Source organism: Sulfidibacter corallicola (assembly GCF_017498545.1).
In the GTDB taxonomy this organism is placed as follows: domain Bacteria; phylum Acidobacteriota; class Holophagae; order Acanthopleuribacterales; family Acanthopleuribacteraceae; genus Sulfidibacter; species Sulfidibacter corallicola.
The window spans coordinates 1,384,115-1,441,785 of record NZ_CP071793.1; the positions used below are offsets into that span (position 1 = coordinate 1,384,115).

Annotated in this window: 26 protein-coding genes (1 of these 26 cut by a window edge); 11 read left to right on the forward strand and 15 right to left on the reverse strand. The window is 61.8% G+C overall.

The features are described from left to right. The 9 genes from efp to J3U87_RS04135 form a co-directional block, all read left to right on the forward strand. Positions 1 to 346: the 3' portion of an elongation factor P gene (gene efp, locus J3U87_RS04095; RefSeq protein WP_237381759.1), read on the forward strand. It extends 224 nt beyond the left edge of the window; the window shows 346 of its 570 coding nt (coding positions 225–570); its start codon lies off the left edge, out of view; its stop codon occupies positions 344 to 346. A 911-nt stretch (positions 347 to 1,257) separates the two neighbouring features. Beyond that, positions 1,258 to 1,926 (forward strand): RNA polymerase sigma factor, encoded by a 669-nt coding sequence (locus J3U87_RS04100; protein WP_237381760.1) that lies wholly within the window; start codon positions 1,258 to 1,260, stop codon positions 1,924 to 1,926. 146 nt (positions 1,927 to 2,072) lie between these two features. Continuing rightward, the gene (locus J3U87_RS04105) at positions 2,073 to 2,978 is read left to right on the forward strand and encodes a hypothetical protein (RefSeq protein WP_237381761.1); all 906 of its coding nucleotides are present in this window, start codon (positions 2,073 to 2,075) and stop codon (positions 2,976 to 2,978) included. Continuing rightward, positions 2,975 to 6,223: a CHAT domain-containing protein gene (locus J3U87_RS04110; protein WP_237381762.1), complete on the forward strand. Its 3,249-nt coding sequence runs from the start codon at positions 2,975 to 2,977 to the stop codon at positions 6,221 to 6,223. The genes J3U87_RS04105 and J3U87_RS04110 overlap by 4 nt, the downstream gene beginning before the upstream one ends. Positions 6,224 to 6,238: 15 nt before the next feature. Beyond that, the gene (locus J3U87_RS04115) at positions 6,239 to 6,460 is read left to right on the forward strand and encodes a hypothetical protein (protein WP_237381763.1); all 222 of its coding nucleotides are present in this window, start codon (positions 6,239 to 6,241) and stop codon (positions 6,458 to 6,460) included. Positions 6,461 to 6,923: 463 nt separating this feature from the next. Continuing rightward, the gene (locus tag J3U87_RS04120) at positions 6,924 to 7,385 is read left to right on the forward strand and encodes a hypothetical protein (protein ID WP_237381764.1); all 462 of its coding nucleotides are present in this window, start codon (positions 6,924 to 6,926) and stop codon (positions 7,383 to 7,385) included. Positions 7,386 to 7,950: 565 nt separating this feature from the next. Continuing rightward, positions 7,951 to 9,753 carry a DNA topoisomerase IV subunit B gene (locus J3U87_RS04125; RefSeq protein ID WP_237381765.1) on the forward strand — a complete coding sequence of 601 codons (1,803 nt, stop codon included), beginning with the start codon at positions 7,951 to 7,953 and terminating at the stop codon, positions 9,751 to 9,753. A gap of 107 nt (positions 9,754 to 9,860) precedes the next feature. Further along, a complete protein-coding gene (locus J3U87_RS04130) occupies positions 9,861 to 11,813 on the forward strand; it encodes a DNA topoisomerase IV subunit A (protein WP_237381766.1) in 1,953 nt (650 codons plus the stop codon). A gap of 353 nt (positions 11,814 to 12,166) precedes the next feature. After that, entirely contained in the window at positions 12,167 to 14,614 is a 2,448-nt protein-coding gene (locus J3U87_RS04135; RefSeq protein ID WP_237381767.1) for a bifunctional serine/threonine-protein kinase/formylglycine-generating enzyme family protein, read from the forward strand. A gap of 356 nt (positions 14,615 to 14,970) precedes the next feature. Here J3U87_RS04135 and J3U87_RS04140 read toward each other — a convergent pair whose 3' ends face one another. The 3 genes from J3U87_RS04140 to J3U87_RS04150 all read right to left on the reverse strand — a co-directional run bounded on the left by J3U87_RS04140 (position 14,971) and on the right by J3U87_RS04150 (position 31,040). After that, the gene (locus tag J3U87_RS04140; RefSeq protein ID WP_237381768.1) at positions 14,971 to 19,623 is read right to left on the reverse strand and encodes a non-ribosomal peptide synthetase; all 4,653 of its coding nucleotides are present in this window, start codon (positions 19,621 to 19,623) and stop codon (positions 14,971 to 14,973) included. 55 nt (positions 19,624 to 19,678) lie between these two features. Then, positions 19,679 to 24,307 (reverse strand): type I polyketide synthase, encoded by a 4,629-nt coding sequence (locus tag J3U87_RS04145; RefSeq protein ID WP_237381769.1) that lies wholly within the window; start codon positions 24,305 to 24,307, stop codon positions 19,679 to 19,681. An 82-nt stretch (positions 24,308 to 24,389) separates the two neighbouring features. After that, the gene (locus J3U87_RS04150) at positions 24,390 to 31,040 is read right to left on the reverse strand and encodes a non-ribosomal peptide synthetase (RefSeq protein WP_237381770.1); all 6,651 of its coding nucleotides are present in this window, start codon (positions 31,038 to 31,040) and stop codon (positions 24,390 to 24,392) included. 798 nt (positions 31,041 to 31,838) lie between these two features. On the opposite strand from J3U87_RS04150, the gene J3U87_RS04155 reads away from it, so the two are divergent. Continuing rightward, a protein-coding gene (locus tag J3U87_RS04155; protein ID WP_420038213.1) for an IS3 family transposase occupies positions 31,839 to 32,958 on the forward strand; the annotation gives its coding sequence in 2 pieces (ribosomal slippage) (positions 31,839 to 32,128 and positions 32,127 to 32,958; 1,122 coding nt in all). 696 nt (positions 32,959 to 33,654) lie between these two features. Here J3U87_RS04155 and J3U87_RS04160 read toward each other — a convergent pair. From J3U87_RS04160 to J3U87_RS04190, 7 genes are all read right to left on the reverse strand, one after another. Then, entirely contained in the window at positions 33,655 to 42,447 is an 8,793-nt protein-coding gene (locus tag J3U87_RS04160; RefSeq protein ID WP_237381771.1) for a beta strand repeat-containing protein, read from the reverse strand. Positions 42,448 to 43,103: 656 nt separating this feature from the next. Continuing rightward, a complete protein-coding gene (locus tag J3U87_RS04165; protein ID WP_237381772.1) occupies positions 43,104 to 44,384 on the reverse strand; it encodes a thioredoxin family protein in 1,281 nt (426 codons plus the stop codon). A gap of 872 nt (positions 44,385 to 45,256) precedes the next feature. Beyond that, positions 45,257 to 45,754 (reverse strand): hypothetical protein, encoded by a 498-nt coding sequence (locus tag J3U87_RS04170; RefSeq protein WP_237381773.1) that lies wholly within the window; start codon positions 45,752 to 45,754, stop codon positions 45,257 to 45,259. Between the two features lie 449 nt (positions 45,755 to 46,203). Further along, positions 46,204 to 47,403 carry a MupA/Atu3671 family FMN-dependent luciferase-like monooxygenase gene (locus J3U87_RS04175; protein ID WP_237381774.1) on the reverse strand — a complete coding sequence of 400 codons (1,200 nt, stop codon included), beginning with the start codon at positions 47,401 to 47,403 and terminating at the stop codon, positions 46,204 to 46,206. An 85-nt stretch (positions 47,404 to 47,488) separates the two neighbouring features. Continuing rightward, positions 47,489 to 47,911 carry an MAPEG family protein gene (locus J3U87_RS04180; protein WP_237381775.1) on the reverse strand — a complete coding sequence of 141 codons (423 nt, stop codon included), beginning with the start codon at positions 47,909 to 47,911 and terminating at the stop codon, positions 47,489 to 47,491. Positions 47,912 to 48,049: 138 nt separating this feature from the next. After that, entirely contained in the window at positions 48,050 to 49,444 is a 1,395-nt protein-coding gene (locus tag J3U87_RS04185) for a WS/DGAT/MGAT family O-acyltransferase (protein WP_237381776.1), read from the reverse strand. Between the two features lie 182 nt (positions 49,445 to 49,626). Further along, the gene (locus J3U87_RS04190) at positions 49,627 to 50,067 is read right to left on the reverse strand and encodes a VOC family protein (RefSeq protein ID WP_237381777.1); all 441 of its coding nucleotides are present in this window, start codon (positions 50,065 to 50,067) and stop codon (positions 49,627 to 49,629) included. A gap of 156 nt (positions 50,068 to 50,223) precedes the next feature. Between J3U87_RS04190 and J3U87_RS04195 the strand changes: the two genes are divergently transcribed. Further along, positions 50,224 to 51,672, forward strand: a complete 1,449-nt coding sequence (locus J3U87_RS04195) for a sodium-dependent transporter (RefSeq protein ID WP_237381778.1) — start codon at positions 50,224 to 50,226, stop codon at positions 51,670 to 51,672. A 662-nt stretch (positions 51,673 to 52,334) separates the two neighbouring features. On the opposite strand, the gene J3U87_RS04200 is transcribed toward J3U87_RS04195, so the two are convergent. From J3U87_RS04200 to J3U87_RS04220, 5 genes are all read right to left on the reverse strand, one after another. Further along, positions 52,335 to 52,934, reverse strand: a complete 600-nt coding sequence (locus J3U87_RS04200) for a cupin domain-containing protein (protein ID WP_237381779.1) — start codon at positions 52,932 to 52,934, stop codon at positions 52,335 to 52,337. Between the two features lie 8 nt (positions 52,935 to 52,942). After that, entirely contained in the window at positions 52,943 to 53,635 is a 693-nt protein-coding gene (locus J3U87_RS04205) for an RNA polymerase sigma factor (protein WP_237381780.1), read from the reverse strand. A gap of 59 nt (positions 53,636 to 53,694) precedes the next feature. Further along, positions 53,695 to 54,576, reverse strand: coding sequence for a DUF4198 domain-containing protein (locus tag J3U87_RS04210; RefSeq protein ID WP_237381781.1), 882 nt, complete (start codon positions 54,574 to 54,576; stop codon positions 53,695 to 53,697). Between the two features lie 272 nt (positions 54,577 to 54,848). Next, positions 54,849 to 55,619 (reverse strand): hypothetical protein, encoded by a 771-nt coding sequence (locus J3U87_RS04215; RefSeq protein WP_237381782.1) that lies wholly within the window; start codon positions 55,617 to 55,619, stop codon positions 54,849 to 54,851. Between the two features lie 13 nt (positions 55,620 to 55,632). After that, on the reverse strand, positions 55,633 to 57,138 hold the full coding sequence (locus J3U87_RS04220; protein ID WP_237381783.1) for a DUF4331 domain-containing protein: 1,506 nt from the start codon (positions 57,136 to 57,138) through the stop codon (positions 55,633 to 55,635). Positions 57,139 to 57,671: the final 533 nt, after the last annotated feature.

Genomic DNA, 57,671 nt, shown 5'->3' on the forward strand with positions numbered 1-57,671 from the left:
CTACGAGGAGGGCACCGATCTGGTGTTCATGGACCAGGAGACCTACGAGCAGTACGACGTGCCCAAGGAAAAGCTCGGTAACTCCGTGGATTGGATGACCGACGGGTTCGAACTGGACCTGTTGCAATACAACGGCGAGATCATCAACATCGAGCTGCCCAGCTCGGTGATTGGCGTCATTTCCAGTGTGGAGCCCGGCGCCAAGGGCGATACGGCCTCGGGCAAGGTGTTTTCGAAGGCTCTGCTGGAAAACGGCATTCAGGTCATGGTGCCGACCTTCATCAAGGAAGGGAACAAGGTCAAGATCGATCCCAGCACCAACGAGTACCTGGGCCGCGAGAACTGAGATTCCGGCGAGGGACGCCGTGGTTTCCCGCCAGGCGTCCCCAACGGCCACCCGCGTATTTTTCTGACGACGCCTCATCGACGCGACAAAAAGGTGGCCGGATTGAATTACGAAATTGCCCAAAAAACGAATTCGGGGAAAAATCCAAAGCGACCCTCAGATCGCCTGAAAACTGCGCCGCCACTCACAAAATGAGTTGGGATTCGCGTCGCTCCCACTTTGAATCCGTTCGTAAATGGGCTAAGATGGAACCGTATCGTCCCTGTCCCAAGAACCGGTTTTCACTGAGGACGGTCCAAGCGACGGGAATCGTGGTAACGGCATCATGGGATGGACAATGGAAAGACACGGGGCATCGATCGGTCGCACCAGGCGGCTGACCATGAACGGACCTCCGAAGTATCGCGCGCCGGCCAGCGGGCCGTTGCGGGGTGCAGGGGATTCACGGGTGGTCGGGCGATTGGCGCGCGCGGCAAACATTGCGTTTGCCGGGTCTCACGATCGAGGCTGGTGTTTTTCGACCGCGTCGACCGCCATCGGATTCCAACCGGCAACATGGATCATCTTGGTTGGGCTCGCCCGTATGCGCATTTTCCGGGTTTTGACGCAGGCGATCGAGGCGACGGGCTCGCCAACCCGCAACGCCTCCGGACGGTACGGCGAAATGCGTTCGGGACATTGGATCCGACGTTTCGTAAAGGTAACGAGAACCTCGTACTCATGGCCCTACCACCTTGAACTCTGTGCCCGACTCCCTCGCGTTCTACGCCTCATTGGGTGAATCTACCGTGGTTTTTAAATCGGCACCTCAAGCATCGGGAAAGTGATCGTCGCGTTCGGCCGTGAACGCGCTCCCGCCGATCTCGTCGCTTGTGACCGCCGTGCAACCTTGTAGCCAAAGGAAATAGCAGGTGTCGGAACTCAAGTTATCTACTCTTCCGTCTTCCAAAGGCCTCCCACCACTGAAGGACATGCCCCGCGTCAACCCTCCATGCGAGCCCCAACATTTCGCGCAACTGTACCGAATTTACTATCCCACGGTTCTGGGTTACTTCCGCCACGTGGGCATGAGCAAAGAAAAGTGCGAAGATCTCACCCAAAAAGTGTTCCTTCGTGTCTACGAAATCAGGAACGGTTCTTCCGCCCAATTCCGAGGTGACTCTTCGATCAAGACGTGGCTGATCAGCATCGCACGGAACGTGAAAGCCAACGATTTGCGCGACAGTCACGCCGAGAAGCGCGGTGGGGGACGGCTGACGTTTTCCATCGAGGATCACCAGGTGGAAACGGGAGAGGCCAACTCGCTCGAAGCCGAGATGGCGTCCCAGGCGCGACCCGAGAGAGCCGGACCGGAACAGGAATCGATCCTCCTTGAAAAAGAATGTTTGGCTCGGTTGCAGTCGGCACTGGAAACCTTGCCGCCAACCATGAAAAGGTGCTTTCTGTTGCGCGTGAAACAAGACTTGAAGTACAGGGAAATCGCGGTCCTGATGGGCGTTTCCATCGACACCGTGAAAAGCCACATTTTCCAGGCGAGAAGAGCGCTCAAAGAGCGAATGGAGGGCTATTTCCATGCCTGACCTCGCCCCTCGGGCGGTGGCCTTCCCACCCGCCTTTTTCAAGCCGGACCGCCAAGCCGTCCTCTGTCGTTGCCGGTCGTCGTACGACCCGTGCAGCGATGGCTTCGCCGTCCGCGGATGCCGGTTCCCATTTTTGGAGGCATACTTTGGCTAACCCCAAACCCCAATTGGAGGACGCGATCCAGGCGCTGCAGACCTCGGATCCGGACGCGCATCCGAGTCCGGACCTGTTGGCGGCCTATCATGCGCGCCTGCTGGCGCCGGAACCCACCGAGCACATCCAGGAACATCTCGTCGCGTGCACGGCCTGCGTGGCCAACCTTTTGGAAATGGCCGAGCTCGAATCGCAACAGGGCTCGGCGGATGGCGACGAGACCGCGGACATCGAAGCCGCCTGGCAGCAATTCGAGACGCGCTATCTCGGTGAGGCCGAGACGCGCCCGACGGAACCGGATCCATCCGAGCTGGACCAGGCCGAGGGGGCCGAACCCGAAACCCTCCCCGATGTCGGCCCCGAGAAGACTTCGGATGAACGGTCCGAGGCCGCTCCGGTCGTCGCGTTTCGATCGCGGGCCGAGGTTCGGGTGGGCGCCCAGCCGGTGCGGCGTTCATGGGCACCGATCCTGTTGGGTGCCGCGGCGGTCATCTCGCTGGGGTTCAACGTGTTGTTGTTGCGCCAGCCGGCGCCAATCGTCAGCCCGCAGCCGATCACGGGCATTCGTTCCTTCCACAACCTGGCTCAGGCCGATACGCGCGGCGACGACCCCCTCGAAGTGGTCTGGAACGCGAGCGGCGCCACGGTGGTCAACATCGCGCCCGAGGCCGAGGTGGACCCGGCGGCCCGTTACCGCCTGGTGTTGACCGATCCGGCCGCACGGCGGCCCGACACGATTTGCGAGACCGAATTCAACACCACGACCCAAAGTTTCATCGTGGTCTTCCAAGCGGGGTACCCGCCTCCTGGCTCATGGCGGTTGACCTTGGAAAGACTCGAAGAACCAACCTGGGAGGCCGTCACCCGATGGACGTTGGAGGTACCCGAACGAGAATGATGCAGTCGCCCGATCCGACGCCGCAATCCATCTCCCGATTCGCGGGCCTGACCGACCTTCGCCGGCCTGACACCGCAGGAACCCGCCACCGTGCCGCCGTGCCCAAATGGCTCGTCGGATGTCTTTGTTGGTGGCTGTGCACGGCTTGGATCTTTGCCCAGAAGCCGGCCGACGTCGAGGCCAGGCGACTCGAAGCGGTGACGGGCGAAGTGATCGAAATCCAATCGGGCAAGACACATGCGATCCCGATCGACCTGAAGGCCGGCACCTTTCTGGACGTGAACCTGACGGAGATGGGCATCGACATCGCATTGGAGCTGCGCGATCCGAGCGGTGCACGGGTCGCCCATGCCGACCGCGTCAACGACCACACCGACCATCCCGAGCGCCTGTGGTACCGGGTGGCGACAGCGGGGCCCCACGCCCTGCGGATCCAGGCCTCTTCTGAAGGCGAGCATGCCGGCGGCGCCTACTGGCTCCACGTCGCGCCCAACGGCGAGCTGACCGAAGAAACGGAGGTCAAGGCCCACGCCGGCGCCGAGATGTTCCGATTGCGGCGGTTGACCGAAACGATCGGCAAACACTCGCCGGAGGCCTGCATCGACGGCGCCGCCGAGGACCTGGAGCGCCTGGGCCTGTTTCGAGACGCCGCCCTACTCCGCTGGCAGGCAGGCCTGTACGAGCGCAGGGTTTATCACGATAGGTTGGCGTTGAGCTTGTTCCTTCGAGCCCAAGAGTTCTTTCAGGATGTGGGAGATCTTTTTGCCTATGTGGATCTCGAGCGCCGCGTCGCTGAGCAGCTAAAACGACTGGGAGATTTCAGCGCGGAAGACATATATAAGAACGCTCTCTCAGTTGCAAAAAAAAATGGTGATCCCAGGATCGTATCGAATATCCACCGTGAGTTTGGTAAATATTATTGGTTTCGTGATCGATATTTGGATGCGTTGTTTCAAGCAAATGAAGCCCTTCAAATCGCTTTGAAAACAGGTCGAAAAATAGATGTTTTACAAGGATATTATCAGAGGGGCCTGTGCTATAGCGTTTCTGGACTCGAAGAAGAATCGCTCTTGGATTTTGAGAAAGTATACAATATCGCCATGGAAACCAATGATACTTATAATCAAGTTTCGGCACTTGTACAAATAGGCTGGGTGCATTACCAGCACGAAAGATATCACGATGCAATGATATATTATGATAAGGGTATGAATGTTTGCGAACAAGTAGGCGAATACTTGACGGGGACCAAAATATGGTTGATGGGACGACGTAATTCAACCTTGAGGGAGTTAGGGCGATTCGATGAAGCTCTAAAAAGTTATGATGAAATTTTGAGACTAAGAGAGAATCGCTCTGTTAGCCCGCACAATAAACAAATTACCTATGCAAATATCGCTGAGATTTACCTTGCCAAAATGGAAGAAACGGGTCAAGACCTTTTGGAGGAGTACTGGCGCTATGTAAAGCTAGCGGAGGCGTCTGGAGTTCTTGCTGGGTCGCCGAAATCAGATCTGCATGATTTTTTCAATCAATCCAGAGCTTTTTTGCTTGCGCGAGATTTAGAAAATGCGTTGCTGAAAATAGATGCAGCTCATGAAATAATGAACGAATTTTTCTCTAAAGCCAGGGGGAGAAGCTTAGGGGCCGCATATAATTATATGAGAACCAGTTACTACGAAAAGAAAATGGAAATCCTTTTTGAGCTGGTCCAGCAAGAAGGGGAACTGTCGACTGAATATGAAAAGCAGTTCTTTCAGACGTTTGAGGATTATAGAGCGCTAAATCTTCATACATTGCTACAGAGCAAGTTCTTGCCTGACGACCTGCCCGAAGGCGCTGTATATCTTTACGAGAAGTGGGAGGGTTTGCGGAGTCGTCTTCACCAGGCGGGTGATTTACTTGATGACATCAACACAAAAGATGTGAAACAGCGTGCTCGTATTGAGCTAGAAGTCAGCTTACTCGAAGATGAATTGTACCGAACTGAAGATTTATTGCGTGAAAAGGCTGGGATTATCGACGCTGGTAAAGACATTGAAGTAGACCTCGATAATGTTCAGAACGAGATTCTGGGTGAAGACACTGGCTTGGTCGCGTTCCATCTTGGCAAATCGATTAGCTTTGTTATGGGAATTACGAAATCTGGCATCACCATCGAGCAACTACCAGAGAAAGAAAAAATTGAAGAGCTGGTAGTAAATATCAATAATTCATACAATCAAAGGCCTAGCGCATTTACCAACCGAAAAAATGTGTACCAAATGAGCGCGAAACTTGTTGAAATGTGTTTGGGGCCAGTAAAAAACCAAATTAATGGCAAAAAAAATCTATTGATCATTGCCGATGGCCCAATGCTGGTAGTGCCTTGGAGTGCGCTTTCTGCGAAAGGGGTTTTCGCTGAACCTTCTGACGATAATATCTTCCTAGTCGATTTATTCAATCTCACCTTGATACCTTCCGCACGAGTATTAAATCATCTTCGCTTGGCCTCTGACAGTTCAAAGGTGCCATATGCGATGTTGTTTGGTGATCCAGTTTTTTCGAGCGAAGATAAGCGGCTGTTAGGCGCTATTAAGCCTGTTGATGTCAGCCTTGAAAACGAGAAACGAAATCAGTCGCGTGATTTGGTTCTGCCAATCGATGATCGAAACGGCTCCAGTACGAGGTTTAATAAAAATAGATTGGTTGCGTCTAGAGATGAAGTTAAATTGATTGCAGACTTGCTACCCTTCAAGCATAAACTGTATTTGGATTTTGAGGCGAATCGAGCGAATTTTCTCAGCGAGGCGGAACGGGCGACCGTGGTTCACTTTGCGACTCATGGCAGTATTTCGAATAGGCAAGTGTTGTCGAGTGTGGTTTTGTCAACGGTTTCGGAGAAGGGAGAGTCCATTTCCGGTACCATTCGGCCTACTGACATTTATACTCAAAACCTGAATTGCGACCTGATTGTTCTGAGCGCCTGTGAATTGGCTAAAGGAACCTATGTTCGGGGCGAAGGTTTATTGGGCCTTCCCCAACATTTTCTCGAAGCTGGTGGGAGATCTGTTGTAGTGCCCCTGTTCAAGGTAGATGACGTAGCTTCTTCAAACCTCATGGTTCTCTTTTATGAGAATTGGATAAAGCGAAACAAGTCGAAATCCGCGGCCTTGGCGATGGCCCAGAAGCAATTAAAATCAACTACCAAATACCGAGACCCTTATTACTGGGCCGGATTTGTGCTTTGGGGAGCACCAAACTAAAAAAAGGAGCTTGAGATGACTTCAAATAAAGACTCGAAAGAGACGCAAGGAAAAATGGAGAATGTAGATCAAATGAAAAAAGAGAGGCTCTTTGTCTCTTTCTCTTCCGAGGAAGGGGGAGACAATTCGGTAAGGAAAAAGGCCCGAGGGGGTGGTTCGCCCAACAACGCTGGCTCTCCTGATCCTCGGGAAGATAAAACTGGAGCTCTTGGCATCCCTGATTCGGATGAAGGCTGAGCTGAGCAAATACGTGTTTTAATCCGGATACTATTACGCATTGAATGGCCTGGCTCATCCAATCGATCCTCTGTATTGCCAGGCCGCTTATGTTGCTTTTTAATGTATCCCGTCCTATGTAAAGCTGGATGAGAAGTAATTTCAAAGATAGTTTTTTAGAGTTCTGACGCAATCAATTTTCCGCTTCACTGTGTTGGATGAATTTCAAGTACCGGCCCAGCGCCTACCGCGACGACCTCCTTCCTCCGCATGCGGGAACGCTTTGTCGGGACACCGCCGGTTCGCTCTCCGTGAACTCCGCGACCTCCGTGGTGAAAAAAATCCACGGCCCCAAAAGCCCAAGAACCATTCGGTGACAGGCCTTCACCCACCCTCATTTCGGCTTCACAAATGGCGTGGCTCATGCTTTAGTGGCCCCAAGACGCCGAACGCCATTATCGATCCTCATCCAAAAGGTGAAATTATGAAACGTCTCGCACAACATATCTCTGTATTTCTGCTGCTCCTGGTCGGCTGCGCCTTCGTGCTCGCCGACAACCCGCCCAAACGCGTGGACCTGGCCTCCGTGGAAGCCATGGACCTCGAACGCAATCGCAGTGTGGTCATCAGCGCCTACATCCTCAATACCGGCTGGAAAAACGGCCAGAACTCGCCCGTCATCAAGATTTCCGAACGCCTCGGCAAGCGACTCAGCCCCATCGGCAGCCTCTTCAAGATCGATGCGCAACAAGCGTTCTACAAAGCCAACAAAGCGGGCAAAAAAGAATACGTCATTTGGGAAAAAGAGAAAAAAGCGGAAGGCTATCACGCCAAGGCCTCCGTGATTCTCAAGGATGGCACCCCCACGGAAATCAAGCTCTTCCTGCTGGCGCCCGGCCAGAAGGAAGCGAAAACCAAAACCTGTCCCTACCCCTGGAAACACTGAAGACCGGTTCCGCCTCGGCGAAACGCCGACCTCGGGACCCAGGTGCCTCGACGCATCTCGACCCGAGATAGGGAACCGAAATCGGAAACGAAACATGCACCGGCGTCTTTTTTCCGCATTTCCGGGTCAGCGATCCATCCAAAAGGTGAACCCAACGACGGGTTCGCCTTTTTTTGTGGGCGCCCGGCGATACCGAGCCAAGACGTGCCGGTGGCCTCGATCCTTGGCAGTCAAGCGCTTCGCCGCTGCGCCTTGACCACCGCCAAACAGTTGAGCTATGGTTGACGGGTTTTTGCGTGATGATCTCGGCCCGCATGTTCCGCGAAGTTCCTGCTGTCAGGACGCAAATCGGTGATCTGCCGCGTTTGCCCGAAAGAAAAAGCCCGTCCCGTACGTTTCCGTTTTTTCTCGCTCGCAAGCCTTGGTTGAACACCTGGTTACGTTGGATCGCAGGAGCCGTGCGCGGGAGCGACGGACGGATTGCCGACGGCGTCACGGGTCCATCGACCCGTCCCGCGCGGGACCCGTGGGCGCCAAAAACGATTAGCAGGGTTAAGGAAGCAGGATGACCTCGTCCAAACCGGTTTACGATGAAAGCAAGATCAAGAGTCTCAGCTCGCTGGAGCACATTCGCCTCCGGCCCGGCATGTACATCGGCCGCCTGGGTGACGGCAGTCACGCCGAAGACGGCATTTACATCCTTATTAAAGAAGTCGTCGATAACGCAATTGACGAATTCATCATGGGCCATGGCCAGCGCATCGAAATCGATACGGATGCCGAGGGTCGCGTGTCCATCCGCGACTACGGCCGCGGCATCCCGCTGGGCAAGGTCGTCGAATGCGTCTCGCGCATCAACACCGGCGCCAAGTACAACGACGACGTCTTCCAGTTCAGCGTGGGCCTCAACGGGGTCGGTACCAAGGCCGTGAACGCCCTTTCCGACAATTTCACCGTGCGTTCGGTACGCGAGGGCAAGTTCAAGGAAGCCTTTTTCGAACACGGCGTGCTGAAGCGCGAACGAGACGGCGCCAGCGACGAGGAGAACGGAACCTTCGTCTCGTTCGAGGTCGACCGCGAGGTGTTCCCCAACGGCGTGCGCATCAAGGAAGAGTTCCTGCGCAAACGGATTCAGTACTACAGCTACCTGAACAAGGGACTGACGCTCAAGCTCAACGGCGAAACCTTCTATTCCCGTCGCGGCCTCAAGGACCTGTTGGTCGCCGAAGTGGGCGACGAGGTGCTGTACGAACCCATCTACTACCGCGACAAATCCATCGAATTCGCCTTTTCCCACACCACCAGTTACGGCGAGAACTTTTTCAGCTTCGTCAATGGCCAGTACACCAACGACGGCGGCACCCACCTCTCGGCGTTCCGCGAAGCGATCCTCAAGGCCATCAACGTCTACTCCAAAAAGAGTTTCCAGGGGCAGGACGTGCGCGACGGCATCGCCGGCTGTATCGCGGTCAAGGTCAAGGACCCCGTGTTCGAATCACAGACCAAGAACAAGCTCAGCAATACCGATATCCGCCAGGGCATCATCAACACCGTCAAGACGGTCATCGTCGATTTCCTTCACAAGAACGAGGAACTGGCCAAGAAGATTCTCGACAAGGTGACCTTCAACGAGAAGATCCGCAAGGAACTGCAGGCGGTCAAGAAGGAAGCGCGCGAGAAGGCGCGCAAGGTGGCCATCAAGATTCCCGGCCTGCGCGATTGCAAGTACCACTTCGGCGATCGCTCCAAGCACGGCGACAAGAGCCAGATCTTCCTGACCGAGGGACAGTCGGCCCTGGGCAGCATGGTCAGTTGCCGCAGTGCCGAGACCCAGGCGCTGTTCGCCCTGCGCGGCAAGCCGCTCAACGTCTTCGGGCTCAAGAAGGACGCGCTCTACAAGAACGCCGAGCTCTACAACATCATGAAGGCCTTGGACATCGAGGACACCCTCGAGAACCTGCGCTACAACCAGGTCATCCTGGCGACCGACGCCGACGTCGACGGTCTGCACATCCGCAACCTGTTGATCACCTTCTTCCTGCACTATTTCGAGGAATTGGTCACCCACGGGCACCTCTACATCCTGGAGACGCCGCTCTACCGGGTGCGGAACAAGAAGGAAACCCATTATTGCTACACCGATGGCGAGCGCGACAAGGCCCTCGCCAAGCTCAAGGACCCCGAACTGACCCGATTCAAGGGTCTGGGCGAAATCTCGCCCAAGGAGTTCGGCGCCTTCATGGGTGACGACATGCGCCTGGTGCAGGTCACGGTCGACCACCACGCCGACATCAAGACCACGTTGCGGTTCTACATGGGCAACAACACGCCCGAGCGCAAGACCTACATCATGGACAACCTCATCTGACGCGGGCCGCGGGCGGGAGCGCGACGACCCGATGCCCGCGCGTGGGTGGTCCCTCCGCCGACGACCCTTTGCACGCACGATCATTTTCAGCATTCTAAGGAACAGGCATGGCCGATCAATTACGCGAACTCATCGATGTCAACTTTCTCGAGTACGCCAGTTACGTCATCAAAGAGCGGGCGATTCCCCACGTCAACGACGGCTTGAAGCCGGTACAGCGCCGCATCCTCCACACCATGTTCGAGGTCGAGGACGGCAAGTTCAACAAGGTCGCCAACGTGGTCGGCCGCTGCATGCAGTACCACCCGCACGGCGACGCCTCGATCTTTGCCGCGCTGGTCAACCTGGCCAACAAAGAGCTGTTCATCGACAAGCAGGGGAACTTCGGCAACATCTACACCGGTGACTCGGCATCCGCCGCACGTTACATCGAATGTCGCCTGACCCCCATGGCCAAAGAGACCATGTTCAACAAGGAGATCACTGAGTTCGTGCCCTCCTACGACGGCCGCAACAAGGAGCCGGTGACCCTGCCGGCCAAGTTACCGGTCATATTGCTGCAAGGGGCGGAAGGGATCGCGGTCGGGATGTCCACGTCGATTTTGCCGCACAACTTCCTCGAAGTGCTCGACGCCCAGATCGCCTACCTCGAGGGTCGCGAATTCAAGCTGCTGCCGGACTTTCCCACCGGCGGCACCATCGACGCCCGCGACTACAACGACGGCAACGGCAAGGTCAAGGTCCGCGCCAAGATCGACGTACCGGACGACAAACACCTGCTCATCAAGGAGATCCCCTACGGCACCACCACCGAGAAGCTGATCACTTCGATCGAGAACGCGATCAAGAAGGGCCGAATCAAGGTCAACGCAATTCAGGACTACACCGCCGAAGAGGTGGAGATCGAGCTGAGCCTGCCGCGCGGGATCTACGCGGATCAGGTGATCGAGGCCCTCTACGCCTTCACCGATTGCGAAATCAGCCATTCCCTGCAGATGACGCTGATCATGGACGACGAGAAGCCGCATGTCCTTTCCGTGTCCGAGGTGCTGCGCTACAACACCGACAAGCTCCTGAACGACTTGCGTCGCGAGTTCGAGATCGAGCTGGGCAAGCTGCGCGACAATCTCCATTTCAAGACCCTCGAGCAGATCTTCATCGAAAACCGGATCTACAAGAACATCGAGGAACAGGAGACCTACGAGAAGGTGGTCCAAGCGGTTCACGACGGGTTCGTGCCCTTCCAGGATCAGCTCATTCGCGAACTGACCGACGAAGACGTGGAACGGCTGCTGCAGATTCGCATCAAGCGCATTTCGCGGTTCGACATCAACAAGAGCCGTCGCGAGATCCAGGAGATCCTGGCCCGGATCGACGAGGTCAACAAGCTGCTGGCCGACATGGTGACCACCACGATCAACTACATCGTGGCGCTGCGCGACAAGTACGGCAAGGGTCGCGAGCGCAAGACCCGCATCAAGGAAATCGAAGAGGTCAGCCGCAAGGAAGTCGCGATCCAGGACCTGAAGCTGGGCTACGATCGCAAGACCGGCTACATCGGCACCGAGGTCAAAACCAAGAACTTCGTGCCCTGCTCCCAATTCCACAAGATCCTGGTGGTGACCGAAAAGTACTACAAGGTCATTCAGGTGCCGGAGAAGCTCTACATCAAGGAGCGCATCCTGTACGTGGACAAGGTGGACAAGGACCTGGTGTTCAACTGCGTGTATCGCGAGCAGACCTCCGGGGTGGGCTTCATGAAGCGGTTCCGGGTGGACAAGTTCATCATGGAAAAGGAATACAGCTTCCTGCCGGAAGAGAACTGCAAGATCCTGCTGTTCCAAACGGATCCCGCGCCGCGTTTCAAGGTCTACTATCCGTTGAAGGCCCGAGCGCGGGTGACCGAGGAAGAATTCGATCTCTCCGAACAACTGGTCAAGGGCGTTTCCGCTCGCGGAAACCGCATTTCGACCAAACCGATCGTGGATCTCGAAATTCTCAAGAAGGAACGCGGCGCCGCCGAGCCGAAGCCGCCGACCGAGGATGCCGAGCCGAGTTGATCGGCGATCCCGCCCTCGGACGGGGCCGGGGCCGTTTCGCCCACGCTGCGCTGGGTCACTGAATTTTCTCGGTTTCGGCGACGGGGTGGTTTCGTCGCAAGTCGCGATCACGGTGTTCGCGATCCTGTCGGGCGTGCTTCAAAATACGTCAGGCACCGGCGATTCGGCGGGCCTTCCGTTTGTGATCCGCACCTCACAAGGCATTCGGCCGCCAAACTATCAGCCTTTCTCTGATCCAACCTTGCTATAATTTCACGGTTCCTCGAGCCTCCTTTTTGGCGGTAAGGCTTTTAATGTCGGATGCATTTCAAACGCCCAAACGATCCATCAAACCCTCCTCTAACGGAACCCCATTGGCAACCTCTCAGGATACCATCGGCCGCTACCACATTCGCGAGCTTCTCGGCCAAGGCAGCATGGGTGCGGTCTTGCTTGCCTTCGACCCCCATTTGCGGCGCGAAGTGGCCATCAAGACCATCAACACCCGGCTGAGCAAGTATTCCAAGGATCCCCAGAATTTCCGAAACCGGTTCGAGGTGGAGTCCCAGGTCAACAGCCGCCTGAATCATCCCAACATCGTCGGGATCTACGATTTCGGGGTCCACGAGGGCGATCCCTACCTGGTGATGGAATACATACCCGGTCGGCCGTTGGACCTGCTGTTTCCGGTCGCCACACGGATTCCCCTGTCCACGCGCTTCCTCTTGTTGGAGCAGATTGCCTCGGCGCTGGACCACGCCCACCAGCAGGGCGTCATCCATCGCGACATCAAGCCGGCCAACATCCTGATCACCGATCGGTTCGAAGCCAAAATCGTCGATTTCGGACTGGCCCGGCTCAAGGACTCGAACATCACGACCACGGGTGTCTTTCTGGGCACGCCCAGTTACGCCAGCCCGGAACAGATCGTCACGGGCAAGGTGAGCGCCAGTTCGGACCTGTTCGCCCTCGGTATCCTGACCTACCAACTGATTTTCGGGCACCGGCCCTTTCCCGGCGAAAACATCAACTCGATCCTGTACCACCTGGTTCACAGCGAGCCGGACCTGAGCCTGGGCGAAGTCCCGCTCGACTGCGATCTGCAGGCGCTGCACAGCACCTTCGCGAGAATTCTGGCCAAAGAGCCGGAGGAACGTTATTCGCGGGCCTTGGATTTTCTTCACGACCTGCGCCTGGCGATGGGCTCCGAAGTCGCCAAACGGGAACCGATCGCCGAATTGCTGACCGATTTTCTGCCGAAAGAGGCGGGGATCGACTCCGAGATTCCTCATACCGCGGGATCCGACGGGGCCCATTCGACCATTACCCAAACGATTCACGTCGGTCGGCTGCCGGCCGATCGGCCCTGGTACCGCCGGCCTTGGGTCGGCCCGGTCAGCGCGGTGGGGGCCGCCCTGATCTTCTTCATCACCTCCTACATGATCACCCGTTCTGACAACGGCAAGCCGGAGGTCCCGGTGGCCGAGACCGTCGAATCGGCGCCGATCGGTATCCAGCCCGTCCCGCCCACGGGCCACCCCAGTGAAGACGGCTCGCTGTTCGCCGGCGAGGCCGTGGGCGACGGCGAAACGCCCGACGAAGAGACCGACACCGCCGCGGTCGAGGCCGCCGCGGCCGCCCTGCTGCTCGAGCGCGAGATCAACGCGGCTCAGTCCGAGTTCATGAAGCACATCAACGCGGGCAACGTGGCGGAGGCCGAGATCGCCTACCTCAAGCTCAAGACGCAGGGGGCGGAGGTCGAGACCCACAAGGCACTGATCCAGGCGCTCAAATCCCTGAAGAAGAACCAGCGCCAGGACGATCAGGAAGCGGCGCGGAAGCTGACGTTGCAAATCACCTTCTCCGATGCGCAGAAGCGCCAGGACTACAAAAAGCTGGAGCGGCTGTTGGAGGAGTACCGGCGTGACTGGCCCGAGGACAAGGTCGTCATCGACACCTGGACCTCGGCGGTGGAGACGGTGCGCGAGGAGTGGACCATCCAGACCGAGCGTTTCCAGGAGGACCTGGACTTCGCCCTGCGGACCCACGATCCCAAGAGCGCCACCCGCATTCTCCAGAGTCTGAGCGACATGGAGGCGGTCGACGAGCTCGAAAAGGAGCTGTACCGCCGCCGGATCGATCGGATCTACATCAACGGGGTCCAAATGGTGTTTCTGCGGGTCGAGCCGGGCACCTTCATCATGGGGGATCCCTACGAGCCCGGCGACGCCCGGCTGCATCGGGTGACCGTGACCAAGCCCTTCTACCTGGGCGCCTTCGAGGTGACCCAGGCCCAGTGGACGGCGGTCATGGGCGAGCCGTCGCCGGCCAAGTTCGAAGCCGCGGTCCATCCCGTGGAGAACATTTCCCCGGAAGAGGTGCAGGCCTTCATCAACGCGCTCAACAGCCGTGAGGGGACGACGCGCTACCGCCTGCCCACCGAGGCCGAGTGGGAATACGCCTGCCGCGCGGGCACCACGACCCTGTACTACACCGGTCAGGAACTGGGCCCGGACCAGGCCAACTTCAAGGCCAGCGGTCACCGCAAACCGTTGCCGGTGGGCAGCTATCTCCCCAACCCCTGGGGTTTCTACGACATGTACGGCAATGTCAGCGAGTGGTGCATGGACGTGTTCCGGCCCTACGGCGGCGAGGACCGCATCGACCCGATCGTGCTGGGTTCGGGGAACCGGGTCTTGCGCGGCGGTTACTACGAGAGTCCGGTGGCGGAGTGTTCCTCGGGTTCCCGCGCCGAGCGAACCCGTCGGGTGCGCCTGCGCACGGCCGGTTTCCGGCTACTGATGGAAGTGGACTCGGAGTGATCCCGCGGTCAGGCGCACCCCTTTGAAGTGCCCGCATTTCGAGAGGGGCGTAGGGCCTGTAGGTTGGGCTGCCAGCCCGACCAATCGAAGCAACCCAAGCGACTACAACCAATTACGCCAAAGGGCGAAGCACAGAATTTCCCTCACGACCCCAATCCGAAGCCGAGTCCTTTGGAGTGCCCGCATTTCGAGAGGCCCGACGCCCCGCTCACGATGCGGGAACTCCGAGCATGGGTCACTTCGGCGAGGTCATCCGGCGGGCGCATCGCTGAACTCGCCGTTGTCACCGGTTCCACGTTTCCCGCAGGAACGAGAGAGACCGCGTCGCGGTAACCGATGCGGCTTCGCGGCTTCGCTCAGCTCGCCAAGCTCGCCATCTGACCCAGGTAGCGGATCAGGCTGGTCAGGTACGTCGCGATGCGGGCTTCGTCGAAGCGCCGCGTGGCGTACTCGAACCGCAGTTCCAGCCCCGAATCCAGTTCGTAGGCGAACAGGGTCAGATCGAACTTGGCGGTGTTCAAGGGCAACTCCGTGACCACCTCCACGCTCAAACCCTCCAAGCTCGCCCCACCACCCTCGGTTTCCACGGTGCCCGCGAAGTTCTGGTAGGCGAAGCTGACGTTGAACAACGGCTGGCCGACCCCCGCTCGCGAAGGGTTCAGCTCGTCCACCAACAAGTCGAAGGGAAAGGCCGAATGGTCCAGGGCCTGCGTCAGCGATGCCGCCACCTCGGCCAAAAGGTCCTCCAGCGCGCCATCCAACGGAATCGTCGTCCGCACGAGGATCGGGTTCACGAAAAAGCCGATGACCCGATCGAGATCGGAATGGGCGCGGTTGGCGGCGGAAACGCCCACCGTCACCTCCTCGGTGCCGCACAACTGGGCCAGCAGGAGCTTGAAGGCGGCCAGCACCACCCCCGCGACCGAAACCTCGTGGCGCAGCGCCAGCCTGCCCAGCGCGGCGCGCACTTCGGCATCGATCTTCCCACTGACGGTGCCGCCACTGAATGCGCGGGCACCGGTCTGGCCGTCGCTGGGCAAAGCCATGAGTCTTGGCGCTTCGGGGAAGCGGGCACGCCAAAACGCGCGCTCCCGCTCGTACGAGCGGCCCTGCTGCCAAACGGCGTAATCGTGATATTGAACCCGCAATCGGGGTAGCGGCAGACGCTCGGCGTCACCCTCGCCGCGCTTGAAGAAGGCGTAGAGCGCGGCGCACTCCTGGAACAGCAGGTTCAGGGACCAGCCGTCGCCGATCAAGTGGTGCATGCACAGCACCATGAGGCGCTCGCACGGTCGTTTCTCGATCACGCGGAGTCGCAGCAGGGTGGTGCGCTCCAGGTCGAACGCCGTTTCCGCCATTTCCCGAAAATGCTCGGTCAAGGCCGCCTCGCGTGCCGCCGCGTCGGTCGATTCGCCCAGCACACACTCCTCCAGCCAGGGCTGATCCTGGGCCAGAACCACCTGGCGCGGCTCTTCGCCGATGAAACGGAAGCGCGTGCGCAGGGCCGCGTGGCGCCGGTACAGTGCCTGCCAAGCCAAGCGAAAGGCATGGCTGTCGAACGCGCCCACCAGGCGGAAGGCGCCGACCATGTTGTTGCTGAAGGTGCCTTCGTCCGGATGGGTGCGCTGCGCCATGCAGTCGCGCAGCCACAGGTTGCGTTGGGCGTGGGAAAGGGGATATGACTCGGCGGGTGCCGCCACCGGAATCGGCGGCTGAGCCTTCGAACCATCGCGCCGCAGCACCCGTGCCTGGTCGGCGATGGTCGGCAACTGAAAGAACCGTTCGAGCGATAGCGCCATGCCGTGGTGTTCGCGGAGCCGTGCGATGATGCGCGTGGCCGTCAGGCTGTGGCCACCGATTTCGAAGAAATTGTCGGTGGCACCGAAAGCCTCGCTCCCCAAGACCGAAGACCAGATGGCAAAGAGGGTTCGCTCCATGTCGTTGCGGGGGACCGCCACCTCGGCCGCGGAGACGGAGCGCTCGGGCCTCGGATCCGGTAGCGCCGACACATCCAATTTCCGGTTCGGCGTGAGCGGGAACCGAGTGAGGCGTACGAAGAACGAGGGCACCATGTACCCGGGCACGCGTGCGGCCAAATGGGCGCGCAGAACGGCCGCATCGGGGGTTCGCTCCGCGAGGTAGTAGGCCGCCAGTGCCGGCCCGCCGGGAAGCTCCTTGATCACCACTCGGGCGTCTTGAATCTCGGACCGCTCCAGGAGGTGGGCGCGGATTTCGTCGGTTTCGATACGGAACCCGCGCAGTTTGACCTGGCCGTCGCCGCGCCCCTGGAACCGGACGCGTCCCGATTCGTCCCACGTGGCGCGATCGCCCGTTCGATAGCGCCGGGCCCCGGCCGGCCCGCGAGGATCGGGCACGAAGGCGGCCGCGGTCAGCGCGGGTCGGCGCCAGTAGCCGAGGGAAAGCCCCTCGCCCGAAATGTACAGGTCGCCAGCCAAACCGGGCGGCAGCGGCTCCAGGTGGCTGTCGAGAATAGCGAGCCGTTCGCCGGGAAAGGAGCCGCCGAGCGTGACGGGCTCGCCCGGTGCCAGCTCGGTACCGGCCGACCAGATGGTGGTTTCGGTGGGCCCGTAGAGGTTCCACAGGCCGAGATTGTTGGTGCTCAGGTTCGCGGCGAGATCCGCGGGCAACGCTTCACCGCCGCTGCAAACCTTCAGGTCGGCCTTTCCGGTCCAACCGGTATCGATCATCATGCGCCAGGTCGCCGGTGTCGCCTGCATGGCCGTGATCGCATGGGCTTCGAGCGCTTCCGCGAGCAGGCTGCCGTCGGCGGCGGTCCGGGCGTCCGCCACGACCAGGGTGGCCCCGTGGCCGAGCGGCAGGAACAGCTCCATGGCCGAAATGTCGAAGGACAGCGTGGTGACCGCCAAGAAGCGGTCGATCGGGCTCAGGTCGATCAGGGCGGCCTGGGCGCGCAGGGCGGCGGTCACGGCGCGATGGGGGACCAGCACGCCTTTGGGACGGCCCGTCGAGCCCGAGGTGTAGATCAGGTAGGCGGGCGTGTCCGGATCGGGGATCGGCAGCTCCCGCGCCGGTTCGGCCGGATCGGCGAGCAGTGTGGCGACATCCAGGCAACGGTGCCGACCCTCGTCCCAGCAGGATCGGGTGGCCCGTTCCGCCAGAATCAACCGCAGATTCGCGTCACGCGCCATGAAGCCGAGACGATGGGGCGGGAAGGCCGGATCCAGTGGCACGTAGGCCGCGCCGGCCGCGAGGACCCCCAGCAACGAAGGCAGCAGCAGCGGCCCGCGGGTGAGGCTGACGCCCACATGGTCTCCTGGCCGGACCCCCTGGGCGATCAGGTGATGCGCCACGTTGGTGGCTTGACGCTGGAGCTCCGCGTGGGTCAGGGTCTCGTCGCCCGCGACGACCGCGGGCCGATCGCCGAAGCGGGCGGCCGCGGCCTCGATCATGCCGCCGATGGTTTGGCAGGGCCCCGGTTCCGCCGGTTGGATGAGCCGCGTCCATTCCGCGTCGGCCTCGGCCCAGCCCTCGCACACCAGGGTCCGTTCCTCGGCGCTCAACAGGCTCAACCGCGATATCGGGGTCTCGGGCGCGGCCAACATGCGCTTGATGAGATTGGCCAGAATGCGGGCGTAGCGCGCCATCGTGCCGGCACGGAACAGGTCGGTGGCGTACTCCAGGACCACTTCGATGTGGCGCGAACCCTCCAGGAAGGAAAACTGCAGGTCTACCGGCGACGTGCGTCGGTCGAGGCCGTAGTCCTCCACCGAGAACGGCAGGTTGCGGGCGAAATCGGACTTGCGGGTGTGGCCGGAAAACAACTCACCCTCGTGACTGACATAGATGAATTCGACCTGATAAATCGGCATGCGGCTCATGTCGCGCGGCGGGTTCATGCGCTCCACCAGCTCGCGAAACGGCAATTCCTTGTTGGCGAAGGCACCGAGCACCGTCGCCCGGGTGCGCTCCAGAAGCGTGTTGAAATCGGGATCGCCGTGCAGTTCGCCGCGGAACACGACGGTATTGAGCAGGTAGCCCATCAGGTTGCGGGTTTCCTCCATGTTGCGGTCGAAGGAGACCGGCGTGCCGATCAGGATGTCGTCGGCTTCGCTGAGCCGGTGCAGGAAGGCGAAGGTCGCGGCCAGCAGGGCCACGAGCGAGGAGGCATCGACGCGGCGGCCGGCTTCGCGGACGGCGCGCAGTACGGTTTCGTCGAGCACGAAGTATTCGCGGGCACCCCGCTGGCTGGGCCGCGGCGGGCGGGCGAAGTCCCCCGGCAGCTCGAAGACGATCGGGGCGCCCTCCAGTCGCTCGAGCCAGTAGGCGCGTTGCTGTTCGGCCTCCGCGCCGGTCAGCCAACGCTCGCGCCAAAGGGCCCAGTCGACGAACTGGATCGGCAGCGGCGAGAAGGGCGGCGGCTCCTGCTCGTAAAACGCCGCGTACAGCATGAACAGCTCGCGATGAAAGAGCTGGAACGTCCACCAGTCGGTGATGGTGTGGTGCAGTACCGCGATCAACACCCATTGATCGTCCGTAATGCGCAACAACGGCATGCGAAAGAGCGGGCCGTTCTCCAGGTCGAACGGCTCGCGAATCAGCCGGGTACCCTCTTCTTGGAGGGCCTTGTTGGGATGGGGGCGGTCGCGCAGGTCCAGCACCTCCAACGGCCCGTTCCATTGCTCGACCACTTCGATGTAGGGGCGGCCGTCGATGGCGGGCAGGCGCAGGCGAAGCGTTTCGTGGCGGGCGACGAGCGCGTCCAGGGCGCGGGCCAGCAATTCGAGATCGAGCATCCCGTGAAGGCGCAGGCCGCTGCCGATGTTGTAGGCCGAAGTCGCAGGGTCCATTTGATGAAAAAACCAGATCGCCGATTGGTCGACCGTCGCCGGCCAGGGACCGCTTCCCTCGCGCCGAGGGATGTTCGGTTTGGCGAGGGCCGCGGCCCGGCGCCGGCGCGTCAACTCCTTCTCCAACAGCGCCCGTTTCTCCGGTGAGAGCTGGGCGATTCGGCTTGCGATGTGTTCCATGAAAAAAAACTCCTCGGATGAAGAAGCGTGACGATGGCCGCCACGGGTCGAGCGTTCAGTTGCCGGCGGTATGGTCGTCTTCGGCCAGGATGGCGGAGACCTCTTCCTCGGACATGCCCTCGATTTCCGACAGCAACGACTCCAGATCGGACTGTTCTTGCCCGTCCTGTGCCTCGGCGCCCAGGTGTTCGGCGAGGCGTTGCACGGTCGGCGCATCGAAGAGGGTCTGCAGCGTGATGTTGGCCGAGAGGAGGAGGTTCAACTTGTCGATCAACTGGACCGCCAGCAGCGAGTGGCCGCCCAGTTCGAAGAAATTGTCGTCGATGCCGATGCCCTCGAAGCCCAGGAAGCGCTCCCAGGTTTCGGCGATCAGCCGCTGGGTGTCGTTCTGGGGTTCGCGGTAGGGCGTCTCCAGGGGTGGCCGCTTTTCGGTCTTGCCGTGCATCACGCTCCCGTTGATGACGCCGAAATAGGAAAGCGTGAACTGATCCTGCTGGGCCAGGAGGCTTTGGTAGGGGCGCGTGGAGACGATGACGCGGGGCCGGCCGCTCTGAAGGACCTGCTTGAGGACCTGCCAACAGGCGTCCGGGTCGAGGCCGAAGAGGCGCCGTTTCTCGGAGAGCTGATCGGCGAGGGGCGAAGCCTGGGGTGCGGCCTCCGCTTCCAGCCAGGTGAAGGTGCTCCAGTCGATCACCACGTCCTGGGCCGGTTCCAAATCGCCCGCCGGCGGTGCCAGCGCATCGATCAGCCCGTAGCCCGCGGCCTTGTCCAATTGGCCGATGCCGCACGATTCGGCCTCGTTCTCCGTGAACCAGACCCGGCGCGAGACCGATTGGAACGCCGTGCGCACGGCCAGCACCTCGGTCACCTTGCGGGTCAGGCCGTTGGTCAGTTCTTCCAGGGAGCGTCCGCCGATGAGGGCGCTGGGCACGGGGCGATCGAGGTAGATCACCCCGCTGATCGAAATCCCCTCCGCGGTCAGCGGTGTCATGGCGCGGGCCAGGGCGGCGGCGTTGTCCGGCCGACAGGAAAGCAGTCGCGGAACCCAGCCTTGGTGCTCCATGTCGCTGAGGCGCTGGAGGATGCGTCCCACGGTCTCGGCGTAGACCGGATCGCGCTTCCACTTCTCCCATTCCGAGCGTGGCGGGATGAAGGTGCGGTCGATGATGATCGGGGTGCCCACGCCGCCGCTCATCATGCGCTCGGCCAGGTTCAATCCGAATTCCGTCAATCCGTTCACCAGGATCCAACTCGAACCGGACCGGAACGGCTGATCGTCGACGGGGAGCGGTTCCTCGATCGCGACGCTCTCGGGTTGCCACAGCAGCGCACCGCGCAGGGCTCTGCGCGGCTCGGCCGCATGGCCGATCACCGCGCTCAGGACCCGCGTCACGCCGAGTTCGTGCCGGGGTGACCAGGCGGGATCGAGGTCCAGGCACCCGCAGGTCAACTGCTCCAGCTCCTTGGGAATCACGCGGGCGAGGCCGTGGAACAAGCCCTGGTCCGGCCTCGGGCACGAGGCCCCGTCCGGGTTGTCCAGTCCCTGAGTCAGCAAGGTCAAGCGAAGGGGCGTCGATTCATGCCGCTCGTGAAGGGACGTCGCCAGCCGGATGACCCCCGCGTAGGTGCGTTTCAAAAAGCTCTCGATCGTTTCCCCGGACAACTCCTCGGTCTCGTCGAGCAGCCAGCAAAAGAGTCCCTTGCGGGGGACCAGCTTTTCTTCCTCCAGGTGTTGCCACAGTTGGGTCCATGCCTGGGGGTCGTTGGGCGGCAGGCAGATGGCGGCATCCGCGTCCTGCGGCCGTTCCACTTCGAATCGGGGACCGCGATGCACCAGAACCGCGATGCCACCGGCGAGGTGAATGCGTCTGGCGAGGGCCGCACCCCAGCCGCCGTCGTCGGCACAGATCAACCAGGGACCGGGATCGCTGCCCAGTTCCTCGGCATCGAGCGGCCGTTGGCGGCGCGGGATCTGGCGCCATCCTGGCTGGTAGAGCCATTGGTTTGGCGGGGCCTTGACGGTCAGCGAGCGGGATGTCTCGGCGATTGGGGTCTCGGGCTTCTCGTCCAGCGGGATGCCGTGCGGCGTTTCGCGCAGGGGATAGGGGGGCAGGGGCACGCGGTGGTGGGCATTCCCTTCGTGAAAGGCCTCCCAGTCGACGGCGGCTCCCGCGGCCCATGCCGTGGCCAGGGCCTGCAGTGGGCCGTGCCCGTCGTTGGGTGCCGTTTCGCGTGGCAGGGTGGCGATCGCGCAGCCCGTCCCGCCGAGGTGACGGGCCGCCAAGCGGGCCAATCCGTCGCCCGGCCCGACTTCGACGAAAACCGTGTTTTGGCGGCTGAGTCGGGCGAGCCCCTCCCGAAACTTCACCGGTTCGCGGGTGTGGCGCGCCCAGATGGCGGGGTCACAGATTTGACCGGCATCGTGAAAGTCGCCGGTGAGGTTGCTGACGATGGGGATTTGCGGTGGGCGACGGCGCATGGCGGCAAAGCGCTGGGTCAAGGGTGCGAGCAGCGGCTCCATCACCGCCGAATGGAACCCGTTCGTCGCCGGCAAGCGCTTGAAGTGGATGGATTGCTTGCCGAGTTCCAATTCGAGTGCGGCGATCCCGGCACGCATCCCCGACACGCTGAACAGCGCCTCGCCGTTGTGGGCGGCGATCGACACCCGAGTGTCCTCCAACCCGTCGATCAGGTCGCGGAGCCGGCGTTCGTCACACCAGACCGCGGTCATGGTGCCGCCGAGCGCCAGGCATGCCTTGCCGCGCATGGCGACCAGGTCCAGCATGTCCTCGAAATCGAACACGCCGGCGAAGGTGGCCGCGGCGTATTCGCCCAGGCTGTGACCCATCAGCGCGTCGGGACGCAGGCCCCAGGCCCGCATCTGTTCGGCCATGGCGAGGCTCACCAGGAACACCGCGGGCTGCCACAGGTCGGCCTGGGCCAGACGCGTTCTCGTTTCCTCGTCTTCGGCCTGGAGAAAGCGGCGTAGATCGCAGCCCAGCGCGGATTTGAGATGGGCGGCACCGTGGTCGATCCAGTCTCGAAACACCGAGGCGTTGGTCTGGGCGTCGCGGTAGAGAAGGGCGCCCATGTCCACCGCTTCGCCGCCCTGACCGGTGAAGAGAAAGCAGAGTTCGCTGGCGGACGGGGCCTTCACCGGCACGAGGGGTTTGCCGAGTGCGGCGTGCAGGTCGGCCGCGTTGCGGCAGGCGGCCGCGTAACGGTACGGGAAGGCCGCTCTGCCGAGATTCGAGGTGTATGCGGCGTCCGGAAACAGCCGGTCCGCGTCCGGTTGGTCGGGATGGAACCGGCGGGCCCAGTTGCCGGCCAGGGTTTGCAGCGCGGTCTCGTCCTTGGCGGAAAGCGTGGCGATCGAAAAGCCCGTGCTCGAAGCGTGCGGCGCGGGCGACGGCGGTGCACCGAGGATGACGTGGGCGTTGGTGCCGCCGATCCCGAACGAGCTGACGCCGGCGAAGGGCATGTCCCGTGGCCAGGGACGCGTTTGGCGCACGACCTCGAAGGCACAGGTCGCCCAATCGATGTGGGGATTGGGTTGGTCGCAGAACAGCGAGGGCACCAGTTCGCGGTGCTGGAGGCAGAGGATCGTCTTGATCAGGCCCGCCAGGCCGGCGGCCGCGTCGGCATGGCCGATGTTGCCTTTGACCGAACCGATGCCTCGGGCTGCGCTACCCCGTCGAAACACGCGACCCAACGCTTCGATCTCGATCGGGTCGCCGAGCGCCGTGCCGGTCCCGTGTGCCTCCACGTATCCGATCGATCCCTGGTCCACGCCGGCGACGGCCAGCGCCTCTTCGATCACCCGTGCCTGGCCCTCGACGCTCGGTGCCGTGTACCCGACCTTGGCGTGCCCGTCGTTGTTAATCGCGGTCCCTTTGATGACCGCCAGGATGTGGTCGCCGTCGGCTTGGGCGTCTTCCAGGCGGCGCAGCACGATGGCCGCCACCCCGGACGAGGGGACGGTGCCGCGGGCATCGGCGGCGAAGGGACGGCAGGTACCGTCCGGGCTGAGGATGCCGCCCTCCTGGTAGTGGTATCCGCGCAGTCCGTGGGCCGGAATCGAGACGCCGCCCGCCAGCGCCAGGTCGCACTCCAGGTTGAGCAGGCTCTGGCAGGCCATGTGCACGGCGACCAGCGAGGTGGAGCAGGCGGTTTGGATGGGCACCGCCGGACCGCGCAGGTTCAGCAGGTAGGCGAGGCGGGTGGCGAGGTGGTCCTTGTCGTTGCCGATCAGGATCTCCAGGTCGCCCAAACTGTCGGCCCATTCCGGATCGGCACTCAGCCGTTCGTGGTAACCGCTGGTGCCGCTGCCCGCGAAGACGCCGACCGAACGCTCGCCGTCGTCGGGGGCGTGGCCCGCGTGTTCCAAGGCCCGCCAGGCACAGGTGAAGAAACGGCGCTGTTGCGGATCGGTCGTGGCCGCCTCGCGTGGTGTCAAGCCGAAAAAGGCCGGATCGAACGCCTCGGCACCCGCCAGCAGGCCCCGGGCCGGGACCAGGTCGTCGCCCGCCTGTGCGGTTTCGAAGCGACGAATGCCGCACCTGCCCTTGCGCAGGAGATCCCAATAGGCATCGGGATTGTCGGCCTCGGGCCATTGACAGTCCATTCCGATGATGGCGATGTCGGCACTGGTGTCCTCGCTCGTCGAGGTGAGGGGGTCGTTCATGAGCTACCTCCCGGACTTGTGGTGAAGATCGGAACGAGATGAAGGGCAGGGCGGAAGCGGCGGAGCGAGAGGATCTTCGCCATCAAGTTGGGGTTTTGGCGCGGCGGGCGCGACGTGCCGCCCCGCGGGCTCGCGCGGCGCGAGGGGCCGCGGCCTCGGTGCCGCGTTCCAGATAGGCGGCCAGCGTGGCCAGGGTCTGGTATTCGAACAGTCGGACCACCGGCAGCGTGCACTCCAATCGCTCGCGTAGGAGCCGTTGCAGCCGAATCATGCTGAGCGAATCCGCGCCGAGGTCGAAGAAATTGGTGTCGCGATCGACCGCTTCCAAGGCAAGGGCCTCGGCGACGAGCGGTGCCAGTCGCTGTTCCCACGGGGACTGCGGCTCGGTGACGGTCGTCGCCTGGCGCAGGTGCGCCGACCAGCGCGCGCGCAACGCCCCGCGGTCGATCTTGCCGCTGTGGTTGTGGGGCAGGGACGGAAGCGCCAACCAGTGCGAGGGTCGCATGTAGGCCGGTAGTTGGGTGTCCAGCCAGGAGGCCAGCTCGGCGGGTTCCGCGCTGCCCGTGAAAAAGGCGACCAACCGGGATCCGTCGACCAGCAGGGGACAGGCCCGGACCACATCGGGATGGCCTTCCAGGACCGCGGCGATCTCGCCCAACTCGATCCGGAACCCACGCCACTTGACCTGGTGGTCGCCGCGACCCATGAAGCGCAGGCGGCCCTTGTCGTCCCAGTAGCCCAGATCGCCGGTTCGGTAGAGACGGGCACCTTCCCCGAAGGGATCCGGGATGAAGGCCTCGGCCGTCTGGGCCGGTTGGCCCTGGTAGCCGCGTGTCACGCCCGAACCGCCCACGAAGATCTCGCCTGGCACCCCGACCGGTGAGGGTTGGAGGTCCTTGTCGAGCACGTAGAGGCGCACATCCGTCAAGGGTCGGCCCAGGGGGACGTCCGAGAGCGGTGCGGCACCGCCGCGTCGGAACCGGTGCGATGCGCAGGCGACGGTGATCTCGGTGGGACCGTAGACGTTGAGGTAGTCGCGATCCCCGATCTGGCGGGCCACTTCTTCGGCGCGAGCGGCTTCACCGGCGGTGGAGAGCGTGCGCAGATGGGGCAGGTCGTCCGTTTCCATCTCGGCGAGGTAAGAGGGCGGCAGCAGGGCGAGCGTGACCTCGTTGGCGCGCAGCGAGGTCTTGAAGGCGTTGGCGTCCAGGACCGTGATCGAATCGGTCAGGACCACGGCCGCGCCCCGCGACAGGGCGGGAAAGATCTCGAGAATCCAGCCGTCGAACGCGGGTGTGAAAAACTGGACGAAGCGGTCTTTGGATTGGATGCCGTACATGAGGGCCAGGGAGTGGGTGGCGTGGGCCAGGTTGACTCGGGAGACCACCACCCCTTTGGGGCGGCCCGTCGAGCCCGAGGTGTGACAGATATAGGCCGCCTGCTCCGGGTGGATCGGCGGCCAGTTCGGCGCTGGTTCGGTCGCGGTCATTTCCGGTGCGTGCCAGAGGCGGACGGGCAGGCCGGTTTCACGGGCCACGGGCTGGACCAGTTCGGCCAGGTCCTCTTCGCTGACGATCAGGAACGCCCGGGCCTGCTGGACGATTTGCGCGACGCGGGTTCGGGGGTTTTCCGGATCGATGGGCACGAAGGTGCCACCGGCTCGCAATACGGCCAATGCACTCAAAACCATGCCGAGCCCGCGCGGTAGGACCAGGGCGACCGAGGTTTCCGCGCCGACTCCCTGGTCGCGCAAATAGGCTGCCATGCGGTCGACACGATCGTGGAGCTCGCGATAGCCGATGGCCGAACCGGCGTGGATCAGGGCCTGCGCGTCATGGGCTCGGAAGCGATCGAACCAGCCGAAGAAGTCCGATTCGTCGCGTTTCCGGCCGATGGGTGCACGGGCGAAGGTGCCCGTCAATTGGTTGCGTTCGGTGCGGGGCAGCATCTCCAGGTCTTTCAGCGCGGTCAGCGGTCGCGCCGCCGCATCGCGTGTCAAGGCCTGGAAATGGTGCACCATGCGGCCGATGGTCGCCGGCCGGAACAACGACGATGCGTACTCGATGGCCGCGCGGATTTGGCCGTCGTTGGTCTCCGAGAAGTAGAAGGTCAGGTCGAAGCGGGCGATGACCGGCTGCTCGTCGACCATTTGCACGTCCAGGTCGCGCAGGGCGAGCGGGCGCTGGTCGCCGGGGCGCACGACCAGGAACACGTCGAACAGCGGGGCACGGGTCGGGTCGCGATGGGGCAGCAGTTCCTCGCAGAGCAGGTCGAAGGGGTATTCGCGGTGGGCCTGCGCTTGGGACTGGGTCTGGGCGACGCGGTTGAGGAACTCGGAAAAGGGGAGATCGCCGCGCGGTCGGTTGCGCAGCGGCAGGGTATTGACGAAGCAGCCCATCAGGGGCTCCAGCTCGATGCGCTCGCGTCCACCGAACGGGGTGCCCACGATCAAGTCGTCACCGGCGCCGTGGCGGTACAGCAGGCCCGTGACCAGGGCGGTCAGCAGTACCTGCAGCGAGACGCCGTGGTCCAGTCGCAGCCGGCGCATGTCGGCGGTCAACTCGCGGTCGATGATGAAGGGGTGGACCGCGCCGTCGAAGCGGCGCACCGCCGGTCGCGGCAGATCGGTGCGCAGTTGGTAGCGCGGGACGGTGCCTTCCGCGTTGCGGAGTTGGCGGTGCCAGTAATCGCGTGATTCGGCCAATTGCCCGCTGGCCAACAGGTGGTTGTGCCACACCGAGAAGTCCTTGTACTGGATTTCCAGCGGCGGCATGCGATGGTGGCGTTGGATTTTGATCGCGTTGTAGGTTTCGGTCAGTTCGTGGAGCAGCAACTCCAGCGACCAGCCGTCGGCGATGATGTGATGCAGCGTGAGGCCGAACAGCCAGTCGTCCTGACCCAACCGAACCAGGCTGACGCGGAACAGCGGCGCCTGGCCGAGGTCGAAATGGGTGCCGGCCTCCTCGTCGGCCCAGCGGGCGATTTCGGTGGGACCGACCCGGTGATCGCGGAAATCTTGGCGGAACACGGGGGCTTCCACCTCGTCCGCAATCCGTTGAACCGGTTGGTCACCGGCCAGTTCGAACGAGGTGCGCAGCGGTTCGTGGCGTTGGACGAGAAGGTGCCAGGCCTGCTCGAAGGCCGTCACGTTCAACAGACCGCGCAGGCGGAAGAAGGCCGGTATGTTGTAGGCGGCGCCCGAGTTGTCCAAATAGCGCAGAATCCACATGCGGCGCTGGGCCCGCGAAAGCGGATGCACATCCATGCCGGTTGCGGCTGGAATCGGTTGGCGGACCTCCGGTTGGGCCATGCCCAGTTCCCCGGCGAGGGCGGCGACGGTCGGGTAGGTGAACAGGTCACCCACGGTCACGGTCAACTTCAGTTTCTTGCGCGCCCGGGCCACGAAGCGGGCCGCGGTGATGCTGTGCCCGCCCAGGTCGAGGAAGTTGTCGTGGATGCCGATGTCGTCGCGGCGGAACAGCTCGCCCCAGATACCGAGAATGTCGGCTTCCAAAGGCGTACGTGCGGCCGTGGTTGGCTGGTCCGGTCGTCTCGCACCCGATCGCGGGTCGGGCAGCGCGCGGCGGTCGAGTTTTCCGTTGGCGGTCAGCGGCAGTTGGTCCAGGATGACGAAGATGCCGGGAACCATGTAGTCGGGCAGGGTCCGCGCCAATTTTCGGCGCAAGGGCTCGGGCTCGGGCGCATACCCGGGCGTCGCGACCAGGTAGGCCACCAGGATCGCGGGTTCGTCGTTTTCACGATGGGTGATGACGACGGCCGTTTCGATGGCCTCGAGGCCTTGCAACTGGGCCTCGATTTCGCCCAGCTCGATGCGGTAGCCGCGCACCTTGACCTGGAAGTCGTTGCGACCCAGATATTCGAAGCCGCCGCCCGGCAGCCGGCGCGCCAGGTCGCCCGAGCGGTAGAGTCGCTTGCCGGGATCGCTCGGATGGGGCACGAAGCGCTCGGCGGTGAGGGCCGGACGGCCGAGGTAACCATGGGCCAGGCCTGCGCCGCCGATGCACATCTCGCCCACGAGTCCGGGGTGAACCGGGTGACCCGCGGAATCGAGCAGGTGGATCTCCAGGTCGGGGAGTGGCTCTCCGATGCACAAACCTTTTTTTCGTAAGTCTTTGCGGGAAAGCTCGTGCCAGGTGACGTGCACGCAGGTTTCCGTGATGCCGTACATGTTGACCAGGCGGGGCCATTGGTCGCCATGGCGATCGAACCAGGGTCGCAGCGTTTCCGGCTGTAGGGCTTCGCCGCCGAAGACCACCAGTCGCAGGCGCAGGCCGGAGGTGTGGCGGCTGGCTTCTCGTTCCGCGCGGATCAGTTCGCGGAAGGCGGAAGGTGTTTGGTTGAGGACCGTGACGCCTTGGTCGTAAATCATGGCGGCGAAGGCGCTCGGCGTGCGGCGAACCGATTCGGGCACCAACACCAGGCGGCCGCCGTAGAGCAGGGCGCCCCAGATCTCCCAGACCGAGAAGTCGAAGGCGCTGGAGTGGAACAGCGTCCAGACATCGTGGTGGTCGAACGCGAAGCGCGGTCGGGTGACGTCCATCAGGCGGGCCACATTGCGGTGGCTGAGCAGGGCGCCCTTGGGACGGCCGGTCGTGCCGGAGGTATATATGATGTAGGCGGGGAGGTCGAGCGGTAGTTCGGGTGATTGGAATGGGGACGTCCGTTCCGCAGGGGAAGACGCGATCAGGTCGGCGGGCGACAGGCAAGGTACCGCGACGGAGGCGCCGCTCGCGGCCTGAAGCAGGGTCGTACCCGTCTCGCCGGTCGCGAGGACCAGGTTCAACGCTGCATCGCCGGCGACGAAGGCGCGCCGGTCGGGTGGGGCGTGGGGATCGATGGGCACGTAGGCGGCACCGGTTTTCAGCACGGCGAGCATGGCGACGATCAAATCGCGGTGGGGCGGCAGGCACAGGCCGACGCGTGATCCCAGGCCGATACCGCGCTCGTGCAGGGCCGCGGCCAGCAGATTCGAGTCCCGATCGAGCGTTCCGTAATCCACATGGTGGGTTTGGCCGGAACCGTCGAACCAGGTCAGGGCCTTGGCGTTCGGGTCGCGCGCCACCGCGTCGGCGAATCTCCGGACCAGGTTCCTCGGCCTCTTCGCGGGTTTGGCGGGCGGGACCGCCGCTGTCTCGGACGGTGCAGCCAGGGGGAGACGGACCACGTCGCATGTGGCCAGGGCGGGCCATTGGGCCAGCGCCTGTTCGAAGGCTTGGCCCAGCCATGCGATGCGTTCCGGTTCGAACAACGCCTGATTGAACTCCAACTGGATTTGGTAGCCCTCGGCGACCGGGTCCATGGCGATGACCAAATCGAATTTGGCTTTTTCAGGGGCGAGGTTCAGCGGCACGATGTGCAGGTCGTCGCCGTCTTCGCTGGCTTGTGCGTCCAGCGGCGTCTGGCGAAGCACGAACACCACCTGGATCAGGGGAGACGTCTCCGGGCGTCGATCGTGGTCCGCTGTGGGTGCCAGGGATGCGATCTCGTCGAAGGGCAGGGCCTTGTGTTCGAACGTTTCGCCGATGGTGAGGGAGGCGTGTTTCAGTAAATCGGGGAAGTTCGCGGCCGCATCGAGGGAAAAGGGGAGAGGGAGGGTGTTGACGAAGGGCCCCAACAGGTGTTCCGCCTCGGCGTTGCGGCGAAGGTCGACCGGGGTGCCCAGCAACAGCCTGGATTGGCCGGCGAAGCGACCAAGTACGGCCGCCCACACCGCGGCCAGGGCGGCGAAGGGCGTGGACTGCGTGGATGCGGCCAAGTCGAGCAGGGGTTCGAAGGCGTGCGCGGGAAGCGTGGCGGACCAGCGCGCCGCATGCGGCGTGCCTCGCTGGGAGCGGACGCGGTCGACGGGAAGATCTAGGACGGTGGGCATCTGGGCCAGCCGCTCGCGCCAAAATGCGCGCGACGCCGTGAGGTCGTCGCCGGCATGCGCGGCCGTAAAATCACCGAATTGCAGGGAGAGGCGGGGCAGCGCCGGGTCGGTTCCCGCCAGGTTCGCCCGGTATCCCTGGATGACTTCGCGCAACAACAGGCCGAAGGACCAGTTGTCGCAAACGATGTGGTGCATGTTGACCGCGAGCAGGGCCCGATCGGTTTGGCGCCGGAGTACCAACACGCGCAGAAGGGGGCCGCGATCCATCGAGAACGGGGCCTGCGACCAAGTGCGCAAGTGGTTCCGTTCCGATGGGGACAGCACCGCTTCGTGGTTCGCAGCTTGGCCGGCGGACGTCGTGGCCGGCGGCTCCACCTCGAAATCGAATCGCGGTTCGGCGTGAATGCGCTGGACCGGTTCGCCGTCGCGTTCACCGAAAGTGGTGCGCAGGATTTCGTGACGCGAGACCACGGCCCGAAAGGCGTGTTCCAGGGCGCGCAGATCGAGGTGTCCCTCGATCAGAAAAACCTGGTATTCGTGGTAGGCGCGGTCGTCGCCCCTCGCGCGGTGCAGCAGCAGGCCCCGCTGAAGCGCGGCGAGCGGCGCCCAGGAGCGATCCCCACGGGCGGGGATCGCTTCGCCGACCGCCTGGCGCGAGGCCTGGCGGGCCGAGGCCAGGAAGCCGATTAGCTCGGCCTTGCGGTCGCGGAGCCGGGTGCGCAGTTCTGGTGTGAGGGCGCCTTTGGGAGCGTTGATTTTGAGTCGATCACCGTCGAGATCGAGGCGGATGTCGCGACGGTGCAGTTCCAGCAGGAACGATTCGGTACCGTTTGATTGCGTCATGGATTGTCAGCTTATTAGGAATTTTCATCCAAATCGTTAATCATTTCGTGCCGAAATTCAACATGTCTTTTTGAGATTTTCTCGCAAGCACCTGGATGGTGGGGTTTCGCGGCTCGAATCCGGAGTGGTGGGGAAAACCGTCGAAGATAACTGTCCCGGAAAGGAGGGGTTCGCCGAGGATGGGACGGCGTTGCTGTGATGGCGGTCGGTGTCGTTCCACGAAGTGGGTCTCCTCGGAGTGCCCGCAAGTAGAGAGAGGCGTGGTGGCGGTAGGTTGGCCGGCTCGGCCGACAAATCGAAGCGATCCAGGCGAAGAGTGCCCGCAAGTAGAGAGGGGCGTGGTGGCGGTAGGTTGGCCGGCTCGGCCGACAAATCGAAGCGATCCAGGCGAAGAGTGCCCGTAAGTAGAGAGGGGCGTGGTGGCGGTAGGTTGGCCGGCTCGGCCGACAAATCGAAGCGATGAATACGGGGAGTGCCCGTAAGTCGAGAGGGGTGCGGGGCCTCAAGGTGTATAATGGACCCCATAATCGAGACCAGGAGCTAAGCTTCAAAAGCGTTAAGGTGGGACCTCGGGTAAACAGCGGGGCAGAGAGCCAAGGGGGAGCATAAAGCGGGCGCTCCACCATAGTGTTGGGGCCCACCCCTCGTACCCCAGGGGACACCTTGACGGCCCAGCAAGCTGCGCCATCAAGATGTCCATGGTGCGCCAGGGGTCCACCCTAACACCATGGTCGTTCGTCCGTTTATATCCCCCTCGGCCAACAGCTACTGCGGAGCCGGAGAGAGGTAAACCGAGTTTTGGCTAGGAAGCGCAACAATCACGATCCCAAGTTCAAGTCCCGGGTGGCTTTGGAAGCGATTCGCGGCATCAAAACGGTCTCGGAACTGTCAGCCCAGTACGGGGTCCACCCGACCCTGATCAACCGCTGGAAAAAGCAGGTGATCGAGTCCCTGCCGGAGGTGTTCGAGAGCGGGAAGGCTCCTCGAAAACCCGCCGGCGAATCACCGGAAATCGGCAAGCTTTACGAACAAATCGGTCGTCTCCAGGTGGAGCTCGACTGGCTCAAAAAAAAATCTGAATCCCTGCATTGAGGAGAAACGGCTGTGTATCGAACCCCATCACCGCCGGTTGAGCATTCGCCGGCAGTGCGCCTTGCTTGGGTTATCGCGAGCCTCGTACTACTACGAGCCGCGACCCGAGAGGCCCGAAAACCTGGTCTTGATGTCGGAGATCGATCGTATTTACCTGGATTTCCCCTACTTCGGCAGCCGACGCATGGCCGCCTTCCTGCGAGATCGAGGGTATGCGGTCAACCGGAAACGGATTCAACGGCTCATGCGGTTGATGGCCCTGGAGGCCGTGTATCCCAAGCCCCGCACCAGCGCGGCCAACCCGGCCCATCGCGTGTATCCTTACTTGCTGCGGGACCTGACCATCACCCATCCCAACCACGTTTGGAGCACCGACATCACCTATGTGCCGATGCGGCGAGGCTACATGTACCTGACGGCGATTATCGACTGGTACAGCCGGTACGTGGTGGCTTGGGAAATCTCCAACACGCTGGATGGAGCCTTTTGCCGCGAGGTTCTGAGACGCGCGCTGCAAAACAAGAAACCTTCGATATTCAACACCGATCAAGGCGCGCAATTCACGAGCCCGAAATTCACCGAAATCCTTCAGGAGGCAGAGGTTCAGATCAGCATGGACGGCAAGGGACGCGCACTGGACAACGTGTTTGTCGAACGATTGTGGCGTTCGGTGAAATACGAGCACATCTACCTGCACAGTTACGAAAACGGCCTGGAACTGTACCATGGGCTTCACAGGTACTTTGAACACTACAACAACGAGCGGCCACATCAATCGCTCGGCAACCAGAAACCCTCCGAGGTGTACCACGCCACCGAAGCTTAAGTTTGGCACCTTTTGGTCTAGACAACGGGGTCCACTATAGTGAGCCGGGCCCCGCAGGCAGCTTGCTCCACCAATCGAAGCAATTTCAGCAAAAACAGATGGTTACGATCGAGAGTGGCGCGTGAAAACGCGTCTACGGCGCTCCTGCCAAGCAAATCGCTCAAATGTTCTCGCCTCTGGAGAGAGGTGCGGGAACTTCCTGCCAGCGTACTTTGGCGGAGAAGGTACTTCGAACATCTGCGCTTCGCTCTTTTATTATCTTTAGAATGGATGCTTGGGTTGCTTCGATGCGTCGGCCCGGCGGGCCAACCTACTGCCGCGACGCCTCTCTCGCGATGCGGGAACTTTGGAGGAAATCGCTTCGATAGTGGGTTGCCGCCGCGACGCCTCTCTCGCGATGCGGGAACAGTCGAGAAATTCGCTTCGATAGAGGGTCGCAGTTTGGGCCCCATGCTGCGCTCTTTGGGTTAATTGTTTGTTGCTATTTGGGTTGCTTCGATGCGTCGGCCCAGCGGGCCAACCTACCGCCGCGACGCCTCTCTCGCGATGCGGGAACAGCCGAGAAATTCGCTTCGATAGAGGGTTACCGCCGCGACGCCTCTCTCGCGATGCGGTAACTTTGGAGGAAATCGCTTCGAAGGGGGAACCCCGAGATCAGCTTGGGCCCCCCCCGAAGCGACGCGAGACGTTTCGTGGCTACCGCGAACTCCGTAACATTCGCTTCTGCTCGGCGGCTAGAGGGGCGGGGCGCGGCGCCGTGCAGGCGCCACCGCCTTGCACCGTGCCGCCACCGGCCAGGCTCACCGTGGGCACGCCCGAATTACGGCCCTGGAGGTAGGCCTCGATCAGCGCCGCGTTATCGGCCGCACCGCCGTAGCTTTCGAGATCGATGGACGGCGTTCCTCCGGTGTTGAGGAGGATGTCCGCCACCGCGCCCGCGCCGCCCGTGAAGGTGTTCTCCACACCGGTGCCGCCGATGTCGGCGCACAGGGTGGTGCTGCCGGCGGCGTCGATCACCAGGGCGAAGAGCCCCGCCGTCGAAGTGGTCGCCGTGTTTTGGGTCAACGTCGCGTTGAGGGAACCCGTGCCGAGCGGCGACTGGATCTCGATGCCGGTGGATCCACCGAACTCGCGCACCTCGTTGTTGTCCACCAAGGTGCTCAAGACGCCGTCGCCCTCGAATGTGACCACGATGCCCGTATTACCTGCGGAATTGGCGGTGCCCAGGGTTCCGATCCTGTTGTTCTGGATCGTGGCGCCGCACGAGGCCGCGCCCGTGGTCGAGACCATGTCGAACGTGATCCCGTTCGTGTTGACATTCCCCTTTTGGATGTCGTTCCCCGAAAGGGTCGCATTGACGTTGCCGGAGAAGGTGCTGTTCAAATCCACCAGGATGCCCGCCCCGATGTTGGTGGCCGTGCCCGTCATGGTGTTGTTGTCGATGGTTAGATCGGGCACCGTCGAGGATCCCTCGACCCGGATCTGCACGTGATTCCCGTCGTGGTTCGCGAAGGTACTGTTCGAGATGTCCAGGGAATTCAGGGTTACGCCCGTCGAGGCGGTCACCTGGACACCGATCGAATCACCGGCGCCCGTGATGTTGCGCAGTACCGAGTCGTCGACCCTGAATCCGGTGACATTGTTGCCGGTGTTCTGGGTGACTTCCAGGTTCGTGTTGAAATTGCCGTCGGCCAGGGTGTTGGTCACCGTCAGATGGCCGCCGCTGTCGAGAATGTTGATTCCATTTTCCGGAGAGGCATTGCCGTTGCCCACCAAATTGGTGCGCGTCAGGGTCAGGTTGGTCACCCGGGTCGCATCGACGCCGTGGTCCGCGGAGGTGTCGACGCGCAGGTAGTTCAGCGACACGTTGCTCACATCGGTCAGCGCGATGCCGTCGCCGGTGGCGTTGGCGATGGTCCCGCCGGAATCGTTGTTGGCGGTCGTGCCCGGGCCGACGGCGCCGTCGCCCGTGACCACGAAGCCACCCGCGCCGGCGTTGTTCAGGATGATGCCGGAAACCGAACCGCTCGTGGAGATGTCGCGGAAGGTGACGCCGAAGGTGCCGGTCAGGAGTCCGTTGGCATCGACCATGGGCCCGCCCCCGACCGTGCCGATGGTCGTGTCGGCGATGTTCACCGCGGTACCGGTGCCGCCGGTGGTGTCGATGGAGTTGGTCGTGCCGGTGACGATGACGGTGCCGCCGTTGGTGGCGACGAAGGCGGTGGCCGCGGTGGTGGTATCCAGGTCCAAACCACCGCTGAAGGTGATGGTCGCGCCGTTGGTGTTCTGGTCGTTGTTGTCGAGCAGGATGCCTTCGCTGTCGGCGTCGATCGCGCCCGAGAAGGTGATGGCGTTGCCGCCGGCAGCGGTGGAGCCGCAGTTGGTCACGGCGACCGGCGATCCGGTCAGGCTGGTGATGTTGGTGCCGATGGCGACATCGGCACTGGTTCCGTCGATGGCCACGCCGGCGACGGTGGTATTGGCCAGGGAACCACCCAGGATGGAAATTCCGTTGGTCATCGTCTGGGTGACCCCGCCGAGCAGGATCGCGGTCGCCGTGCCGTTGACGTTGACCGTATCCAGGGCGAAGCCGGCATCGCCGATGGTCACCCCGGTCAGGTCGAGGGCGCGGCCGGTGGTCGTATCCACGCTGCCGCCGTTGGTGATCGTGATGGTGCCGCCGTCGGCGTCGATGCCGGTTCCCGTGGTGGTATCGATATCGAGTCCGCCGCTGAAGTTGAGCGCGGCGGTCGTGCCGGAACCCAAATTGATCGCGTTACCCGTTGCGGTGTTGAACACCGTGCTGCCGGTGAACGAAATCGTGCCGCTGGAGGCCGGTCGGATGCGCATGCCGCGGTCGTCGTTGCCCGATACCGACACCATGCCTTCGATCGTGTAGGTGCCGTCCGCGTTGTCGAAATCGAAGCCGGTACCTTCGGTCGCCTGGAAGCTCGATCCGGCCTCCAAGGTGACGTTGGAGGTATCACCTTGGTCGACCAACAGGAGTTCGTCGCCCAGACTGGCCTGGGTGACCGTGCCCGTGTAGGTCAGCGTGACGCTCGAGCCGATCACCCCGATCGTCTCGCCCTCCACGTTCTCGATGGTGCCGCCGTTGACGTCGATGGTCCCGCTGGTCCCGCCGTCGATACCCAAGCCCACGGAGCTGGGCGAACCGGGATTGAGGTCCAATTGCGCGAAGGAAACGGTATGGCCGGGGCTGATGATGGGACCGCCGAAAATGACACCACCCACGGCGGCCGTGTCGATGTCGAGCGTGGCGAAGCTGATCGTCCCCAGATTGTCGAACAGGAACAAGCCGACGAAACCGGCGTTATCCACGTCGACGGTGCTTGCGAAGGTCACGGTTCCGGTGGGGGTGATGGTGTTGTGCCCGTTCATCTCGAGTGCCACGTCGAAGGCGTCGGTGACCGTCACCGCACCGCTGAACAGGACCGTGGTGTCGAACGAACTCTGCAGATCGATGCCGTCGTCGTCGGGCAAGGAGACCAGGACCGTGTCGCTGAAGGTCACGGTGCCGGTGACTCTGGTGAGGTCGATGCCGTCGTCCCCCGCCTGGGTGACGCTGACCGGACCGCCGAAGCCGATGTTGGACGAGGTATCGAGAAGCGCGATGCCGTCGCCGCCCATGTTGGTGACCGTGGTGGTGCCCGTCACTTGAAAATCACCGCCGCTCACGGTGTCCAGAATGATGCCGTTGGAGCAATCGGCACTGGTGATCGAGGCGAAGGTCACGCCCGCGGGGCCGATGGTCGTGTCGCATATGTCCAGGCCGAACGAGCCCGTCGCGTCGATCGTGTTGGTGCCGGTCACCTCCAAGGTACTGTTCGCAATCGAAACCAGACCACCGCCGACGTCGGTGTCCAGGGTGACCCCGCTGAATTGGTGGGTTCCGGTATTGCCGCCCAAGACCACGCAGTCGAACATGTCGGTCACGGTCAGGTTCGTGACCGTGAGATTGGCCGTGCCCAACTCGTAGAAGAAGCCGATCCCCGAAGAAGCGGGAGGGCCGGTGATCGTGAGATCGGTGATCGTCAGGGTTCCGGTCTGGCCCGAAATCGCAATGCCGTCGCTGATGACATTTTGGGGGTTGATGTCGACGTTGGTGATCGAGGAGGTGCCGCCGGCCTTGCGCAGCACCGGGCCTTTATGCCACACGCGTGGTGCCCGTTCCTCGTTCGGTGCTTTCTCGAGGTGCTCGTCCTCGCCGCGCGACACGCGCTGCCAGGTACCGGACCTGGCCAATGTACGATCGATCGATGGCCCTTCGAACGTACCCCGGCCAAGATCCGCGATCCAGTCCTCGCGTTTCATGGGTTCCTCGATCTCACCGGCCGCGATGCCCGCCGAGGCTTGCGGTTGCAGCTCGAGCCCGGCGACGGTGTTGTCGTCGTCGAGCACGACCACGTCGCCGGTGGTGTTGGTGAGCACCGGTTTGGTCATGGAGGCGGCCACGATGTCGATGGGCGTACCGGGACCCATGCCGTCCACGTCCACGGCGAGTCCGGCCGCTTCACCCAACAGCTCCTGCCCGCTTTGCAGCGGGACGCCCTGGTCCTGGTTGGTCGTGGTGCCGTCGCCGACCAAGACGAAGATCGTCTCGTTGGTGGTCGCCGCGGTCACCGCCTCGGCCAGCTCGTCGAAGGGATCGGCCTGGGATCCGTCGTCGGTGCCCGAGACGTTGGTGTTGTTCACCAGCCACACGACCTTCTCGTAGGTGAAGGTGATGGTGGCCGTGTCCATGCCCATGAGGTCGTCTTCGATCTCGTAGGTGTAGCTGTCCGTGGCACCGATGACCGGCGGTACCGCCGCGCCCGGCCCGGGCGTGGTGTAGCTGAAGCTGCCGTCGGCCGCGATGGTGATCGATCCGCCCATGTCGGTGGCGAAGGTGCCGGTGGTGGCCGTGATGGTGCCGTCGTCGGTGTCGTTGGCGAGCAGGCCGATCGAAGCCGGGACCGAGACCGTGGTGTGGCCGAAGACGTTGTAGCTGTCATCGGTGGCCATGGGATCGGGGCTCACGTCGATCGAGACGGTCGCGACGTTGGAGGTGCCGCCGCGGGTGTCCATCACGGTGTAGGTGAAACTGGTGGATCCCGTGAAGACCCCCGGATCGTAGGTCACGGTGCCGTCCACGTTCACCATCGTCGTGCCCTGGCCGCCGGGGACGTCGGTGACGATCGCCACCGTCGTCGGGTCGATGCTGTCGTCGGCGTCGGTGTCGCCGGTGAGCACGCTGATGATTTCCATCGTGCCCTCGGAGATCGCGACCATGTCGTCGTCGGCCATGGGCGGATCGTTGATGTCCACGAACACGGTGGCGCTGTTGGAAGTGGCACCGCTATCGTCGTCGATCGTGTAGGTGAAGGTGTCGGCGCCGATCTCGCTCATGGTGGCGGTGTAGCGCACCAGGCCGCCGCCGATCGCGGAAGTGGTGCCCCGCGTGCCGTTGGTCGGGGCTACCGTGGCCAGGTCGATGGTGCCGTCGCCCTGGGGATCGGTGTCGTTGGCCGCCACGTCGATGTCCAGGAACGAATCGCGCTGCACTACGAAGGGACTGCCGACCGTGCCGTCGTCGTTGGCGGTGGGCGGATCGTTGATGGTCAGGCTCACCGTGGCGGCGCTGGAATCGACCGTGCCGTCATTGGCCGTGTAGGTGAACGAATCGGTCGTGGTCATGCCGCCGTCGTGGGTGTACGTAACCTCGGCGGTGGTCGCGGTGAGCTGGTTGATGGAGCCCAGGGACCCGTTGACGGGACCCGAGTCGATGGCGAAAGTCAGGTTTTCCACGTCGATGTCGCTGCCGCTCAGGGTGATCGTGACCGATCCGCCCTGGCCGGTCGATTCCGCGGCCGCGTTGGCGACCGGCGCGTCGTTGGCGCCGTCGATCGTGACGTTGACCGTCGCCGTGTCCGTATCGCCGTCGATGTCCTCGGCCACGTAGTCGAAACTGTCCGTGGTGTCTTCCCCGTCGTCCAGGGCCTGGAAGGCCGAAACGCCGGTGGGATCGAAATCGAAGGTGCCGTTGCCGTTGTTCGCAATGGGCGCGCCCGCGGCCGAGAACGCATCCACCGATTGCACGGCAAGGCCGCCGTCCGGTGCACTGTCGTTGGCCAACACGTCGCCGGTGGTGGCGATCGCGTCCTCGCCGGCGGTCAGCGTATCGTCCGTGGCCGTGACCGGGTCGTCGACGTTGGCGATGATCACGTTGACCGTCGCCGTGTCCGTCAGGGCACCGTCCGAAATCGTGTAGTCGAAGGTTTCGTCGCCCGTGAAGCCGGCCATCGGCGTGTAGTCGATGCGCGTGCCGCCGCCGGCGATGACCGCGGTGCCGCCGTTGTTGGTGGCTCCCACGTCGGTGATCGTGAGGGTCTCACCCGTGTCCGGCGCGAAGCTGTCGTTGGCCAACACGTCCAGGTTGTTGTCTGCCGTATTCTCGTCCACGGTGAAGCCGTCCATGGTCGCGGTGGGCGGGTCGTTGAGATTGTTGACCTGCAACGAGACCGTCGCCATGGCCATGCCGCCGTTGCCGTCGGAGATGGTGTAGGTGAAGGTTTCCGTGCCGAAGAAATCGGGCGACGGCGTGTAGGTCAGCGTGGTGCCGCCGCCGGAGATCACCACCGATCCGCTGTTGTCCGGCACGCCGGTGGCCGTGATCGTCAGTGTCTCGCCCGTATCCGGTGAGATGCTGTCGTTGACGAGCGGCGCCAGCAGGTTGTCGACCGAATCCTCGTCCACGGTGAACATGTCGTCGATCGCCATGGGGTTGTCGTTCAGGTTGTTGACCGTGACCGTCAGCGTCGCATCGTCGTTGCCGCCGTTGCCGTCGTCGATGGTGTAGGTGAAGACCTGAACGCCGAAGAAGTCCGGATCGGGCGTGTAGGTGAGGGTGGTGCCGCCGCCCGTGATCAGGATCGAACCGCCGCGTTTCGGCACGGCCTGAACGTCCGTGATCGTGAGCGTTTCTCCGGTGTCCGGCGCGATTTCGTCGTTGGCCAAGACCGAGAAGACGTTGTCGATCGAGTCTTCGTCGACGGTTTCCGCATCGTCGTTGGCGGTTGGATCGTCGTTGACGTTGTCGACGGTGGCCGTGACGGTGGCCGTATCGGTGCCGCCGTTGCCGTCGGAGATGGTGTAGGTGAAGGTTTCGGTGCCGAAGAAATCTGCGAGGGGCGTGTAGGTCAGGCTGGTCGCGCCACCGGCGATGACCACGGCGCCACCCTGATCGGGTGTGCCGACCGCCGTGATGGTCAAGGTCTCGCCGCTATCCGGGGCGTCCGAGTCGTTGGTGAGGACGGCCAGGCTGTTGTCGGTCGAGTCTTCGTCCACCGTCAGGGCGTCGTCGGCCGCGGTGGGATCGTCGTTGGTTGCGCTCACGGCGATGGTAGAGGTCGCCGTGTTGGAAGTCAGGGTTCCGTCATCCAGCACCACCGTCACGGTGCGGCCGGTTTCGTCGGGGTCCTGATCGGCATTGTCGTAGGTCAGGGTGCGCAACACGGTTTCGTAGTCGGCCGCGCTGTCGGCTCCGGTCAGGGAAAGCACCCCGGTGCCGGGATCGTAGTTGGCGGCGATCGCGGTAGCGCCGGTACTCACGGCCAGGACCTCGTCCGCACCGTCGGGGCGATTGGTGAGCGTGGCGGTCGCGCTTTGGAGATCGACGACCGACGTTTGCATGATGGTCAGGGTGCCCACGATCGCGATCGGACCGCCGTCTTCGGTGAAGCTGGCGCTGAAATCGGTGCCGGGCGTGACCGAATCCAGATCCAGTTCGGGACCTTCGAGCACGTCGGTGACCGAGATCGTGAATTGCTGGCTGACCGTCGCCCGTCTGGCCTGGTCGTCCGATTGGACCAGAATCGAGAGACTGTTCCGGGTCTCGAAGTCGAAGGCTTCCGCGGTGCGCAACTGATCGCCGTCGATGGTGAACGAGGCGTTGTCGTCATCGCCCGCGCCGCCGATCAGCGAATAGACGAAGGTTTGGCCCGGGTCCTGATCGGTGGTGGTCAAGGTTCCGACGACGGTGCCGGCCGGCTCGTTCTCGGCCACGGTGGTCGCGCTGAGCTGGATGGCCGTGGGTGGATCGTTCACGTCGAGAATCCGAATCGTGAAGGCCTGTTCGAAGGTGGCACCGCCGCTGTCGGTCGTCCGCACCCGCACGCTTCGCGTCGGGGTTGCCTCGAAATCGAACGCCTGGGCCGTTTCCAACCGATCGCCGTCGATTTGGAACGCGGCGTTGTCGTCATCGCCCGTGCCCGCGACCAGGCTGTAGCTGAAGGTATCGTTCGTGTCGGGGTCGGTGGTCGAGAGGTTGCCCACCAGGGTGGCGGCCGGTTGGTTCTCGGTGACGGCGTCGTTGTCGAGCGCGATAGCGGTGGGTGGATCGTTTTCCGGCCCCACCGTCACGGTGACCGTGGCGATGGCCATGGCACCGGCGGGATCCTGAATGGTGTAGGTAAAGGTGTCGACGCCCTTGTTGTTGGGATCCGGCGTATAGGTGACGGTTTGATTGCCTTCACCCCGTAGCGCGGAACCATCGATGACCACGGTGCCCCCGGTGGGCTGGGTGACCGCCACGATCTCGATGGTGTCGTTGTCGGGATCGCTGTCGTTGGCCAGCACATCGATGGCCACGGCCGTGTCCTCTGGCGTTTGTGCGACGTCGTCCACGGCCAGCGGCGCGTCGTTTTCCAGGTCGGTCACGTCGATGCGGAAGAACAACTGGTTGCCGGAGGGGCACACGAAGACGCCAAGAATGTCGGTCGCGTCGGTGGAGCCCGGGTCACCCGCGGGATCGGTGATCAGGGGATCGATCTGATCCCAATCGTCGACCTGGCCGTCCAGGGTGAAGAGTCGATCGGTGAGGGCCAGGAAGAGGAGGCCGGCCAGAAAAAGCAAGCCGATGGGGCCGACCCGATCCAAATGTTTGCGCCGGCGGATGACGAGGATTCCGACGAGCATCAGTCCCAGCGCGAAGGCGAACAGACCCCAGGGGCCCAACAGGGGAATCGGTGCCGCGAACACGAATAGGGCCGAGGCGGTGTCGTCGCTGCCGTTCGCATCGGAAGCCCCGGCAGAGATGCGGATGGCTTGAGTGATGCCCAGCGGGCCGAGCGGCATGGTCGCCTCGATGACGTCGCTCGATTGGAGGCCGTTGTCGATGCCCACTTCCCAGCCGGAGCCCTGGCCATTGGGGTTGCCGAACACCCCGCCCGCGCACGTCCGGTAGGCGGTCGAGGTGACCACCGGCGGGCTGAAATTGGAATCCACTTCGATTTCGAGCACCACGTCGACGCCGGGTTGTAGGACGCCGGTACCCGGGTCGAAATCGCAGCCGGTGTTCGGGTCGTCGTCGCGGTCGATCCCGATGCGAAACAGTTCCTGACCGGCGCGTTTCTGGGTTTGGGCCTGAAGCGGGGTGAACCACCCGACCAGGTAGAGCGAGGCCAGGAGGAGGGACACGAAGCGGCACGACATGAGAAGCTCCAAATGAAAACGGAGGTGGGGGAGGAAGTGTGGTGCGCGAAATAAATTGGAAAAGATAAAAAGTGAAAGTGAACGAATCCTAGCACACCGATGACGCTGTGGGTGTCGCGAAACTTGGAGGTTGAATTTGGCTGCGGTTGTCGTGCTGTCGAGATATTTGGGGAAACCACAGCCTCGAAACCGCTTAGGCGTCAAACCGGCCTTCCGGAAAAAAGTGCCCTGAAATGGGCTCCCACATCGAGGTCGGATGCTGCGCTTCAAAAGCCTCGAGTGGGGACCTCGAGTAAACGGGTGTTCGAGAGCGGGAAGAATCTTCGGAAACCCGTGGGCGGGGGATGACAAAAGCAAAAAGTCGCTGCTCAGGTCGACCACCTGAGCAGCGAATTCCAAGGAGTCACCTCCTAGTGGCGCATCTTTGGCCAAAAAAGTCTGTCCACGGATCACACCGATTGACACGAAAAATACCATCCTCGGATCCCATCCCGATGTTTGGAATGACCGGCGGTCATAGGGGTACCGTTCCCTCGAAAGGCTTTGACTCGCGTCCATTCGTGTGACCCGTGGACAAAATTGCCCTGTCGCAAGAAACCAATCACGCGTTTCTTCGGGGGTGAACATCCGCAGTCACCGCTGCTTGGCCGGGAACATCATTTTTCGGGCTGATATTTGGCTCGAGTGGCTGTGGCTGCATGCTCCTGGCAGGGAACGGCACCCAACTCGGTGATTTGCAGACAGGCACCGCCGGCACGTCGTTCCGCCAACCATCGGTTGATGAACGGCGAGGGCGTGTGCAACTCGGCGATCGTACCGGGGGGCAGATCCTGGCGCACGATACCGCTGTCGCTGCCGCGCGTCACGACGGTGATCCGTTTTTTGCCAACGAAGCCGCGCGAACGGCGAAGGTCCTGTCCTCGCTTTCGCGTGATTTCCCAAAACGTGGGTTTGCCTTCCTCGTTGCATTTCAAGCGCAGATCGATGGTTGTTTCGCCGCTCTCGATACCCGCGTTGATGCGGTAGCCGCCCTTTGCGGTGCGGTAAAGCCGCCAGTATTCGTAGCGGTGGGCGGTGCCTTGCGGATCCTGGTGTTCCTGGTGGCCCTGACTGATCAGTGTGTCGTTCTCCCCTTTGATTTCGGGGGCCGTGAAGGTGCCGCGCAACATCTCGGGAAGATCCTTCTCGATCGCTTCACTGGGGGCATGTTCCACGAGACGAGCGATCTCTTTCCCTTCACGATGGACCATGATGGTCGGGACATTGGTGATTCTCTGGCCGCCGATGACCTCCCAGGGCTGTTTGAAGCCGTTGGCGACCCCGGTGAGTCGCACCTTGATCCGGGGATGGTTCCATTTGGCCAAGGTCTTCAATAAGCGCGGCACCTCGCGGCGGCTATCGCCGCACCAGGTGCCGTACACCACGTGGATTTCCAGGGGCTCGTTCAAGGACAGGCCACCCAGGTGTTGCATGGCGTCGGCGTCGGGTTGGTAGGCGTCGTACAGATCCCGCCAGGAGGAGACATGTCGCCAAAGCCGTTCTTCGTCATGCTCGCCCTCGATCCCATCGTGCCGTGCCATCAATAGCGTTCGTTGACCCTGTCGCCACAACAAGTGGCGCCCGTCTATCACTTTCGCCGGTTGGCTTTCGGCAGGCATGTCCAGCGGCTCGCTTTGAAGGCTGATGCGATGCGGCATTTCTTCGAAGGGCCGGTCCTCGAGGCGTGCTGCCCGGTACACCGAGTCTTCGGCCTGAATCATATAGGTGGTCCGATCATCGAGGACCAGCAAATAGCCGTTGAATGGCTTGTTCGCATATACCCGCGCTTGCGGCTGTGCCTCGCCGTTGACATACACATCGAAAGTGCGCTGCTTCCACGTCCAACGGTCTGCTTCACTATCGCCAAAGAACACAAACATCATCGACAACCACCACATCTCATCCTCCCGTATCGGCGTATCCGGTGGGCATCCGGGTCGTTCGGAATACCCGATAAGTGCTTTTGAAATACAACCTTAGGGGGAACGGGCAGATGAGTTGTTACCGAAACGTCAATCAGTTTGACGATTCGGTGGCAATTTTGTCAGGGTTTTGTGGTGGTTCGTTCGGAGGGGTGTTCTTCGTAGATGCAGGGGGATGATGCGTTAGTATTTTTTTTACCACTGAGTCGTTGCTCAGGCCGGGGGCCGGATTGCCGGACCACCGGGTTTCAGGTGGGTAACTAATCGAAGCGAATCGTTTGGGAGTTCCCGCATTTGTGAGAGGGGCGTCGTTGCAGTAAGTTGGCCCGCCGGGCCGACATTTTTCGACGAACTCCCCGCACATCCGCCTTTTTAGGTTTTTATCTTTATCTTCGAGCTTTACAGGGTTTGTTACATAAGAGCCCCGGACCAGCGGGCAAACCCGCTCGATTTCGAGAATGAAACAAGGCGAAGTGAGCTAGCATGGTGGTCCCGGCTGCCTGAGAGGGTTGTCATGCCAGGTAGGTGCGACCGCTGGTCGCACATTCCAAAGCTCCTACTTCTATTGGTGCTTCGCTCTTTGGCGTCTCGCATCTGCGGAGTGTGGATCGCTTCGAAGTGTCGGCCGGGCCGGCCAACCTACTGCCGCGCCGATCCTCAAAGCATGCGGGAACTCTGATCATGGATCGCTTCGACAAGTTCATCCGGCGGATGAACCTACCTGGCACGACGAATCTCTCGGCATTCGGGGACTCCAAGCAAGTTTGTTACATATTAGAGTTCACAGAGTGTACTGAGATAGGCACCAATCGCTTGAGAGGTTGATGGGTGTGTTCAAGCGTATACGCTTATTCTCCGTCGCTGCCCAGTGGTGCCGGTCGATACACCGGTTGGCGCACCTGGAAAAAGGCCAGGTTCTCCGCGATGTGGCAGGCGTTACAGGCGGTGGTCAATGCCTGGAATCCTGCTTCGAAGGATTCTCCGTCTTTGGCGTCGACGGCCCGAGTTACCGGCGGTAACCCGTTTGCAAAAAATACCTCATAGGATTCTGCGCGTTTGGGGCGTCTTACGATCGCCAGGTCCATGCTCTTCTTGATTTTTTGGAGCTGGTAGGCGGCCAGATCCCAATTTTCCTCCCTACCTGCCCAATAGAGTTCGCCATAGCGATAGCCAATCTCCCACATGGCCACATCGTTGCCGCGCAACTGGCGCGCCACCTCGTGCATCTGTTCGCCGGGGCTTCCGGCGAGCCAGCCATCCTTGCCCACCTGTTCCGGGGCAGGCGCACTGCAATGAATCAAAACTGATACTGAAAAAATAAGCGTGACGGCTCTTTTTGCAATCATCAACGACCTCTTGGAAACGAACTCGATCGGACGTCGAAAGGGCTGATGATTCTAGCATGACCCCAGCCCGAACGGTGTGTTTCCAGGGCACTTGGGCCAAGTTCGGGTCGAGAGGACAATGTGGTCCGCGAATTAAAGCAATTCCCCGAAATGGTCGCCGCAGTTCCGCCGGTCATCCAGTAAACCTGGCATACGGGAACCGAGGATGGTTTTCAATTCGTGTCAATCTGCGTGATTCGTGGACAGAAATTTTTAGCCAAGGATGAGCCAGTAAGCGGTAGTTTCTTGGAAGATCGCAGGTGAAACGGCGAAAACCAGGGGTGATTCGTGGTTGACTCGGTGATCTCTGTGAACTCTATGGTTTTAAATAGCTTATGCAGTGATAACACAGCGCCTGTGGAGAAATTCCCTCTCAGAAACCACCTGCACAATTCCTTTTCCTCCGACCCTCAAACGGAAGAGCCCACCCGATCCGAACCGACCTCGACCCCGCCGCGAATCGCCGCCAGGCGTTCCAGGCCGGTGAGCACCGTCTCCGGCGCCAATCCGAAATCGATCAGGCAGGCGGCCTCGTCGGCGCCCGCTTTGGAGAGCTTCGCCAGCACGCGGGCGCACTTGTCGGCCGTACCCAGCAGCGAGAAATGGTCGAAGTAGCGCGCAAAGGCGAATTCCAGCACCGAGTCCAGGTCCTCCGTCTCGGCGGAGCCTTGGGGTGAGGCAGCCATCGACCCGAGCTGGGCCACGAACTGGCTGAGATAAGACTTCATCGGATCGCGCACCATCTCGCGCGTTTCGGCCTCGTTCTCGCCCACGAAGGTGTGCACCATGACCGTGACCACGCCGGTCGTAGGATCGAATCCGTTTTGGGCGCGCTCCTGGCGGTAGCGGTGAATCGATTCGGTCAACTGCTCGAAGGTGATCCCGATGAGCGACGTCAGGATGTTGGCACCCATGGCCGCCGCGCGCCGCCAAGTGCGCTCGCTGCTGGCCGTGACCCACACCGGGAGCTCCGGCTGGATCGGACGCGGCAGGGTTCGGACGGGGACCTCCCGCCCGCCCACTCCCGGGATCGGCACCGTCTCGCCTCGCCACAAAGCGCGCACCTGCTCGATGCCGCGGAACATCAGCTCGCGACGGTCCGCGTAATTTTCAGGGCGGATCACGTAGTCGCGGTCGTGCCAACCGGTGGCGAAGGACAGCCCCACCCGGCCACCGCTCAGGTTGTCCACGAGGGCCCACTCCTCGGCCACGCGAACCGGTCCGTGCAGCGGTAGGACGGTGCTGCCCGCGCGCAGACCCAGGTGCCGTGTTTCGCGGGCCAACGCCGCGTTCAGCACGCTCGGGTTGGGATACAGCCCCCCGAAATCCTCGAAATGCCGTTCGGGTGTCCAAATGGCCTTGAACCTCAATCGATCCGCCAGCCGGGCGGCCTCGATCAGGAAATCGTAGGCCCGGGCCGCCTCCGCGCGGGCATCCGCCGAAAAGAAGAACACACTCAGGTCCGGCAGTTCCGCCGCAGCGGGCGTGTCGGGCGCCTTCGTCGGCGCCGGACCGGGGTCGTGGGCCCGGTCCTTTTGGGCCAGGCGGCGCTCCAAAAGGCGCCGTTTCTCCGGCGAGAGTTGGGAAAGTCGCGACTGCAGATCGGCCATGGCGTACCTCGAAATCAAGTAAGTCGTCACAGGGCAGGTCGGGTCGCGCGTTCGGGAGGGCGGCGCGGTTTGGCGGGGCGAACCCTCAGCCGAGGAACAGGACGGCGAATCGCCAGCTCCACCACAGGCAGATCGCGATTTGGGTGAAGAACAGAATGAAACGAACCGTGACGGCCAGCTCACTGGTGGAGATCAGGTGAATCGAGGATTGCGTCAGGCGTGCGGCCAGCAGCGGCAGCGCCAGGCCGTCGGTGATCCGCGTGGCGTCGGTGGCGAGCGCCACCATGAGCAGGCCGCCGATGAACGGAAAGCTCTCGTAGCAGTTGGCGTGGGCGCGACACAGGCGGCCGGAAAAGGGAGACACGTCCAAACCATTGGGATTGAAATCGTTGGCCGCCTTCTTGCCGGTCAGGGTGCAGGTCGCGCGAATGAGGACCAACATGGTGACCAACAGCAGCAGCCAAGCGATGTAGCCGATCAGGGCCAAGCCCGTGGGGTTCATAGTCATATCCTGATTCGTTTAGGTTCTCGTGGGTGTTCAGGGCCTTTCTCGACCGGGTTCCTCACCGATCCGGAGTTTCGCGGCGCGGGTGCGTTCGGCCGGTGTCGCCCCATGGGGAGGCCGGCGTTCCGCACCCCCTCGGGTTCACTCGACCTGGTGAACCAGCTTCATCAACTCGTCCATTTCCCGGTAGAACCCTTCGATGATCTGCTCCGGGTCGGGAATCAACCCCGCATCGGTCGCCACGCCCAAGCGCACTTGGCCGGCATAACTGAGGATGCTGATGCCCATGCCCAGGCGTCCCGAACAGGGGACCCAGAACATCATGTCGCTGATCTGGCTGCCGGCCAGGTACAGCGGCTGTTTGGGACCCGGTACGTTGGTCATGACGCAGGTGGTTTTGGCGCCGAACACGTTGACGATGATCTTTTGGATGTCGGCGGGGGTCATGCCCACCGCTTTCAACATGCCGAAGGCCACCACCGCCTGGCCGGACTCCTTGATGTAGTCCATGCGCTTCTTCAGCTCGAACAGGCGGTCCAGCGGGTCGGCGATGCCCACCGGCAGCGACAGGAACACCAGGCCGAACTGGTTGCCCAGTTCCTCCATTTTGTCCAAGGGGCGCACGTTGACCGGCACCGCGGCGCGAAAATTCAGGTCGGACACATCCTCCTCGCGATCCATCAGGTAGCGGCGCAGGCCACCCGTCATGGCCGTCAGCAACACGTCGTTGACGGTGCCGCCGGTGACCTTGCGAATGGCCTTGACGTCGGTCAGCGAGACCGGGTTCGACCAACTGGCGACCTTGGCGACACTGAGTTCGCCGCGGAAGATCGTCTGGGGATCCGGCGATTTCAAGACCAGGCTCGCCGCTTGGAAGGCACCGTTGGTGCCCTGTTTGGCCAGGTCGAGGATGCGGCTGGGGTGACTGAGCACGCCGATGCTCTCCTGAACGAACTGCTCCGATACCTTGATCGTGGTGTCCCAGGCCTTGGCCGCCTGTTGGAACAGGTTGCCGGTGCTGCTGAGCCGGGGCCGTTTGGGTTTGCGCTCCGCCATCGAGGTCTCGGGGCTGTCGCCGGTCAGGGAAATCAACACCGAGATCAGGGCGATGCCGTCGGCGATGCAGTGGTGGATGCGCATGAACAGGGCGTTGCCGTCGCCGTAACCGTGCAGGATGTGGACGTGCCACAGGGGGCGACTGAAATCCAGCGGCTGGCTGAGTAACTCGCTGCAGCGGGCTTGCAGCACCTGGCGATCGGCGGGCTGCGGCAGCGTCTCTTCGGAGATATGTTTCTCCAGGTCGAAATCGGGATCCTCTTCCCAGTGGGGGGTCTTGAGGATGGGCTTGTCGGTCACGCGTTGGCGGAACCGTGCGTAGGACAAGAGGCGCTCGCGCAGGGTATTGCGCAAATGCTGTGGATCGATGGGTTTCTCGAAATGCATCACGCCCGAGACCATCATCAGGTTGTCGGGTTCCTCCATGTGGCGCCAGGCCGCATCCACGTTGGTCATGGGTGTGCTTTGCAATGGGGACATGAGCTTCTCCTAGTTCGTCTTCCGGATCCGTAGCTCCGGTGGGCTGACCGTGAAATGTCGCGTCGCATTGGGAACGGGGAAACAGGAGAGATGCCGGTTGTGTTCGGCGGAGCGATGAAGAGGAAGCCAATCGGCCATCGAAATTGAAAAGGGATCGAGCATCCAGCGACCGGTGCAGGCGGCTACGCCGGTGGTTCCGGTGATCCATCCACGGCGAACATCTGGGCGGGGTCTCTGAAGCTTTTGAATTCAAGTGCATTACCGTTGGGATCGCGAACGAACAGCGTGGCCTGCTCGCCGACCTGACCGGCGAATCGGACCTGCGGCTCGTGGATGAACGGCACGTCGAGGTGCGCCAACCGGTCCGCGAAGGCGTGGAACTGCTCCCAGGGCAGCACGGCTCCGAAGTGCGGCACCGGAATCGATTTGCCATCGACGGGATTGTGGCTCTCGTCGGATCCTGCCTCGCGAAGGTGGGCGGTGATTTGGTGGCCGAACAGATCGAAATCGATCCAGCGCGTCGCCCGCCGACCCACGGCGCAACCGAGGATGTCGCGATAAAAATGGAGTGTCGCGTCCAAATCGGTGACCGGGAATGCGAGGTGAAATGGCGGAAGTGACATGGTGATTCCAGTCCACAAGAAATCGGGATCAACGGCATTCTATAACGCGTTCATGAGAAAGTCGAAGCCTCAGAACTTGGAATGGCACAAGTTTCGGGTAAGATAAGAATCTGTTTCCCCGCATATGGCCTTTTTCTAAACTACTGGAGAAAGAGCATGACCCAAAATTCCTCGAAATCCGTAACTTTGGACAACCAACCACGATTCAGTTCCAAGATCGCCATGATCCTGACCTGTATGGGCATGGCGGTGGGCACCGGCAACATCTGGCGGTTTCCCCGCGAGGTTGCCAAACACGACGGCGGCACCTTCCTGATCCCCTGGATCATTTTCCTGTTTCTGTGGTCCGTCCCGTTGCTGATGGTGGAGCTCTCCATCGGCCAACACACGCGCAAGGGCCCCTTCGGCGCCTTCGCCAAACTCGGCGGTCGCAAATTGGCCTGGATGGGCGGCTTCATCAGCATTTGCACCATGTTGATCATGTGCTACTACGCGGTCGTCACCGGCTGGACCCTGAAATATCTGATTCTCGCCTGGACCGGCCAACTCAACGGCATCGGCTCCGAACAATCGGTGGCCCTGTTCGACAGTTTTCGCAGCACACCCCAGGCGCTGTTTTTCCACGTGGCGGCGCTGCTGCTGGGCGGCTTCTTCGTGTACCGCGGCACCAAGGGCATCGAGTGGCTGAACAAGATCCTGATCCCGGCGCTGATCCTGATCCTGATCATCGGTGCGGTGAACGCCCTGTTGTTGCCCAACGCCGGTGTCGGGCTGCAATACCTGTTCGATGTGGATGCGAGCAAGTTGATGAGTGCCGAGCACTGGATCGCGGGTCTGACCCAGTCGGCCTGGTCCACGGGTGCCGGCTGGGGCCTGATGTTGTCCTACGCGGTCTACGCCCGCGACGACGAGGACCCGATCACGACGCCGATGGCCACGGGCAGCGGGAACAACGGCATCGAATTGATCGTGGCCCTGCTCATTTTCCCGGCCACGTTCGCGCTCATGACGCAGGGCGCGGCCTACATCAGCGGGGCCTCTTCCAAGGGAGGCATCGCCTTCCAGGTGATTCCGCTGCTGTTCGGTCAAATGGAAGGTGGACCCGTCTTGAACATTCTCTTTTTCAGCGGCTTGGCCTTTGCGGCCCTGACCTCGCTGGTGGCTATGCTCGAGCTGAGCACGCGGTTCTTCATGGATTTCGGGGTGCCGCGCAGAAGGGCCATCGTGATCACCTTGGTGATGGCGATCCTGATCGGTGCGCCCAGTGCGCTCAGCGACAAGATCTTCGACGACCAGGATTTCGTCTGGGCGGTGGGTCTGATCGTATCGGGGCTGTTTTTGAACATCCTGGTGTGGATCTACGGACCGGCCAAATTCGCGGGTGACATGCTGGATCGCAACCCGGGTTTCATCAAACCGGGCAAATGGTTCACCGTGGCGATGGGTTTGGTGCTGGTCGAGGGCCTGGTGTTGCTGGGCTGGTGGCTGTACCAAATGGCCGGCAGCGGATGGCGCGTGCTGGCGAGTTGCCTGTTCCAGTTCGCGATCGTGATCGGCGCGCTGTGGCTGTTGAACGACCGCCTGGTGAAACGCGTCAAGGATTGAGTGGGGGAACCCTGCCCGCGGAGGGCCGGTTTCGGAGGGCCGGTTGCGGAGGGCCGGTTGCGGAGGGCCGGTTTCGGACGGCCGGTTGCGGAGATCGGCCCCGCGGGTACCCTGAAGATTGCGGTTTCCTTCAAACGCCGCATGGTGGATCGACACGAATACGTAATTTTTTACCACCGAGTGCCCAGAGTTCACGGAGAGGACACGGAAAATATACCCCTAAAGATTTGAATTAGGGAGATATCTGGGGCCTTGTTCGGTGTGTGAGGTGTATTGAGATAATGGTAGTAGGCTTCTCTGGCTTCGTTTTATTGAAATTTTTTTAAATTATTTGAATTTGTCGCTTGAAAAGGGAAGCGCTTTTCTTTCCTAAACCTTCGCTGAAATTTTGAGAAACGATTGAGCAGAAAATTGTTGCTGATAGGTAGATCCAATGTGATTAACCCAAATGGATCTCAGCTCGATTATCATGGTCGACATGCTTCATGTGCTGCGGATTTCATGTCATTGGAAGGTATCAAACTTGGCTGTCACACCTTTGACTATGGTGTGCGCTTGTACAATCCATCCTCCGGGAGCTCTGTGTACTCCGTGGTAAAAAAAATACTAAAAAACCACACCCAGAAAACCGATGCGAACCCAATCTCCAAAACTCTACCGAACTAGACGCCGGCCCCTTCGGTCTCCTTGTCTTCGATGATCTCGTCGTCGAAACTGCCGGTCAACAGCAGCATGCACCCGTGTTGCGTCCACTGATGTTCGTGGACGCTCGTCGCTTCCGCCCGGCAGTAGTCTCCCGCTTTCAACGAAATGGTTTCTCCGCAGATGTCGCCCTCCAAAACCAGGAAGGTCTCCAGGCCCGCGTGCAGGTGACCCGGGTAGGATGCACCCGGCTCCATTCTCACCAGTTTGGTGACTTGGCGCTTCTCGCGGTCGAGGTGCAGCACCTTGATCGTGATCCCGGCAAAGCTGGTGGCCTGCCAATCCATGTCGTTCGTGCGCAGGCAGGTGATGCCAGGCGCCAGTCGCTCCTCGGAAGGCGCCGCTTTGGCTTGCGCCCCTGCCTTTCGCTTGGCGATACGCGCCCGCAGACGATCCTTCAATTCGGGAGGCGGAGCCACGTCCTCGACCATGTGCCCGATGTGGTGCATCAGCGTTTCCAATTCGGGATGTCGCGGTGGGAACGAGGAAGCATCCGGATGCTCGGTTCGGCGCTCCATTACTTCCTGGATGGGGTCGTCTTTGAAATCGGGCTTGGACATGAAGCTCCCTAAGTCAGTCCTAAGTCATCGCGCAGCAACGCGAGGGCGTTGCGAATACGGGTTTTGACCGTGCCGAGGGGGAGCCGCAACAAGCCGGCGATTTCGGCATGGCTCCACCCGCCGAAGTAGGAGGCCAGCAGTAATTGTTGTTGGGAGTGGGATAACTTGGCCATGGCCTGATGAATGAAGTGCTTGTTCTCGGTGTGGGCCTGAAAAGCTTCGGGGCTCAAGTGAGCGGGGATGGTTGCCTGACGGTATTCCTGGGCCCCATGAGCTTGCCGCATTGCCTTGCGAAGGAGGTCAAGTGAGCAATTGCGGGCCAAGGTTGAAATCCAAACGGTGACACTTCCCCGAGCGGGGTCGTAGTTATCGGCATGCTCCCAAATTTTGGTGTAGACGTCAAGGGTTGCCTCTTCGGCGCTTTCCTTGTTGTTGAGAATTCTCGAGGCAATGGCGAACACGCGACCACTGGTGAGATCGTAGAGCGCCTCCAGCGCTTCTTCGCTACCACCCTGGATGTCCGCCATCAATTGTTCCATTGAATTCGATGCATCCAATCGGATCTCTTGTTGCAAAGGCTGTCCCTTCGTGTGACCGCCCTGGTCCAAACCGATCACCGTTTGCTCTTCCGAGATGTACTCGAGATGTTGTCCACCATGAAATGTTCCACCCATTATACAAAAGCTGACAGCTTGCGTCATCCAAGCTCCTTTCGGCTGTTTCTTTTCTATTCGCGAGGGTGGACATGTTGGATCTCGAGTCAATGCGATGCGGTGTGATTTTTTTTCAAATACTTGGATTCAAAAGTGAAAGAGGTCCAGAAGCTCTCCCAATCCACCTCCTGTGGGGCCTCCAGTGGAACCATGTGGACGGCCTTGACCATCCAGATGCCGGCTCGATTCAGCGGCAGGGTCACTTCGCCTGCGGCATCGGTTCGCGCCACCACGGGTCGGTTCCGTAAATCCTTGCAATAGGCGGTGACGCGTTTGTCCGCAAGGGGTGTTCCCCGGAAAAGCAGCTTCATCCGCAGGACCTGTTCGTCGTTCAAGGCGAGGGGATTGGTGAGCGGCACCAGCTCCAGGGTATGGCCGATGGTGCGGCCGTAATCGCTCGCTTCGGCCGCGTCGGCATCACCGGTGCAGATCAGCGCTTTGGCGCAGCGCGAATACACCTCGTTGCCTGGCTCTTTGGTGCGTCCCGTTTCGCGACGTTGTCGGATGATGTCGTCCAGGCCTTCCTCGGCCAGGTAGGCTTCGAATTTCGCCGGGGAAAGCCGCAGGTGGGATCGTTTGCCGCGGTAGGCGACGACGGCGATGCCCGGCTCCTTGACCGCGACCACGCCGGCGATATCGGTGCCGATCCCGGGAATCAGGTCCCGCGACGCGGTCGGCGTCATCAATTGAAAGGTGTCCACCAATTGCGGCGAAGGAATGATGCGATCCCCTTCGAAGTGGTCGCCGATGTAGGCATACACTTTCAAGGGACCCGGTTTCTCGAAGTGGAATTGGGCCGGTTGCAGCCAGAAGTCATGGGCCCACAGAGGGGCACCCACCAACAACACCAACCACGACCCGAGGATCCAAACCCTCGTGGGGGAGTGTCCAAGGCCGTGCCGGCCGTACGTCTCGATACTTCCATTCATGAATCTCTACTCCGGAAAAAGAAATGAGGTGGTCCGATGGGACCACCGGGGGACCGGCTTCGGGTCAAGGGTGGCGAGCCGGTGTCGTCGGGGCCCGAAGCCAGTGCCGGGAACCGGTGCCCATCCAGGCGCGAAGTCTCGTTTGCGAGGGATCGCTCGATCCGGATGGACACTGGCTGGAGGCCGGCCCGAAACCTGTTCCTCCAAAGGGGTCGAGGAGGATCATTGCTCGCGTTTCGGGATGAAGGGCGCCCTTTCGGGCTGGCCTCCGATCAGGGGTCGAATTGGAAACCGGTCGCCGGGACGCCCGACATCACGCCTTCGTTGAAGGCCAGGGCCTGCACCGAAACCGATTCGCTGCAGAGTGCGCTCATGTGTCCCAATTCGGAACCCAACAATTCGCCGACGGTGGGGAACAGGTCCTCGACCACACCCAGCCATTTGCCTTGCGCCGGAATGGACACGATCGCGGTCGCCAGTTGTTGGCCCTCGCCGCCGACCATGGTGAAGGTGCAGTCACATGCCTGGGCGGCGTCGGTATTGGTCACACCGAACCCGCGCAGTTCCGTGCTGTTGAGGTTCACTTTGAAGAAGGTGGAAGGATCGGAAACGGCCACGCCGACCTTGGAGACCACGTTGGTCCCGTCGAAGAGGGCGAAGGCCGCTTCGATCGCCAGTAACTCGGACTCGTTGCCGGCGCCATCGACACCGGTGATCCGGGCTTGAACGCTGCGGTTGTCGCCACCGGTGACCGAGTCCAGCTCGATCACGCGCGCGGTCTGGGGCGCCAAGGTCGCGCTCCATTCGGAAACGCCGCTTCGCGGGCCGTCGCTGTCGCTGAGCGAAACCGAGGGAGTGGTGCCGTCCGAAGCGAAGAAGGTGGCCGTCACGGTGAGCGGAGCGTCGAATGAGTCGTTGCGCAGGAAGATCGTGGATTTGAATTGTTCGTTTGCCGAGAGATGGGGGATCCAGGTCGTGCCGTGCCCACCGGCGAAGGCCGTGAGCGACAACCCGAACACACACAGGGAAAACCATTTCAACATCGTGCATGCCCTCCTAGAAGCTCGAGCCGTCGATCGGGTGGTTCAGGTACGGGAAGCCCCCGCCGAACAGGCGCGCGTCGATGTAGGCGCCGTCGGTGTAGGCCGCTTGACCCGAGGGGGCCACCGTTTCGTCCAGCAGGACACCCATGACCACGCGCAGGGCCGCGTCGATCACGTCGTCGCCCGGTCTGCGTCCGTTGGGGAAGCCCGCGTTGTCGCCGGCGAGAACGCCCAGCGGGTTCTGGTCCGCGCGCGCCGTTACCGGCGTCGCGGTATTCAGGCGCAGCATTTCGGAAGCGGTCGCGTTGGCCGGTTGGTTCAGGCCCGGGATGCCGGTCAGGAACACTTGGATCAGGTCATTGCGGGGGAATGAATTGGGCGCGGTCACCCCGAACAGGATTTCGATCAACTCGGGGAAGACCGGATTGGTCACGTAGGTCGCGAAATCGCCGTCGTTCATGGGTTCGCTGAAGTTGAACTTGTTCTTGTCGGGCAGGCCGATGACCACCTCGTTGACCAGGGGGTTGCCCAGCCGCGAGACTTGGTGCCAGCGTCCGAACTCCACGTCCGGATTGTCGAAGGAGGTCGTGCCTTCCGAGGAATCGCCGAACGGGTTGCCCACCGGTTTCCCTTCGGACAACAGCACGCGATTGCGGCGCTTGCTGGCCGTGGTCCAGGCGCCGATGACCGTTTCGCTGCCCTGGGTCAGGTACGAGATCGGGATTTCCAGGGCGATCGAGGTGATGTTCACCTGTTGCAACGCCGAGGATTCCGCGTCGACCGCACCCAGCGGGTTCAGGTTGATCAGGTCGAAGCCCTTGCCGATGTTGAAGACGAAGCCTTCCTGGCGCTGGCCGACGAAGACGCGCCCGGTGGATGCGTCCGGGAGTGCGATGTTGTAGACGTGGGCGTCGGCGTAGGCCGCGTAATCCGGAATGGATTTGGACCCGTAGTTGTCCGACGGCTTGAGGAAGCTCGTCGCATCCGATTCGGCGTTGGTGACGGCGGTTTTGGCGCCGGTGCGGCGATCGCCCGTGATCACGTCGAGGGTGTAGCGTTCTTCGACCTGAACGACGCTGCCGTTGGGAATGTTGTCGGCGGAAAGCGCGCCGATTTGCACCAGGGGAATCGCGACATTGGCGGTCGCGCCTTCATCGCCCACCGGGAGCGTGAAGTTCTCCGCCAGGTTGTTGGAGAAGCGAAATTGGAAGGTGATGTCTTCCACGGCGTCACCGTCGTTATCGATATGGATTTCATATAGGGCGTCTTCGTCCAAGAGAAAATAGTTCGGTCCGCCGTAGGGGAGCTGAAGCGGGTTGTAATTGGCGATGATGGTGACGTAATCTTCGCGTCCCTCTTCGTAGCTGCGGAACATATAGAAATCGGTGCCGTCGGTCTTGGGCAGCTCGAGCGTGTGCGGGGCCTCCCGGTGACTTGAAGCCAGGAGCGTGGAACAGCAGAGCAGGGCCATGGACACGAGAAACGGGTAAAACACATTGCGGCGCATCGGAGCCGTCATGGTGCCTCCTAAAGACGTGGTGCCACCACAACACCCCAGAGACCGAGAACCGTGGCGAGCTATCGATGGGGTAGTTGGGGGGTTTCACACGCCATTACGCCGCGAACCCCGCGATTGGATTTTTTTATTTTCGGCCGTCGCCTGGCGGGGGTTTTCCATAGGTGCAGGGGTGTTCATGCGTAAGTCTTTTCTCACCTATGATTACAGGGTTAACTTTCCATTAACGATGGGTGAGTCGTAACGGGTTGGTTTCTCGAATGTTCACGGGAATCGCGGCGATAAACACCGAGGGACTGAGGAGACAAAAACTACCCAATAGACACCTTCCGGGTTCGTCGTTCGATTCCATGAATTTTGTCCACGGATCCCACGGATATACACGAATTTAGATACCACGGTTCGAATCCCGCCCGCCGGTTTTCTACGGTGACCCGCGACTTCGTCGAAAAAGAACATCAAGCGCAAAGTGCTGGATATAAGAACCTTGCGTGTCTGTATCGCCTCCGGGAACTCTGTGAACTCTCTTGAAACAA

Bases quoted from the DNA above. Each gene is read 5' to 3' on its own strand.
- J3U87_RS04195 (WP_237381778.1), top strand. From the start codon at position 50,224: ATGACCCAAAATTCCTCGAAATCCGTAACTTTGGACAACCAACCACGA.
- J3U87_RS04190 (WP_237381777.1), bottom strand. From the start codon at position 50,067: ATGTCACTTCCGCCATTTCACCTCGCATTCCCGGTCACCGATTTGGAC.
- J3U87_RS04110 (WP_237381762.1), top strand. From the start codon at position 2,975: ATGATGCAGTCGCCCGATCCGACGCCGCAATCCATCTCCCGATTCGCG.
- J3U87_RS04160 (WP_237381771.1), bottom strand. From the start codon at position 42,447: ATGTCGTGCCGCTTCGTGTCCCTCCTCCTGGCCTCGCTCTACCTGGTC.
- J3U87_RS04220 (WP_237381783.1), bottom strand. From the start codon at position 57,138: ATGACGGCTCCGATGCGCCGCAATGTGTTTTACCCGTTTCTCGTGTCC.
- J3U87_RS04115 (WP_237381763.1), top strand. From the start codon at position 6,239: ATGACTTCAAATAAAGACTCGAAAGAGACGCAAGGAAAAATGGAGAAT.
- J3U87_RS04120 (WP_237381764.1), top strand. From the start codon at position 6,924: ATGAAACGTCTCGCACAACATATCTCTGTATTTCTGCTGCTCCTGGTC.
- J3U87_RS04210 (WP_237381781.1), bottom strand. From the start codon at position 54,576: ATGAATGGAAGTATCGAGACGTACGGCCGGCACGGCCTTGGACACTCC.
- J3U87_RS04130 (WP_237381766.1), top strand. From the start codon at position 9,861: ATGGCCGATCAATTACGCGAACTCATCGATGTCAACTTTCTCGAGTAC.
- J3U87_RS04140 (WP_237381768.1), bottom strand. From the start codon at position 19,623: ATGGAACACATCGCAAGCCGAATCGCCCAGCTCTCACCGGAGAAACGG.
- J3U87_RS04215 (WP_237381782.1), bottom strand. From the start codon at position 55,619: ATGTTGAAATGGTTTTCCCTGTGTGTGTTCGGGTTGTCGCTCACGGCC.
- J3U87_RS04165 (WP_237381772.1), bottom strand. From the start codon at position 44,384: ATGTGGTGGTTGTCGATGATGTTTGTGTTCTTTGGCGATAGTGAAGCA.
- J3U87_RS04145 (WP_237381769.1), bottom strand. From the start codon at position 24,307: ATGAACGACCCCCTCACCTCGACGAGCGAGGACACCAGTGCCGACATC.
- J3U87_RS04170 (WP_237381773.1), bottom strand. From the start codon at position 45,754: ATGATTGCAAAAAGAGCCGTCACGCTTATTTTTTCAGTATCAGTTTTG.
- J3U87_RS04150 (WP_237381770.1), bottom strand. From the start codon at position 31,040: ATGACGCAATCAAACGGTACCGAATCGTTCCTGCTGGAACTGCACCGT.
- J3U87_RS04185 (WP_237381776.1), bottom strand. From the start codon at position 49,444: ATGTCCCCATTGCAAAGCACACCCATGACCAACGTGGATGCGGCCTGG.
- J3U87_RS04200 (WP_237381779.1), bottom strand. From the start codon at position 52,934: ATGTCCAAGCCCGATTTCAAAGACGACCCCATCCAGGAAGTAATGGAG.
- J3U87_RS04205 (WP_237381780.1), bottom strand. From the start codon at position 53,635: ATGACGCAAGCTGTCAGCTTTTGTATAATGGGTGGAACATTTCATGGT.
- J3U87_RS04125 (WP_237381765.1), top strand. From the start codon at position 7,951: ATGACCTCGTCCAAACCGGTTTACGATGAAAGCAAGATCAAGAGTCTC.
- J3U87_RS04175 (WP_237381774.1), bottom strand. From the start codon at position 47,403: ATGGCCGATCTGCAGTCGCGACTTTCCCAACTCTCGCCGGAGAAACGG.
- J3U87_RS04180 (WP_237381775.1), bottom strand. From the start codon at position 47,911: ATGACTATGAACCCCACGGGCTTGGCCCTGATCGGCTACATCGCTTGG.